Here is a 56,980-nt window from a genome sequence, read left to right as displayed (position 1 = left end):
CAGTGGCTCTCCTGGAACATGCCCGGCAGAACCGAACCGAGCGGGCCCTGCCGGTTGAAGAATCCGACGCCACCGATGCACACCGTGCGGTAGCCGGCCCCGGCGAGCGCGGACACCAGATCGGGGGTGTCGAAGACAAAGGTGCGGGAAGCCGTGGTCTCACTGCCCGCGAAGCGCGCCGCGAACAGCCGCGGATGCGGGCCCGGGGCGGCGGGCGTCGGCAGGAAGCCCGCGAAGATCGCCTGGTGGGAGGCGTAGGTGAAGCTGCCGGGAGCATGCCGCTTCTCCCAGACCCCGCCCGGGAGATGGCGGGCCAGATGAGGGATGCGGCCGGCGGCGGCGAGCTCCGCCGCCACGTCGTACCGCAGGGTGTCGAGCGTGATCAGCAACAGGTCGTGGCTGCCCACGATCCCGCTCATGTCCGGGTTCCGGGCGTCGGCGGCGGAGGGGCTGGAATCAGGCGGTGTTGGGTGCACGGTGGTTCCTTGCTCTGTTCAGTACGGCGGCGACCTGCGCCGCATAGGTGTCCAGGCCCTCGGCGCCACTGCCCGGCAGGCCGGTCAGGCGTGGCAGCAGATCGCCGAAGGCGTTGACCTCGCCGACGGCGAACCGCCGCCAGCCCGTCGCGGGCAGCAGATCGACGGCCACGCACAGCGTCTCCGGGAAGCAGGCGGCGGCCCGCTCGCACACGGCGAGGACCTCGGCCCAGCTGCCACCCGCCGCCCGGACGGCCACGCGGACCTCGTCGAGACTTCCGCGCTCCCCGCCGAGGTGAAGATTGGTCATGGGGGAGCGGCTGGTCCGTACGACGGCATGGGTCGCGCGACCAGCCACGACCACGACCCGCAGATCCGCCGACCGCCCGTGCTGCGATGCCTTGGGCAGCCAGCGCTCGATGTGCAGCCCGTCCGGTGCCAGCGCGTCGACGATCGCCGCCACCTCGCGTTCCGTCGTGCAGCGGCGTACCCGCAGCGAGTTGAAGAGCCGCCCGGCGGTGTCGCGCTCCACCGACGTCGTCGCCCGCACGCGGCCAGGTCCGGCCGTCTCCACGGCGAGTACCCCCGAGGCGGACGAGCCGTGCGCGAGCTTCACGAAGGCCCGCGGCATACCGTGCCCGGCCATCAGCGCACGCACGTCCTCCCAGCCGCGCACTGCGGGCGCCCCGGCCCCGGAGGTCGCGGACGCAGGCACGGGAACTGCGGCGCCGTCCAGTACGCCATGGCAGAGCCGCTTGTCGAACAACACCGCCACATCGCCCGGATCGTCCAGCAACTCGGCGCCGGCCGCAGCTGCCACCCGCGCCACCTCCCGTACGGCCGCGGTGAAGCGGGTGTACCAGAGGGCGGTTCCCTCGACCCTCGTCGGATCGTCCACCGCCCGCAGCAGCCGTTCCACCTCGGCGTCCTCACCCGGCGAGTCCATCCGTACGGTCTCACCGGGCCGGAACGCCGCCTCGCCACGGAGCACCGCCGGCCAGGGCATGACCCGCGCGGCCGGCAGCCCGGCGGCGCGCACCGCCTCCTGGAACAGCGTCACCCGGCGGTTCCCGGGAACGCCGACGACGGCAAAGCGTGGCACCGGACCGACCGTGCTACTCGGAGACCGCGACATAGCGCTCGTCGTCCTCATCCGGATCCCAGTACTCCACCTCGTGCGGTTCGCCGTTCACCCGGCCGGGTCCGATCAGCCCCCTGAGCCGGTCGACCAACGGGGCGCTGATGTAGTGATGGTGCAGATCCAGCGCGGTCAGGTGAGTGAGGGGCTGGCCCGCGAGCAGCGCCTCGGCGCCGATGTCGCTCAGGGTGCCCATCGCGAGGGAGAGCGACTCCAGGTGGGCGACGACCGGGGCCGAGGCCATCGCGGCCGCGATCTCGTCCTGGATCTCACTGTTCTGCAGGCCCAGATGGCGCAGCTTCGGGAACGCGGCACCGGACAGCAGCGGGGCGAGGTCGTCGACCGTCGAGTCGCCGCCGTACTCGGTGACGCCCAGCCAGAGTTCGAGATGCTCCAGCGCGGGCAGATCCGAAGCACCGATTGCCCGCACGATGCCGGCCGGGAGCCCGCCCGACTCGAACCGAAGCGACTTCAGCGCCTTGTGCCGCACCGGCTGCAGGCCGAGGACCTCCGTTCCCTCGACCGGCTCGCCGCATCCGCGTACGGTCAACTCCTCCAGTTGCCCGAACGCCTCGACCACCGGGGTGATGTCGGACATCTCCAGCCACGAGAGCTCGCACTCCTCGCTGACGACGTCGGCGAGGAAGAGCGCTCTCAGGGCCGGGAAGCGGTCCGCATCGGCGCACAGCAGCTCGACGACCGGCGCGAAGGGGGTGTACTCCTCCTCCCACCAGGGGCCGATCAGCAGAGCCCGTACCGCGGTCGTGTCCACCGTGTCGAGGAAGTACTGCCAGAGTGCCGCGAAGGTCAGGTCGCCCTGCCAGGCACTCTCCAGTCGCCAGGCGACCGCGTCCGCCGCCGGGAGGGGATCAGCGCGCGGCCGGTCGGGGCCGGGCAGCGTGAGAACCCGCAACCCGTGGAAGGACGCGGGGTGTTCGATGTCCGTCATCGCACATCACTCCGCGACCGTGGTGTAGCGGCCTTCGACCCCGCGGCCGCCCCACGGCTCCTCACGCTCGGAGAGATCGACCTGCACACCGTGCGGCCCCAGCGCCGCCTCGATCCGGCGCTCCATCGGCTCGGTGAGGAAGTGATGGTGCAGATCGAGCCGTTCGAGATGGGTCAGCGGCTGGCCCTCGAGCAGCGCGGCCGCGCCCTCGTCGCCCAGCGTGCCGTTCGACAGGTCGAGGGTGCGGAGCTGAGCGACGACCGGGGCGCTCGCGACGGCGCGCGCGATCTCGTTCTGCAACTCGCTGTTGCGCAGACCGAGGTGATGGAGCCGGGGGAACCGCGGGCCGGACAGCAGCGGGGCCAGGTCCGCGACATCCGCGTCGCCGCCGTACTCGGAGACGCCCAGCCAGAGATCGAGCCGCTCCAGTGCGGGCAGCTCGCTGTCCAGAATGCCGCGGATCACCCCGACCGGAAGGCCGCCGGTCTCGATGGTCAGCGAACGGAGCCGATCGTGCTTCGACGGGGAGAACGTCAGATACGTGCCGCCGCGCACACCCAGTTCGAGCAGCGCGGGGAACGCGGTCAGCAGCGCGGTGACCTCGCACTGCTCGATCCAGGAGATCTCGTTCTCCTCACTCGTCATGTCGCCGACGAATATCGCCTCCAGCGAAGTCAGCCGGTCGGCCGCGGCGATCACCAGACCGATCGGGTAGGACGACGTCTCGTCGGTCGCCTCCCCCCACTGCCCGATGATCAGGGCTCGCACGCCGCCCGGGTCGACCGCCCCGAGGAACGCCTGGAACGCCTCCTCCCAGGTCATCTCGGACTCGTCGTCGTACGGGTCGACCGAGATACGCCAGGCCGCGGCGTCCGCGGCCTGCGCCGGGGCCTCGCCCGTCGCGTGCTGGAAGTCGACGGCCGGCAGGCCGAGCAACTCGTGCAGGTGATCCACACCGGACATGGTCCTGAACTCCTGAGACTGGGATCGGCTGATGCCCGCAAGGTTTATCAAGCCGCACTGACAACGCGGCGGGCGGGACCGGTTGTGACCGATTGTCAGACCCTCCTCGTAGCGTTTTCTCCATGGCCGCGGCACAGCGGGTGCCGCCGTGGAGGGGAGACGTCTGTGTACCGGCAGGGCGATGTACTGATCGTGTCGTTGGAGGAGTCGGCGGTGCCCGCGCATCTGGTGGACGCGCCGGGTGAGCCGCGGGACGCCCGGGGGCGAATGGTGCTCGCGCTCGGCGAGGTCACCGGTCATGCGCATGCGGTACAGGGGCCCGGCCGGCTGATGCGCGAGGCGGGCGCCTTCGGCCCGATGCTGCTCCATCTCCCCGACGGTGGACGGGTGGTGCACGAGGAGCATGCGGCGATCCCGCTGTCGAAGGGCTGGTACCGCGTGGTGCGTCAGCGGGAGTACGCACCCGGCGCGGTCCGCATCGTCGCGGACTGACCGGCCCGTCCGCAGCGGCCGGTGGGAACCGGACAGGACGTGGCACAGCAGAGATACAGGACCGGACAGCGAAACAGGGGACGGGGACAACCGATGCAGTATGTGGACTCATGGCGGGCCGTGGCGGCGGCGACCGGTGCGGCGGACCGGTCCGCGGCCGAGGACGGCGTCCGCCTCGCCTACCGCAGCGCGGGACTGGCGGAGCCGGAGGAGTTCGTCTGGGCGGAATCGCCGAAGGCGGCCGTCGAGGCCGTCGAGAAGCTCGTCGACGCGGGGCGTTCGGTCCGCGACGAGGTGCGCACCCGCCCGTGGGCGCAGGAGCGGCGCCGGATGTACGACGAGCTGGGCCCGGCCGGCTGGTCCTCCCTCTGGTCGGCCACGGGCGCGCAGCTCTGGGAGACCACGGCGGCGCTCGCCGAGCGGATACGGGCGGGTGTCGTCTCGGCCCTCGTTCAGCGGCCCGAGGACGAGTCGGCTGTCCGGCTGGTGCTGCTGGACGCGGTGCTCGGCCAGCACGACGCGGCATGGCTGGCCGCCTTCGACGGCCGTGGTGACCGGCTCGACGGGCTGGCGGAGGTGGCCCGGCACGCGGGCTGGTGGTGGCCCTACGAGCGCACGGTGGTGCTCAGCGAACGCCCGGAGGCACTTCACCGCGACGAGGCGGGGCGGCTCGACCGCGGGGACGGCCCGGCCCTCTCGTACTCCGACGGGTTCGCGCTGTACGCCTGGCGCGGCATGCCGGTCCCGGCCGAGTTCCTGGCGGAGCTGGCGGCCCTGACCCCCGAGCGGATACGCAACGAGGAGAACGCGGAGCTGCGCCGCGTGATGCTGGAGTTCTACGGTTACGACCGCTACCTCGCCGAGTCGGGCGCCGTCCCGGTGCACCGGGACGAGACGGGAATCCTCTGGCGGATCGCGCTGCAGGGCGACGAGGACGTGGTAATGGTCGAGGTGGTCAACTCCACCCCGGAGCCGGACGGGACGCACCGCACGTACTGGCTGCGGGTGCCGCCGACGACCAGGACCGCGAAGAGCGGCGTGGCATGGACCTTCGGACTCGACGGCGAAACCTACGCGCCGCTGCGTCAGACCTGATCGACCGACAGGACGGGAGGGATCCGGGGGAGCCGAAAGCGGACGGGGGAGTGCGGAGAGGGAAGCCGGCCGGGTCAGGCCTTCAGCGCCTCCTGGTCGATGCCGAGTTCGCGGGCGAGCGCCTCGTCGGTCCACCCCAGCATCGTGGCCCGGGAGAGCGGACCGGCGTACGACGTCATCTGGACGGCCAGACCGTCCAGCAGGGCGGTCAGCCGCCAGGCCGCGGACATCGGATCGTCGCAGTGGAACTCCCCTGCGGCGGCCCCTTCTTCGAGGACCTCGGCGAGTTCGGCCTTCCACTGCTGGTCGAGATCACCGGCCACGTTGCGCAGTGCCGGATCGCGCAACGAGGCCGCCCAGCCCTCGATCCACAGCCGCCACCCCTTGGCCTGCCCGGTCGGCGCGTACCAGCGGACGGCGGCGCGCAGTCTCCGTACCGCACTGGTGCGGCGGCTGAGCAGCTTGCGCAGATGGGCCAGGTCGGCCTCGGCCGCATGCGCGAAGGCGGCCGCGACCAGCTTCTCCTTCGTCGAGAAGTGGTAGAGCACGAGTGCGTTGCTCACCCCGAGGACGGACGCCACATCGGCGATCCGTACCGCGGCGACACCCCGCACCTCGATCTGCTCGACGGCAGCGCGCAGCAGCTCCTCGCGTCGTTCCGCCACGCTCAACCGCACTCTCGCCACGGCGTCACCCTAACCAATCCACGGGCTCCCGACAGGTCGGGGGCGGGTCGGAGCTGGCGGGAAGCTGCCATGGCAGCTATTCGCCGTACGGTCCCTGGCGAAGCGGGAATCGGGTCGCCCGTACAGGTCCGGCGGCTCAGCGGGCCCGGCGGCCCGGCAGGTTCATCGGTACCAGCCGAATCGCTCGGCCATCACCGGAAGCCGCTCGGCGACGAGGGCATGGGCCGCCGCCCGGGGAGTGGAACCGTCGGCCTCCGCGCGGGCCAGCATCCGGTCGATCAGTACCCGCATCGAGCGACGGGTGTGCCCGAACGCCTCCTCGGCATCGGCGCCGATGTCGCCGAAGAGCGTCCACCACCACCACGCGTTCGTACCGGAGTTGACGACCACGTCGGGCAGTACGGTGACTCCGCGCTCGGCGAGCAGCGCCTCCGCTTCCGGCAGCACCGGCATGTTCGCCGCTTCGACGATCCAACGGGCGCTGATCCGGGCCTGGTTCGTGGCGTCGACGGCGTACGAGACCGCTGCCGGTACGAGCACCTCCGCCTCCTGTGTCAGCCAGGCGTCGGCGGGCAGCTCCCGGTCTCCGTCCCGCAGCGCACCGCGGTCCACCGTTCCGTACGCGTCCCGGGCCGCGAGCAGCCCCTCGACATCGAGGCCCGCCGGGTTGGCGATCGTCCCCTTGATGTCGGCGACGGCGACGACCTTCAGTCCGGCCCGGGCGAGGAACCGCGCCGTGGCGCCGCCCATGGTCCCGAGCCCTTGTACGGAGACTCTGGCCTCCGTGTACGCGACGCCCGCCCGGTCCAGCGCGGCGAGCGCCGACTCGGCGACCCCGCAGCCGCCGACCAGCTCGTCGAGCCCGATGCCGTCCACCTCGACGGCGAAAGCGTCGGCGAGCCGCTGCCGGGCCGCCGTCTCGTCGTCGAGGAGCGGATAGACCGCCTGGATCGAGGAGACGAGTCCGGCCTCGGCCGCCGCCCGGTCGACGGTGTCCTGGGTGAGCCCGAGATCCTCGCCGGTCGTCCAGACGTTCTCTATATACGGACGCACGGCCCGCAGATAGCGCACGAGCACCCCGTACGCCTCCGGGTCGCGCGGGTCGCAGTCGATGCCTCCCTTGGCGCCGCCGAGCGGTATGTAGCGCGCCTGTGTGTCATCGGCATCGAAGTGCAGCGCTTCCTTCATCGTCATGCCCCGGGCAAGTCCCGCCACCTCGTCGAGCGTGCAGCCCGCCCGCATCCGCAGCCCGCCACTCGACACGCCGCGCACCAGTCGGTCGACGACCAGATGGCCCTGGCGTCCGGTGACGTGGTCCGTCCAGGTCAGCGAGATCAGTGGGGCCGGCAGAGCGTCCGGGGACACCGTCGGCGCCGTCGGAGTCGTCGGTGTCGTCATCGGAAGGTCTCCTCGGTGTCAGTGATCAGGATGGGCCCCGGAGTGGTCCGGGCCTGGGGGCGGGCGAGCGCCGCCGGCGATCCGGGGTGGCCGCCGCGGTCAACGATTTACTGAATCGCCGGTCAGTATCGGAAAGTGGGGGCGCCCCTGTCAATGCGGCCCTTGCTGAATAGCTGTTCAGTGGCTGGAGTCGGCCGTGCCCTGGGCGGCGGTCCTCGGCGATCGGCACCGGTCCTTCGAGCCCTGGCTGGTCAGGCCGCGTGCGGAAGCTGTGCGGGGGTGCGTGTCCTCCGCGGCGACCATGGCCGTCGGCTCGACCGGGGGCCTCTCGCCGAGCGCGCTTTTGGGCCGGTCCGCCAGGGGTGCGGGCCGGGTCGAGCGACATACGGGCGGTCATGACCGGTTTCCTTGTCCGGTGTCCACCGGTGTGGGCGGGCTGCTGCCGCGGATGCTGCGGGCGGCGGCCGCCGGATGTGACATGAGTGAGTGGCGGAACGCGGAATCCTGCAGTGGGTGTGCACGTTGGATTCGTCATGACGGGAATCGATGCGCAGCAGGACGCGCTCCTTCGGCTGGTCGCCGAAGAAAGCGGTGGGGTACTCGTGACGCTGAAGCGGGACGGCCGGCCCCAGCTGTCCAATGTCAATCACTTCTACTATCCCGCGGAGCGCATCATCCGTGTCTCGATCACCGATGACCGGGCGAAGACGCGGAACCTGCGGCGCGATCCGCGGGCGAGCTACCACGTCACCAGCGAGGACCGCTGGGCCTGGACGGTCGCGGACGGCACGGCCGAGCTGTCGCCGGTCGCCGCCGATCCGTCCGATTCGACCGTCGAGGAGCTGATCGCGCTCTACCGGGACGTGCAGGGCGAGCATCCCGACTGGGAGGATTACCGCAGCGCGATGGTCCGCGACCGGCGGATCGTACTGCGGTTGCATGTCGAACATGCGTACGGGCAACCGCGTGGCTGAGACGGCGGGGTCCGCCGTCATTCCATTGGCCGCCCCGTACTCGCACTGTCTTACCCCCTGCTCATAATGAAACGACACCGACTCCCTCAGGAGATGTTGTGACCGGCGCTGACTCCTTGCATTCGCTCCGTACCCGGCTGCGTTCGCTGCGACCCGCCGCATTCGGCGCCGACCCGGGGGGCACCCGCATGGAGCGCATCCGGAACTCGCCCAATTTCGCCGACGGGGTCTTCCAGAACCCGGTCGGGGCGCGGACCAGGCCGTCCGGCTCGACGCTGGAGTTCGCGAAGGTCTACTTCCACAAGGAGGAGCGGGTACGCAGGTCGCCGAACGGCATGGTGCCCGTCCACGCGACCACCCTCGCCGACCTCGCCCGGCCGCCGGCCTCAGGGCTGCGGCTCACCTGGATGGGTCACTCGAGCGTGCTCGCCGAGATCGACGGCCGGCGGGTGCTCTTCGACCCGGTGTGGGGCGAGCGCTGTTCGCCCTTCGCGTTCGCCGGACCCAAGCGGCTGCACCCGGTGCCGTTGCCGCTCGCCACGCTCGGCCCGCTCGACGCGGTCGTGATCTCGCACGACCATTACGACCACCTCGACCTGCCGACGATCCGCGCCCTGGCGGGCACGGACACGGTCTTCGCGGTGCCCCTCGGAGTCGGCGCCCACCTGGAGCGCTGGGGTGTGTCAACCGACCGGATGCGTGAGCTCGACTGGAACGAGACCACGAACATCGCCGGGATCAGCTTCACCGCGACTCCGGCCCGGCACTTCTGCGGACGTGGCCTGCGTAACCAGCAGCACACGCTCTGGGCGTCCTGGGCCGTCGCGGGCCCCGAGCACCGGATCTACCACTCCGGGGACACCGGCTACTTCCCCGGTTTCAAGGACATCGGCGCCGAGCACGGCCCGTTCGACGCGACGATGATCCAGATCGGTGCGTATTCGGAGTACTGGCCCGACATTCACATGACACCCGACGAGGGCGTGCAGGCGCAGCTCGACCTGCAAGGGGGCAAGCCGCACGGTGTCATGCTGCCCATCCACTGGGGCACCTTCAACCTCGCCGTTCACCCCTGGCACGAGCCTGCCGAGCGGACGATGCTCGCGGGCCACACGGTCGGCCAGGTCACTGCCGCGCCTCGACCCGGTGAGCCCTTCGAGCCCGCGGACAGACAGGCCGTCGAGCCGTGGTGGCGACAGTGCGCCGAAACACCCCTGGAGGGCTGGGCTGAGTGGCCGCCCCTGGAGGGGACCGGGGCCGTCGTCACTTCGACACCCGATGACGACCTTGTTGCGGAGATCTGATGTCGAACGGCGAGCAGGCTCAGAGAAATGCCGAAGTTGCCCGCCGCGCTCTGGGCTGCTGAGCAGAGCCAGGTGATCCGGGCCGCTGACGACCGCTCTCGGCGGACGGACGGGCGAAATCACGGCAGTACACCCAGCTGCCGATTTCGCCAAAGCCATCCTGTGTCCGTGTCGAGGCCAGGAGTGTGAAGTCCTGACACCGAGCGCCCCACCCTTCCGGCCGAAACGGCGAGGGTGGGGCTTCTCCATTTCAGGCCGACCGGCAGGAGGCGTCACGCAGGGCAACGTCGCCGGCGGAGTGCAGCTCCACCGTGCCGCGATCGCCGCGAACTGGGCCACAGCACTGATGTCTACAGCCGTGCACTCCGTCTACAGCATGTAGACGGAGGGCGTTCGCGAGAGCGAGCCCTGTGCCGCAGCATGTAGACGTAGGGGGCGTTCGCGAGAGCGAGCCCTGTGCCGAGCCACGCCGCGGCCTGCCGCCCCGGCGGGCGAGCCGCCGCTGCCGCCCGCCCCTCCCATCCATTCACGAGGTCGTCAGGGGAAACGGTCATGGAAGAAGGCGTACCGGACGTCTCCGTCATCGTCATCGTCTACAACGACGCCGCACGTCTGCCGACGGCTGTCGCCTCGGTGCTGAGACAGTCGCACCGCAACGTCGAAGTCGTGATCGTCGACGACCACAGCGACGACGGATCCTTCCAGGCCGCTCGCTCGTTGGCCGCGAAGAACCCCCGACGGGTGACGGCTCACCGTCTCCCGTGCAACAGCGGCGGCTGCGGCGCTCCCCGGAACAAGGGCATCGAAATGGCCCGCGGACGCTACGTGATGTTCCTCGACAGCGATGACGCACTGCAGCGCGATGCCTGCCGGAACATGGTCGAAGCCGCAGACGCGACCAAGGCCGACCTGGTCTCCGGACTGTGCGTGCGTGTCCACGTCGGCTCACGCAACCGCAAGGAGGACGAGTGGTACCCGTGGCTCTACCGCTCCACGCGGACCTTCGAGTCGATACGTGAGGTCCCGGACCTGCTGGCCTTCGACACCCTGTCGACCAACAAGTGCTATCGCCGCGCGTTCCTGGCCGAGGCGGACCTGACGTTCCCCGTCGCGATCCACTACGAGGACCTGCTGTTCTCCGCCCAGGCGTACACGGCGGCACGCCGCATCACGCTCATCCCCAACCGCGTCTACTTCTGGAACGTCCACGACAACGCCCCGGTGAGGTCGATCAGCAACAGGCGCCACGAGATCGCCAACTTCGCCCACCGTATGGAGATCCACCAGCGGGTCGACCGGCTCCTGTACGAGCAGGGCCTGGACGAGGTCCGGTTGCACAAGGACATCAAGTTTCTCAAACACGACCTCGCCCTCCACCTGCGGGACCTTCCGCTGCTGGACGACACGTACCGCCGGGAGTTCGAGCGGCTGAGCGGGGGATACCTCGCCGGGCTGGACCCCCGTGCCTACGAGGAGGCAGAGCCGATCCAGGCCATCTGTGCGTACCTGCTGGCCCGGGGTGACTGGACCAACCTCCTGCCGGCGGCGGACACCCTCACGAACCGCAAGAAGCTCTCCTCTTCCCTCGCCGAGCACCAGGGACGCATCTACTGGTGCCGCGACCACCTGGACGACCCCCTGGGCCGGAAGATCCTCGACGTCACGGACGCGGGCTGGCACACCCGCCCACTCGGCAACCTCATCCTGCGCAACCGGCTCACCCGCTACACGGACGACGGCCACGGCACCGTCAGCCTGGCGGGCACCGTGATCAATCCCCTCGGACGCTTCGCACCCGGCAGCCGGATCAGTGGTCACCTCGAACTGCGAGCCCGGCGGCGGAGTCTGCAGACCTTCCGCGTCCCCCTGGACGCAGTGCGGCACCGCGGGGACGGGGTCGAATGGGAGACGGAGGCAGGACTGTCCGGCACACTGCGTCCGCTCGGCGTCATCGACGCCGTATGGGACGCCCTGGTCGTCCTGGACATCGACGGGACCACCGTGCGCACCCGACTCTCGGTCACCGCCCAGGACATCGAGAGCGCCCGCGCGCTGCGGGTCAGGCCGCGGCTGACAAGGCTGGTGGCCGATCGCCTCACTCCGGAGGTGTCCAGCCGCGGGCACCTGAGCTTCGTCCTGCGCGCCCAGGGGCCGTCTGCACGGCGTGTGACGGGACTTCTGGAAACGGGGCTGGCCAGTCGAGGGGGAACCCTCGCCAAGAGAGCGGTCCGCCGCGCACGAAGGATCAAGAAGCGGGCGAACTCGGAGCCCACCAAGATCCGGGTATACCAGCAGGTCCTCAGCAGGCTCCCGATCCGCAAGGGCCTGGTGGTCTTCGAGAGCCATCTCGGGAAGCAGTACAGCGACAGCCCCAGGGCCCTCTACGAGGAGATGCGCCGACGAGGCCTTGTGTTCCACGCCGTTTGGTCACACGCCGCTCCGCTGCCGACGGGGTTCCCGGAGGACGCCACGCTGGTGCGTCGATGGAGTTGGCGGCACTTGCGGGCGCTGGCCCAGGCGGAGTTCTGGATCGACAACCAGGGTATGCCGCTCAAGCTCACCAAGCGTCCCGGCACCACCTACATCCAGACCTGGCACGGCTCCGCCCTCAAGCGCATGGGCTTCGACGAGCCCGCGCACAAGGCCCGCGGCCGGGCGGAGCGGGCGGCGTACCAGAAGGCGCTGGACCGCTTCGACCACTTCCTCGTCCGCTCCGAGCACGATGTGCGGACTCTCGCCAGGGCCTTCCGGCTCCGCGAGGAGGTGTTGCTGCGCAGCGGGTACCCGCGCAACGACGCCCTCGTCACCGCTCGCCGGCGCGAACAGGAGACCGGCTCCGGTGAGCGGGGTGCGCTCGCGACGGAACTCGGCCTCCCGGGTGACCGGACCGTCATCCTCTACGCACCGACGTTCCGCGCGGACGAAGCGGGCCGGGTCCAGCCCCTGGAACCCCTCTTCGACGTGGAGGAGTTCGCCGCGCGCTTCGGTGACCGCGTCACCCTGCTGATCCGCTCCCACTACCTGAACCAGGTCGTCCTGCCACCGTCCGTCCAGGGCGCGGTCGTCGACGTCACCGATCACGACGACATCACCCCGCTGCTGCTGGCGGCCGACGCCCTGATCACGGACTTCTCCTCCGTCATGTTCGACTACGCGCTGCTGGACCGGCCCATGCTCTTCTACACGCCCGACTACGACCACTACGTGGGCCCCGGTCGCGGCACCTACTTCGACCTGCGCGCTGAGGCACCGGGCCCGGTGGTCACCACGCGGGAAGCCCTCTTCGACGCCGTCGACGACCTGAAGGCGAACGCCCGCGACTTCGCCGCCGCCCGGATCGCCTTCGTCGACGCCTACGGCGAGGGGGACCAGGGCAACGCCGCGCGCACCGTCGTCGACACCTTCTTCACCCCGGGAGGCAACCAGTGACCACGACCACCGGCGACGCCGCACAGGACCTCCGCGGCCCCGGCCCCGCCACCACCCGGGACGTCTTCTTCGTGTCCAACAGCGTCGACGAGCTTGGTGGGGTGACCACCTGGTCCCACCAGATGGCGCGGCTCCTCCTGGCCCGCGGCCACCGTGTCCACATGGTCGGCATCACCGCCTCCGACGTACCGCAGGACCTGGGCGGGACACTCCCCTACCCCGCCACGACCCTCTACGACACTCCGCCACCCGAGCCCGCCCCGAGCCGTGGCCTGCGCGGCCGGCTCGACCCCGTGGCACGGCGCCGCAACCGCCTCCGGGCGGCGGGCATGCGCGAGCGGGCGGCCGAACTCACCAGGCTCTTCGCCTCGGCCCGGCCCGGGGCCGTCGTCATCGTCACCCAGGTGTGGGCGATGGAGTGGGTCGCGCTCGCCCGCACCCGCGGGCTGACCGTCATCGGGATGAGCCACGAGTCCTACCTCTACTCCCGCTCCACCTCGCGTTTCGCCCGCGTCAAACGGCACTACGCGGACGTCGACCGGATGCTCGTCCTGACCCGCGAGGACGCCGACCTGTGGATCCGGGAGGGGATGAACAACGTCGGTTTCATGCCCAACCCGCTGCCGTTCCTGCCGTCGGCGCCCTCTCCCCGCGCCCGGCCGGTCGTGCTGTCCATGGGGCGACTCACGGATCAGAAGGGAATCGACATGCTTCTGGACGCCTGGGCCGAGGTCGCCCCGCACCACCCGGAATGGACCCTCGAAATCTACGGGGACGGCGAGGACGAGGAGGCCCTCAAGACCCAGTCCTGTGAGGCCGGCCTCGACGGCAGCGTGCAGTGGTGCGGCCGCACGGCCGACGTGCAGGGCGCCCTCAACGGCGGTTCGATCTTCGTCCAGTCCTCCCGTGGCGAGGGGTTCCCGCTCGCGTTGATGGAGGCCATGGCAGCCGGCCTCCCCAGCGTCGCCTTCGACTGCGCGCCCGGGGTACGGGAGATAGTCAGTGACGGCCAGGACGGACTTCTGGCCCCCCTCGGCAGCACGACCGAACTGGCCGCGCACCTGCGCACCCTGATCTCCGACTCGGCCCTGCGCGACCGGATGGGCGACGCGGCACGCGAGAACGTCCGTCGCTTCAGCACCGACCGGGTGGTCCACAGGTGGGAGGAGCTCTTCGCCTTCCTCGACCAGCGCTGACCGCCGACCCCTGTGCTCCGGTTTCCCGGAACCCCGGAGCCCGACACCTGATGACGACCTTGGCGCGGAGATCTGATGGCGAACGGAGAGCGGCCTCAGAGACATGCCGAGATGCTCGCCGCGCTCTCGGCTGCTGCCGGGCAGAGCCAGGCGATCCAGGCCGTTGACAGCCACTCTCGGCGGAGGGGCAGGCGAAACCACGGCCCTACGCCCAGCTACCGATTTCGCGAAAGCCATCCTGTGTCCGTGTCGAGGCCAGGAGTGTGAAGTCCTGACACCGAGTCCCCACTCTGCCGGTTCGACGGCGGAGTGGGGCCTCTGGCTGACCCGTAACTCGGACGACGCCGGGACCCGGCCCGTCACCCGCGCCGTCGTCCTGCGCCTACGCGAACCCCTGACCGCCTGAGGGAACCTCAGTCGTGACTAGTAGTAGACGGTGTAGCTGGGGTAGACGGGATAGTCGGGGTACACGGGGTACACGGGGTACACAGGGTAGACGGGGTACACGGGATAGGTGGTGGGCCCTGGCTGCCATCCGCAGTCGTATGCGCGCCAGTCGCACCAGTTGGTGGGTGCGGCCTGTGACGCGGTGGTCCGGGCCGGAACCTGTGGGGCCGCCTGGGCTGTCGGCGCAGCTACTGAAAAGGCGAGCGCCGAGGCCAAGGCGGATGCACACACGAACGCTGGGATTCGCCTACGCACAGTTCTGGGCATGATGAACCTCGTCCTGTGGAGACCCCCGAGTTCTTCGGTTCCCCCGTATTTCCACGCTCCGCCTCTTGTCGACCCCTGGCAACCCCTCCGCGCCTGCCGGCCGAGGCATGTGTGCTTCGCCCGGCTCCGCACAGGTCGGGCGGTCGACACCGTCCGGCTCTGCCGGGCCGGCAGAGCCGTCATGTGTGTTCCGGCTGCCCGGGTGTTCGCGGACGGGTGTCGATGAGGGTATTCGGTTGTCCGTGCGAGAGCTCATACCAGAGCGGGACGGATGGCGGGCAAGTTCTACAACTGCCCGCCACGGATGCCAGGTCGACGACTACTGTGTGTGGCCGGTGATCAACGGTGGGCTCATATTTGCCGAGCCTGCCCGACCGATGACCTGAGCCCGACCGACCACCGTAGGTGCCACCACATGAACGCCGAATCCTGGTGCCCCACGTACCGAGGACGCTGATGTCTCAACTTCGCGCACCCGAAGCGCGACCGGAACGTCGAGAAGGCGGGCGGCACGGCCGGCCGGGGGCACGTGCCCACTCGGCCGCCGCCAGGCCGCGCGCCGCACAGCTGTCCCCCGACGCCCGCATACGGCCCCAGATCTTCCGCACGGCCGTGCTGCCGGCCATCGCCGTCGCACTGAGCGGCGCGGCAGCAGTCGTCATCACCGTCCGCTCCACGAGTACCTCGATGACCACCCAACTCTGGGCCGCGCTGGGCGGATCGGCGGCGCTGGCCGTCGCCGCTGTGGTCGCCGCGTTCCTCGGCGCGAACCGGGTCGCCACCACCGTTCTCGGCCGGTGCCTGGCACTTCGCCGTGCCAGCGCACAGGGGCAGGCCGAACTGCATCGGGTGATGGAGCAGTTGCGCAACGGCGAACCGCTGCCCGCGCGACGGCCCCCGCAGCCCGTCCCACCCGGCAGCGACGCCTTCGACCTGCTCGCCCAGGAAATGGGCCGCTCGCACGAAGGGGCTGTGGCCGCAGTCGTGCAGGCCTCCCGGCTCACCCATGAGTCGGGCGAGGAACAGCGGGTGGAGGTCTTCGTCAATCTCGCACGCCGGCTCCAGTCGCTCGTACACCGTGAGATTCAGCTGCTGGACGAGCTGGAGAACGAGGTCGAGGACCCCGACCTGCTAAAGGGCCTGTTCCACGTCGACCATCTCGCCACCCGCATCCGTCGGCATGCGGAGAACCTCGCCGTCCTCGGCGGCGCCGTCTCCCGGCGGCAGTGGAGCAACCCGGTCACCATGACCGAGGTGCTGCGCTCGGCGATCGCCGAGGTCGAGCACTATCCGCGGGTCAAGCTCGTGCCGCCGATCGACGGCACGCTGCGCGGGCACGCCGTGGCCGATGTGATCCATCTGCTGGCCGAACTCGTCGAGAACGCAACCGTGTTCTCCGCCCCGCACACCCAGGTGCTGTTGCGCGCCCAGCACGTCACCGCAGGGCTCGCCCTGGAGGTCGAGGACCGTGGGCTCGGTATGCCGGGCAACGAGCAGAAGCGGATGAACCTCCTGCTCGCCGACCCCGACCGGGTCAACGTCGCCCATCTGCTGCAGGACGGCCGGATCGGACTGTTCGTCGTCGCGTCGCTGGCCCGCAGACACGGCATCGCGGTACGGCTGCAGAGCAATATCTACGGCGGCACACAGGCCGTACTGGTGCTGCCGCAGTCCCTGCTCGGGGCCGAAGGGGACGCGCCGCCGACGGCCGACGCCGCCCCGGTCCCGCCGCCCGGCCCCGTACACCGGCCACCGGCCCGGGACGACGCCACGCACCAACGGAACCTGAGCCCGGCCCCGGCCCCGGCCCCGACCCGGCAGCCGCAGATGCCCAGCCGGCTCCTGCGGCTGCATCAGCCACCGCAGCAGTTGCGAAGGCAGGGCGAAGCCCCACCGCTGCCGCTGCGTGCCGAGAGCGTCAACCGGTCCGCCCCCGCTGATGCCCGCCCCGGAGCCCAGCGCCCGGACGACGCGATTCCGGCGTTCCAGCCCGACCCCGGAGTCGTACGCGGCACCATGGGCCGGCCCCAACTCCCCCGGCGCACCAACCAGGACCACCTGGTCCCGCAGCTCAGGGAGGCGCCCGCGCCACGTACCGAGGACGAACAACCCGTCCTGCACGACCCAGGCCTGATGGCGTCCTTCCGCCGCGGCATCGAGCTCGCCGAGGCCCGCAGCGTGTCGGATGCCGACACCGCGCAGGCCCCGGACGGCACTCCGGACGTGCCCGCACCGCCGGCCTGGCAACCGCCGGCGCCACTCGAACCACTGCCGGTGCGCGGACTCTCCGCGCCCGCCGAACCGTCGCACCCCACCCCGGACCCCCTCGACACGAACACCCTCAAGGAGTAGATGCACCATGGCGACCGATATGCCGTCCGGTCAGGTCTCGGACCTCGACTGGCTGCTGAGCGGGCTGGTACAGCGGGTGCCGTACACGCGCAGCGCGGTCCTGCTCTCCGCCGACGGGCTGGTGAAATCCCTTCACGGCATGGACGCCGACAGTGCCGACCACATGGCGGCGCTGGCCGCCGGCCTGTACTCCCTCGGCCGCAGCGCCGGGGCGCGCTTCGGCGACAACGGAGAGGTCCGCCAGGTGGTGGTGGAGCTCGACTCGACGCTGCTGTTCGTCTCCACCGCCGGTTCCGGCACCTGTCTCGCTGTCCTCGCCGGACGCGAAGCGGATGCCGCGGTGCTGGGATACGAGATGACCATGCTGGTCAAGAGTGTCCGGCCGTATCTGATGACCCCGGCCAGACAAGCGGCCGGGGCACCGAGCGCCACGGGACTGTGAGGGTGGCGGCCCAGCAGGACGGGCCGTTGCTCGACGATGCGGCCGGCCGGCTCATCCGTCCGTACACCGTGAGCGACGGCCGTACCCGTCCGACGACCGTGCTCGACCTGCTCTCCCTGGTGATGGCCACGGGCACCGATCCGCAGACCCATCTCGGCCCCGAGCACTCCGTGGCACTGGGGCTGTGCGGCGGTCCCACCTCGGTCGCCGAGATCGCCGCGCATCTGCGGTTGCCCGCGGTCGTCACCAAGGTGCTCGTCTCCGACCTGGTGGACTGCGGCGCGGTCACCGCGCATCCGCCGGCCTTTCACGACATGCCCACCGACCGATCCCTGCTGGAGGCAGTGCTCGATGGCTTACGACGACAGCTCTGACGGCTTCGGCGTCTCGGCGGGGGGTGACGGCACCGGGGACACCGAGTGCTTCCCCGTCGCACTCAAGGTCCTGGTGGCGGGCGGCTTCGGCGTCGGCAAGACGACGTTCGTGGGCGCGGTCAGCGAGATCGCACCGCTGAGCACGGAAGAGCTGCTCACCCAGGTCAGCGTGGCGACCGACAGCCTCGAGGGGATCGAGTCCAAGACCGCGACCACGGTCGCCATGGACTTCGGCCGCATCACCCTCGACGAGCAGCATGTGCTCTATCTGTTCGGTACCCCGGGCCAGGAGCGCTTCTGGTTCATGTGGGACGAGCTCTCCCAGGGCGCGCTGGGCGCGGTCGTGCTGGCGGACACCCGGAGACTCGAGGAGTGCTTCCCGGCGGTCGACTTCTTCGAACGGCGTGGCATCGGATTCATCGTCGCCGTCAACGAGTTCGACGGCTCCTACCGTTACGGTGCCGAGGAGGTACGTGCCGCGCTCGACCTCGGGCCCGACGTGCCTGTCGTCCTCTGCGACGCCCGGATCGCCAGCTCGGGCACCGGAGCGCTGGTCACGCTGGTGCAGCACCTGATCAACGCCACCTCCGCACCGGCCCCGCTCACCGGCTTCGGAGCCCATCAGTGAGGCGAGACGCGACCGGCCGGCCGCTGCTGACCCCCGTCGACCGCGACTCCTCCGTCCGCACCCGACGGCTGCGGATGCTCGGGCTCGGGGAGCGGGTCGACACCTCGTTCCGCAGCGTCGACGCGTTCGCCGACCAGGTGGCCGAAGTGACGGCTGTGCCGTACTCGATGGTCAACTTCACCGACGGGAACCGGCAGTTCTTCGCCGGTCTGCACACCCCGGCCGGCACCCGCACCGGTTCCGATCTGGCCGCCACGGCCGCGGGCAGCGACCGTGGCGGTCGGTACATGGCGCTCGACCACGGCTACTGCCCGCACGTCGTCGCACGGCGCAAGGCACTGGTCCTGGAGGACGTCTGTGACTACCCGAGATTCGCCGGCAACCCGGTCGTCGACGAGATAGGCATCCGTTCCTATCCGGGGGCGCCGCTCATCGACCGTACGGGCATCGCACTGGGCGCCGTCTGTGCCGTCGACACCGTGCCCCGCCCCTGGGGGCGGGTCGGCCTCGACACGATCAATTCCCTGGCGCAGGAACTCATCGGGCACATCCACCGACGGGAGGACAACCGGAGCATCACGCCCTGATCCGCCCCGCCTCCCGCGCTCATACCTCGACCGTGGTGCCGTCCAGGAAGGTCCCCAGCCGGACCCGCACGGTGAGGATCGCGGTGCCGGGAACGGGGCGGGTCGCCCTGTCCCAGGTCCTGATCCACCCGTAGGTCCACGTCCTGACGCGATCGTGGTGGACGGCTGCGTCCTCAATCGCCGGCACAGTCAAGGCCGTCGAGGCGGTCCTTCCCATGCCCTCAAGGCTATGGGGGCGATTGAGGACGCAGCGCGCTCCGGGTGCCCACGGTCACCGCACTCCGCCCCCGGGCACCCCCGTACTGCCCCGCAACACCACTTCCCCCTCCACCCGCACCACCCGCGCCCTCCGTACCGCCCCCGTCTCCCGCAGCGCCAGTGCGATCACGCTCTCGCCCATAAACGTCAGCGGCAACGCCACCGTGGTGAGCGGCGGCGACAGCTCCCGTACCAGCGGAATGTCGTCGAACCCGGCCAGCGACACGTCCTCCGGCACCCGCACCCCCGCCTCGCGCAGCGCCGCCAACGCACCGACCGCCATCACATCGGTCACCGCGAACACGCACGTCGGCCGTGACCGGGACGGCGCCCTCCCCGCATCGAGCAGCAGCCGCCGGGCCGCCTGGTACCCGCCGTCGCGGGTGAACGCCCCCTCCACCACCTGCCCGAGCGCGATGCCGGCCTCGGCGAGCCCCTCCCGGAACCCCGCCAGCCGGTCGGAGACCGTGGTCAGCGCGGCCGGCCCGGTGAGCACCGCGAACGTCCGATGCCCCAGCTCCACCAGTGCCCGGGCGAGCGCCGCGGCCCCCGCCCGGTTCTCCGGCTGCACGGCGTCCACCCGCAGGCTGCGGTGCCGGCTGACGACCGCCACCCGCCCGCCGACCCGGACGTACGGCTCCAGTTCGGCATCCATCGCACGCTCCCAGGCGCGGTCCTGGAAGCCCGATCCGATCAGCAGGATCGCCCGGGCGTGCTGGGCCCGCAGCATGGAGACGTAGCTGATCTCCCGGGCCGGTTCGCGGAACGTGGAGGCCAGCATCACGAGCAGCCCCTGTTCCGCCGCGGCCCGCATCACACCGCTGGAGATCGCGGCGAAGTACGGATCACTGACGTCATGACAGATCACGCCCACCGTACGGTTGTTGGCAGCACCAGCCAGTGCCTGGGCGTGGGCGTTGGGGATGTAGCCGAGCCGGTCGGCCGCCGCGTGCACCCGCTGCCGCAGGTCGTCGCGGACCCGGGCCGTGCCGTTCAGCGCCCGCGAGGCGGTGGCCGGTGAGACCCCGGCTTCCCGGGCGACGGCGTCGAGCGTCACATGGGCTGCGGTTCCGACGCCGCGCCGAGACCCCGGAGGGTTCGGCGTCGCCCGTGTCACCGGTTGACTCAACTCGACTCCTAAGGGCGTGGTGGCGGCAGGGTCCCGAAACTTCGGGACGACCTATTGACCATGCGTGCAGGCAGTCATTAGCGTGGCGGCACCTTACCAGAAAGCGCTTTCTGAAAGCGCCTTCTCCGTCATCGCGAGATCGCGCAGCTCTCCATAACTGCCGCCGAAGCAAAGGGAGTTCAAGTGAGCCAGAGCGCGTTGGCCAAAAGTCCCGCCGAAGTGGCGGGAGTTGCCCGGCGGTCCGCACCGTCGGCAGCTGAGCGGTTCGCGCGGGCGGCCGAGCAGAGCTGGCGTCCCGTCGCACTGCTGCTGGCCTGCTTCGTCGTCTGGTGGGTGATCTCGGCGGCCGAGCTGGTGGAGCCGTACCTTGTACCGTCACCGGAGGCGACTCTCGATGTCCTCACTGGCAAGGCGAGTTATCTCTGGCAGCACAGCTGGGTGACCACGTACGAGACACTGCTCGGCTTTGTGATCGCGGTGGCCGTCGGTGTGCTGGCGGCCGTGATCATGGTGTACTCCTCGACCGTCGAGCGAACGCTCTACCCGATTCTGCTGTTCGCCCAGGTCGTACCCAAGATCGCCATCGCACCGCTGTTCGTGGTCTGGCTCGGCTTCGGTATCGCACCGAAGATCCTCATCGCCGTCCTGATCGCGTTCTTCCCCGTGGTGATCTCCATGGTCACCGGTCTCAAGGCGGTCGACCCGGAGATGTTGCAGCTGTCGGCGACGATGGGCGCCAAGCCCTGGCAGACCTTCCTCAAGATCCGCTTCCCGGCTTCCCTCCCACATCTCTTCTCCGGCCTCAAGGTCGCGGTCACGCTGGCCGTGACAGGGGCGGTCGTCGGTGAGTTCGTCGGCGCCAACGAAGGGCTCGGCTACGTGATCCTCCAGGCCAACGGCAACCTCGACACCCCGATGCTCTTCGCCGGGCTGCTCGTGATGTCCCTGATCGGCGTCGTCCTGTTCGTCGCTGTCGAGATCGCCGAGAAGCTCCTGCTCCCGTGGCACGCCAGCCGCCGGGACGCACCCGCCACCACCTCGTACTGAACGCCACCCACTGACTGCTGTCACGGACCCCGTCGCGAGAAGGGCCAGCCCATGCACCCGCGCAGACTCCTGATCGGTGTCGTACCTCTTGTTCTGCTGGCCACGGCCTGCGGCGGGAACGACGCGTCGACCACCACCAGTGAATCGGGCAAGAAGCTGGACAAGGTCACGCTGACGCTCAACTGGTATCCATACGGCGAACACGCGCCGTTCTACTACGGCAAGCAGCAGAAGATCTTCGAGAAGCACGGCATCGATCTGACGATTCAGGCGGGCCAGGGCTCGCAGAAGACGGTGCAGGCGACTGCTGCGGGGCAGACCGACTTCGGCTGGGCCGACACGCCGGCACTGCTGGCCGCGGTCGACCAGGGGGTGCAGGTCAAGAGCCTCGGTGTCTTCCTCCAGACCACTCCCGCGTCCGTCCAGTCCTTCGACGCCAAGGGCATCGGGTCACCGGCCGATCTCAAGGGGAAGACGATCGCCGGGACGGCCGGGGACGCGCTCTCCAAGACGTTCCCGATCTTCCTCAAGAAGAACAACATCGACGAGTCGGACGTGAAGGTCCAGAACACCGACCCCGCGGGCAAGATCGCCGCGGTGATCTCGGGGAAGACGGACGGACTGCTCGGATACGCCAGCGACCAGGGCCCCACCATGCAGGACAAGGCCAAGAAGCCCGTCTCGTACCTCCGCTTCTCCGAGAACGGGCTGAACTTCTACTCCAACGGCCTGCTCGCCGGGCAGAAGCTTCTCGCTTCGAAGTCGGAGCTCGCGGGGCGCATGGTGCAGGCGGTCAGCGAGGCGTGGGCCGCCGCGGAGAAGGCGCCCGGCCCCGCGGTTGCCGCGATGGACGGGGCGTCGGAGCAGCTGCCGCCGAAGAACGTGCTGGCGGAGCAGTTCAAGACCACGCTCACCCTGCTGCACACCGCGTCGACCGAGGGCAAGGCACCCGGGGTCAACAGCGAGGCGGACTGGCAGCAGACCATCGATGTCTTCGCCGAGGCGGGCATGGTCGCCGAGCCGAAGGCCGTCGGGGAGTACTGGGACGCGAAGACAGCGCTGAAGGGATGACGATGCCCAAGCAGGAGGCGAAGCCCCTGGGGCGGGACCCGCTGTCCTCGGGCGACCGTGGCGCCGTCACTCCGGCGGTCGGGGTGTCGGACGTCTCGGTGCGGTTCCGCGGCAGGAACCGTGATGTCACCGCCCTGCGCGACGTCTCGCTCGATGTGGCGCCGGGCGAGTTCGTGGCCCTGGTCGGTCCGTCCGGATGCGGCAAGTCGACCCTGCTCAAGCTGGTCGCAGGACTGCTGAAGCCGTCCACGGGTGAGGTCCGGCTCGGTGGCGAACAGGTCAAGGGCCCACGGCACGACATCGGTTACGTCTTCCAGCGGGCCGCCCTCCTCGAGTGGCGTTCCGCACGCCGCAACATCCTGCTCCAGGCGGAGATCCGGAAGATGCCCGCGGCCCGGGCGCGCGAACGGGTCGACGCACTGATCCGGATGACCGGGCTCGACGGCTTCGAGGACGCCTATCCGCACGAGTTGTCCGGTGGCATGCAGCAGCGGGTCGCGCTGTGCCGGGCCTTGCTGCACGAACCGCCCGTCCTGCTGATGGACGAGCCGTTCGGCGCACTGGACGCCCTCACCCGCGAGCAGATGAACATGGAGCTCAACCGCATCTGGCGGGAGACCGGCACCACCGTGCTGCTGGTCACCCACTCGATATCGGAGGCGGTCTATCTGGCGGACCGGGTGGTGGTGATGAGCCCACGGCCGGGCACCATCACCGAGATCATCGAGGTGGGACTGGACGCGGAACGGGAGTACGCCGAGACGCTCGGCCGCCCGGAGTTCCGGGACGCTGCCGCCCACATCCGCGATCTGCTCGGGGCGGCCTCCGCGCACGACTGACGAGGGAAGGGCCGGGGCGTCGACGCCCCGGCCTTCGTGCGAGGGTGCCGGCGCCTCGGCCCGTGTGCACAGGCGCAGTCGCCCGGTTCTGCGTGCGGCTGTGCTGTTGCCCGGGTCCGCGTGCGCAGGCGCCTGCGCCCTGGTTCTTGTACGAAACGTCCTGCGCTTTGGTCACCGGGCGCCTGTCCCCGTCCCCCGGGCCCGGGCCTCACGCCAGCGCGAACGCGTTCGCCAGCATCTCGGTCTGCGCGGCCAGCAGTGTGCCGCCGCCGTGTCCCATGCCCGCGAACTGGCCGGCCGCCTCGAGCCCGACCGATCCGTGCATTTGCGCCCAGGCGAGCACGGCGCCGGCCAGGGACTGACCCGTCATCGCGGTGTCGCCGGCGGCGGCCGGCACGTACTCGGCCACCCATCCGGTCACCGCCGCGTCCGACCCGGACCACGCCGTCATCTGGTCCACCACACCGGCGACTTCCGCCCCCGGCGACCCGTTTGCGAAGACCGGCAGGAACGGTCCGAGCACGGCCCTGGCCCGGTCGAGCGTGTCGGCCGGTGCGACATAGCCCGGCACCGGGGCGCCCTGGATCAGCAGGTAGCGATGCGGCTCGGCGACGGCCCAGGCCCGGTAGGCCTCCGCGAGTGAGTGCAGGTGCGCGCGCGGGCCCTGTGAGGCGGCCGTGGAGCGGGTGGCCGCTGCGGCCATTGCGGCGGCGGCGTCGTCGTAGGCGTCACTGATCAGCGCGTTCAGCAGATCGTCGCGGTTGGCGAAGTAGCGGTAGAGCGCCGGGCCGGACAGTCCCATGTCCTTGGCGATACGGGTCAGTGCGAGCGCCGCGACACCCCCCTCGGCGAGTTGCCGGAGGGCGGCTTCCTTGATCTCCGACCGGGTCTGCTCCCGGTATCGGGCGCGCGGGCCCTGTTGGGCTTGGACCATCACCGGCCCCTTTCGCTAGTCAAGTTCACTTCTGTTACGCAGTCTAACAGCGGCTCTTACTATGACTCATCGCAAGAGTTACAGTCTATAACTGTTGCAAGAAGTCGTCAGCAATGTAGAGGGGTACGCCATGACCGCAGTACGCGATCTCCAGGTAGTTCTCGGCGCAGGCCCGGCCGGCACCACGCTCGCCCGTGAACTCGTCGGCCGCGGCCACCCGGTCCGGCTCGTCGACCGGGCAGGCAACGGGGCGGCTATCGAAGGTGTCGAGCGCTTCGCCGCCGATGTGGCCACCGCGGACGGCGCCCGCGCCGCGGTCGAGGGCGCCGCGGTCGTCTACCACTGCGTCAACGTCGGCTACCACCTCCAGGTCGACGTCATGCCGCGGATCCAGGAGGCCGTCCTCGCCGTGGCCGAGGCGGTCGGCGCGCGGCTCGTCGTACTCGACACGCTCTACCCGTACGGCGAGACGCACGGCGCCGTGATGACCGAGGACTCACCGTGGAACGCGACGACCCGCAAGGGCCGGATGCGCGCCGAACTCGACGCCCGCTATCTCGCGGCGCACGACGAGGGGCGGCTCCGCGTCGTGCTCGGCCGGTCGGCCGACTTCGTCGGACCCGGCGTGCTCAACTCCACCCTGGGCGGCGCGGTCTTCCCGGCCGCGCTGACCGGGGGAGCGGTGCCGGCCCTCGGCGACATCGACCTGCCGCACAGCTACACGTACATCGCAGACGTGGCTGCCGGACTCGCCACCCTCGGCGCGCACCCCGACAGCGACGGCCGGGTCTGGCACCTGCCGACCGCACCCGCGCTGACCACCCGGGAGATCTTCACGATGATCGAGCAGCGCACCGGCCGTCCGCTCGACATCACCGTCGTCGACGAGCCGCGCCCGGTCGGGCCGTTCGACGAGGTCTTCATGGCGGAGTACGCCGAGATGTTCTACCAGCACACCGAGCCGCAGATCGTCGACTCGTCGGCCATCGAGAAGGCCTACGGCCTCACTCCGAACCCGCTCCCGGCCACGGTGGACGCGACCCTCGCCTGGTACGAGCAGCTGCTCGCCGCCCACTGAGCACCGCAGCGGCCCCGGAGAATCGAGCAACACTCTCCGGGGCCGTACCGCGCGCCGGACCGCTCAGTACCGCAGCCGCGACAGATACGTGTAGCTGGCGAGCGCCGAAGCGAACGGATCAGCCGGCGAGTCGTGCTCCACCAGCCACTGCTTCACCCCGCCCCGCCGCGCCGTGTCGAACATGGCCGGGAAGTCCAGCACCCCCGACCCGACATCGGCGAAGTCCCCGTCCGGTGCCATGTCCTTCACATGCAGCGCCGGGAAGCGCCGGGGATGGCGTACGAACAGCTCACCGGGCGCCGAGGCACCCCCGTTCGCCGCCCAGTACAGATCCAGCTCGAAGCCGACGAGTTCCGGATCGGTCTCGGCGAGCAGGATGTCGTACAGGCTGACGCCGTCCACCACCTGATGGTCCGTGCCGTGATTGTGGTACAGCAGCTTCAGACCGGACTCGCGGGCCGCCAGCCCCGCCTTGTTGAACTCGCGCGCCGCCTCCCGGTATCCGGCCGGGCTGTGCAGCGATCCCGGCAGACTGGGTACGACGATCCACTTGCCGCCCAGCGTATGGATGTCCTCCAGCGCCTGCGGCAGTCCGGCGCCCTTCACGATGTCGTACCCCACATGCTCGAGGACCGCCTTGAGCCGTGTCTCGTCGAGCATCCGCCGGATGTCGGCGGCACTGTTGCCGTGGCGGCCGCTCACCCCGACCGTGGCGTAGCCGATCTCCGCGAGCCGTTCCAGCGTGCCCCGGAAGTCCGTCGCGAGCGGTGTGCGCATGGTGTACAGGTGCATGCCGATCCCGGACGGCGGGATGCGGCGGCAGCGGCCGGACCCGGCGGCGGACGCCGGGGCCGTACCGAGACCGGCGGCCGCGGCGGCTCCCAGAGCCGTACCGAGGAACGCACGTCGTGTGCTGTTCATGTCGTCTCTCCTCTCAGTCGACGCGCGCTCAGCTGACGTCGATGCGGACGGAACCGGTGCTCGTGTCACCCTTGTCGTCGGTGACGGTCAGATGTGCGGTGTACGCACCCTTGCGGTCGTAGGTGTGTGTCGCGGTCGCGCCTTCCGTGCCTGTGGGTTTCACGTTGTCGCCGAAGTCCCAGTGGTACGAGGTGATGGTGCGCCCGGCGACCGGCTCGACCACACCGCTCAGCGCGACGGGGAGCGGCGACGTGCCCGTGGCGGGGGCCGCTTTCACCTTGACCTTCGTACCGGGCATCTTCTCGACTCCGGGCCCGTTGAAGTGCAGCCAGTCCAACGCGAACAGATCGGCCTTGTCGCTCGACCACTCCGGATTGCTGAACACCGCGTACAGCTTCACGCTGCTCCCGGGGTTCTGCAGGGGCGTCGTCGGTGAGACGACCTTGCCCCAGTCACCGGTGTTCGGAACGGACACCTTGCCGAGCAGCGGGCCCGTCGGGGAACCGGACCGGAACTCCACGGTGCCACCGATCCCGCCGGAGGCCGCGCCGACCGTCACCGAGTCGATGTTCTTCAGATGCACCGGATCGAAGCTGATCCAGTCACCGTCCTCGATCTCCGTCAGCCGCTTCCCGCCGGAGGCATCGGTCCTGCTCGCGACCACCACCCCGTCGTGCGCCCCGCCGGTCGCCGTGTAGTGCTCCGCCTCACGGAACGTGGTGCGCAGCGTCAGCGAGGTCGAGCCGGTGAGCGCGGGGGCGTCCGGGGCGCCCTTGTCCTCGTACTGGGCGGTGATCCCGTAGTACAGGTTCTGTCCCGGGCCGTGGCTGTCCCCGGCGTCCGTGACGATCTCGCCCGTGCAGCCGGTGTAGTTGTCGAGCGGATGCAGATGGGTGTCATGGCCGAGCTGCGACTGTACGACCACCCGGGAGCAGTCGATCGGCGCCCCGTTCCGCCCGTCCTCCTTGTCCTTCACCTTGACCGTGAACGCAATGGTGTCGCCGAAGCTGAACATCCCCCCGTTCGGCGGCTGCTTGATCGTCACCTCGGGCCTGCTGTTGCCGACGGTGATGTCCTGCACGGCCTGCGCGGTCAGACCACCAGGCCCGGTGACGGTCAGGCGTGCGGTGCTGAGCCCCTTGGTGCGGTACGTGTACGAGGGGTTCGGCTCCGTCGAGTCGGTGGTGCCGTTGCCGTCGAAGTCCCAGGCATAGGTGACCTGTTGGCCCTCCGGCACTCCGGACCCCGCGCTGGAGAACGCGACGGTGAGTGGCGCGGGACCGCTGTCCCGGCTCGCGGTGATCTTCGCGTTGGGCAGCCGGCCGTCACCGACGTAGTCGATCCGGTAGATGCCCGCCCCCTCGTTGCTGCCGCCGCGTCCGGTGCCGCTGCCGAGCCCGAAGTCGATGACGTACAGCGCTCCGTCGGGACCGAAGTCGGCATCGAACGGCTGGTTCCATTTCATGTCGGCGAAGACGCCGTTGATCGACTGGAGATCACCGGCCTTGACCGGAGCGAACCGCGGATCGGTGAACGTCTGGTCCTTCTGCTGGAACGAGAACGTCTTGAACCACTGGCGGGTCAGCTCATAGGTCAGCCACTTCCCCTCGAAGTACTCGGGGAACTTGGTGCGGTACGTGTTGCCGGGGTCGTAGTCGTAGACCGGACCGCTCATCGGACCACCGCCGCCGGTGCCGAGCTCCGGGAATTCGGCGGACGCGGAGTAGGCGTACCAGACCGTGGCCGGCTGGGCCGGCGGCAGCTCCCGCAGCCCCGTGTTGTTGGGCGAATCGTTGACGAGCGCCGCACAGTCGAACTTCGGGCCCGACTTCTTCGCCGCGAAGTCGTAGTCGTTGAACGGGGTGTTGTTGCCGACGCAGTACGGCCAGCCGAAGTTCCCCGCCTTGGTGATGCGGGTGTACTCGACCGTGCCCTCGGGCCCGCGGTCGGCGACAGCGGCCTTGGCGTCCGGACCGTAGTCGGCGACCATCAGCGCGCCGCTCAGCGGATCCGTGGTGATCCGGAACGGGTTGCGCATCCCCATCGCATAGATCTCCGGACGCGTCTTCTCCGTGCCGGGCGCGAAGAGGTTGCCGTCCGGGACGGTGTACGTGCCGTCGTCCTTGGGCGTGATGCGCAGGATCTTGCCGCGGAGATCGTTCGTGTTGCCCGCCGTGCCCTGGGCGTCCCAGGCGCGCCGGCCCTCGCTCTCGTCGATCGGGTTGAAGCCGTCCGAGGCGAACGGGTCGGTGTTGTCGCCCGTCGCCGCGTACAGATTGCCGGCCTTGTCGAAGGCGAGCGAACCTGCCATATGGGAGTTGGCCCTGCCCTCGCCCCGCCAAGTCGGAATGGTCAGCAGACGCTTCTCCGACGCCGGGTCGACCGTGTTGCCGGTGACGGTGAAGCGGGAGAGGTCGAGCTGTTTCTCGGTCTTGTCGGAGTGCAGGAGATAGATCCAGTTGTTCGTGGCGAAGCCGGGATCGAGCGCGAGGCCGAGCAACCCGTCGGACTGACTGGTCATTTCAGGCGTGTACGCGAAGTCCAGTGCCGTCGTGACCTTCATGGTCTGCTGGTCGATGACCTTCAGCTTCCCGGTGCGCTGGGCGAAGAACACCCGGCGGTCGGGGGCGACGGCCAGCTCGAACGGGTCGGCGAGATCGCTGGTGGCCAGGGCGGTGCGCTGGAACGAACCGGTACGGGTCGCCGTGCAGTCACCCGGCTCGGCACCTGCCGCCCATTCGATGCCGCCCAGCAGATGCTTGACGAAGCCCTCCTCCTGGAAGGCCGACGCCGCATGGCCGCCCGCGGTGAACCAGGAGCGTCCGCCGTCGTAGTTCTGGCACCAGGACCACGGATGGTCCACGCCCTCGTCCAGGCCGGTGATGCCGTCGCGTACCTTGATCTGCGCGAGCGTGTGCACCTTGGAGGTCGGGTTGGTGCGCCAGTTGTACCACTCCTCCGTGCGCTCCCAGAGGTCCGGAAGGCCCTTGGTGGACGGGTGCGCATGGTCGAGGACCTTGATCCGGCCGGTCTGCACGGCGGGATGCTGGTCGAAGATCGCCCCGACCAGTCCCTCGTACCAGTCCCAGTCACGCTCGCTGGCGGACGCGGCATGCAACCCGACCCAGCCGCCGCCCCCACGTATGAACTTCTGCAGGGCGGCCCGCTCGTCGGCACTCAGCAAGTCACCCGTCTCCGGGGTGGAGTTGGTGTTGTTGAAGACGATGGCCTGGAAGCGGGCGAGATCCGTGTCGTTGAAGACCGCCGAATCGTCGGTGGCCTCCACGTCGAAGCCGTTCTCCGCGCCGAGCTTCTTGATCGCGTCGACCCCCGCGGGGATCGAGTCGTGTCTGAAGTTGGTGACCTCGGAATAGACCAGGACCCGGAAGGGGGCCGCGTGGGCGCGGGGTGGCGAGGCCACCAGCAGGCCGAGGACCAGGGCCAGGAGTGCGGTGAGAGCGAGGAGAGGCGAAGGTAATCCTCGCGAGGTGTGCCTGCTCAGCAGGTGTCTGCTCAGCGGACTTCTGCGGGGCGGATGGTGACTCATGGGCGCTCCCTGTGCGGTAGATGCCGACTGCGGGATGTAGAAAGCGCTTTCTGGAGTTCGCCGTTCAGATTAGGTTCACGTCATCCGCGGGGTCAATGGGTCGGAGGGGCTCTCTGTGACTTCGCTGTGACGGGGAGTGGGGGCTGGTGCGGGAGGCCGGGCCGCGCTGCCCGGCCCCTCAGCGGCTGAGGAGCCGACGGCAGCATCCCGCTGAGGGCCGCGCGGTGTCCCTCCACTCGGGCTCAGCGGGTCAGGAAACCGCCGATCCGTTTCCGTAGCCCGCGCGGATCCAGGCCGTGCGCGGCGAGCTGTTCATCCATCCGCCCGTAACGGCGCAGTTCGGCCTTGCCGACCCCCAGCCCCAGCACCCGGTGCGGCAGATCGGCGAGTGCGTCGTTGGCCGCGCCCGTCGAAGTGCCGGCGAGGTACGGCTCCACCATCACCACGTCCGCCGTCTCCCTCGCCCCGACCGCCCGTCGCAGCCCCGCCGCGTCGAACGGGCGCACCGTCGTCGCGTACAGCACCGTGACATCCAGGCCGTCCGTCGCTGCAAGCACGTTGTCGAGCATGGGCCCGACGGCGACCACCACCCCTTGGCTCCCCTCCCGGACCGGAGTGAATCCGGACCCGGCGCCGACCGGCCGGGCCCGCTCGTTCTGCTGGAGCGAGAGCCGCAGATAGACCCGGTCCTCCCCGGCGGCGGCCTGGCGCAGCAGGGTCTCCGCCTCGTCGGGGTGGCCCGGGACCTGCACGGTCCAGCCGTCGAGGGTGCCCATGAGGGCGACATCGCCCGGCGCCATATGGGTGATGCCCGCGGCCGGCCAGTCGTACGAACCTCCGGCGCTGACCAGCACCCCGGATACGCCCTGATGCCCGAAGTCGAGCTTCACCTGCTCGAACGGCCGCTCCACCAGGAAGGGGGCGAACGTATGGATGATCGGCCGCATCCCGGTCAGTGCCAGTCCGGCCCCGGCGCCGATCAGCAGCTGCTCCCGGATGCCGACATTGATCACCCGGTCCGGATGGGTGCGCTCGGCCCGGTCGAAGCCGTCGCGGCTGATCTCGGCCAGCACGACGGCCAGCCTGGGGTCGTCGTCCAGGAGCCGGGCCGCGGTGGTGATGAAGCGTTCACGCATGGTGTCCATGAGAGGTGGTACTCCTCGTTCCGGTGAGCGGATGTGCTGGTGTGCCGTGGCGCGGGCGTCAGATCTTGGGGGCGACGTGGGCGATGACCGCGTGAGGCCGGCCGGGGTGGGGTTCGGTGAAGGCCGCGTACAGCGCCTCGTGGTCGCGCCCGTCCACGGTCCGCACCGACCAGCCGGCCGCTTCGAACCGGGACACGATGCCGCCGGGCCGGCCGTAGGTCGCGGAGGCGTTGTCGATCACCAGGGTGTGCAACTGGTCGAGACCGGCCGGACCGGCATAGGCGATCGCCTCGTGGTTGCTGCCCTCGTCCAGCTCGGCGTCCCCGACCAGGACCCAGACCCGTGGATCGGTGAGCCCCTGCGCCCGCAGGCCGAGTACGCTGCCGACGGCCAGCGGCAGCCCGTGTCCCAGTGATCCGCTGCCGATCTCGGCGCCCGGGACGAGCAGCCGGTCCGGGTGGTGCCCCAACGGTGAGTCGTACCCGCCGAAACCCGGCAGCAGATCTTCGTCGAAGAAGCCGTGCGCGACGAGGACCGCGTAGTACGCCATCGGCCCGTGCCCCTTCGAGAGCAGGAACCTGTCGCGCTCCGGATCGTCCACCGTGGCCGGTGTGACGCGCAGCACGCGGTGGTACAGCACCCAGAGCGCGTCGAGGGTCGAGGTGGCCGCCGGCCCGTGTTTCTCGTCGCCCGTCATGAGGCTCATCAGGCGGTTCAGGTCGCGGTAGGGGAGCGTCGGTGCGGCGGTTTCGATCGTCATGCGTCACAGCGTTCAACCTCAAGTTTGGTCGAGGTCAAGTGCCGAAAGGTGTTCGTGAGCACCGGCCCAAGTGCGGTATTGTTCTCATGCGCGTTCGGCCAGGGGAAAAGCCCAGGTCAGGCGAGCAACGGGACGTGGCGCAGCTTGGTAGCGCACTTGACTGGGGGTCAAGGGGTCGCAGGTTCAAATCCTGTCGTCCCGACGGTTCGAACGTATCGAACGTCGCAGGTGAAGGGCCGTTTTCATAACGGCCCTTTTTCTGTTTCCGGGATCGCTCCCTGGGAGCGATGGGAGGGAGCACGCTCCCTCCCAGTCCCCTTAACGGATTGCTCCCACTCGAGCCGCTGGCCACATATTCGATTCCTTGCCCGCGCGTTCACTCGTCTCTGCCCCTCCCGCCGGACTCCCGGGGTTGGGGGACGCCGATGTCAGAGGGCGTCGAGCGCGCTCACCTTCCAGCCGTCGTCGTCCGTACGCGTCAGCGTCATCCGCACCCGGTTCAGGTCCACGCGGGAGCCCGCGACCTGGGTGCTCGTGGTCACCTGGTTGACGAAGAGGAGGACCACGGCCCGGTCCGCCGAGGCAGAGATCACGGACGCCGCCGGGGCCGCGGCGGAGTCCCCGGCGGGCTGCGCCACCGTCGCCTTCACCACTCCGTGGTACTTCCTGGCAGTCGGCCCGACCACCCTCGTGGTGGTCTTTCCGTACTCGTCACGGAAGTGCCCGGTGAGCCGGGCGCGCGCCGCGGCGAAGTCGCGGTCCAGATGCCGGTAGTCGTACGAGAGCACGACAGGCGCCGCCTGCCGCGCGGCCGCGAGTGCCTGCCCCCGTGCCTGTTCGGCCTGCGCGCCCTCCCGGTATCGCCACCCGAGGACGGCGGCCGCGACCAGGCCCGCTACGAGCAGGACGCACAGGACTACGGTGAACGGCCGTCGCCGGCCGCGCCGCGGCGGCGTGCCGGGGCCGGGCTCGTCCTCTTCTTGCTCCTCCCGCTCCTCCCGCTCCTCCTGCTCTTCCTGTTCTTCCCGTGACTTTTGTGACAGGCCCTCCCTGAGGGATTCCGGCGAGGGCTCCGGCGGGTCGTCCCAGCCGCCCTCGTCAGGGGCCTCGATGAGGAGGGTGCGCCCGGCGCCCGCTGCCCTGAATCGTTGCTCGGGAGCCTCCTCGTCGGTGGCCGCAGGACCCGGCCTGTGGTGGCCGCGCTCCGCGCGCTTGGTCGCCGCGCGTGCGGCCGCGGTCATGGTGCGCCGGGCGCTGGAACCGGAGCCACGGCTCCGATTGGTCGTCTTCGCCACGGTGTTGCTCCTCATGGGCTGGTACGGAAGGGGTGGTACGGAGAGAGGGGGCGGTCAGCCGACGAACTCGACGTCGGAGGTCAGCCAGCGGCCGTCCTGGTACACGAGGTCGAGCTGCAGCCGATAGGTGCGCGCCTCGCCCTTGGGTGTGGCGGTGTTGGTCACCTTGCTGTCGGCGACCACCAGGACGCGGGCCGAGCGTTCGTCGGAGCGGACGATGCCGGCTTCGAGGATCTGGCCCTCGGACATGGACCGGTTCTCGGCGACGAGTTTGGTCAGTTCCTCGGTCTGTGCGGCGAACTGCTTCTTGAAGTCGCCGGTGGCGCCTTCGAGGACGTTCGCGCTGTCCCGGCCGTAGTGCCGGTAGTCGAGCGAGGTGAAGTTCAGCGCCGACTGGCGGGCCGCGGCCAGGAGGTCCTGGCGCCGCTGCTCCGTCTCGCGCTGGTCGTAGAGGCGGAGGCTGAGCCAGATGGTCAGCGCGGTGGTGAGGACGGTCGCCACGACGAGTCCCGCCGCCCAGGTCCTGCCCGACAGGGCCAGGACCGGAAGGGCCTTGCTCATGCCATCGGTCCGACGAGCAGCCATTGCCACGACTCCTTTCCGAATACGTTCTGCTGGCCGCCCGTCGAGCCGATCTCGACGGGCCTTCCGTCCGGGCCGGTCGCGGTGCCGGTCTCCAGGTCGTACGGCGTGACGTACGCCGTCTGGTTCGCCCGGCCGGAAGCGGCGGACGCGCCGGGGGCGTTCTGCGCGCCCCGCACCGACGTCTTGCTTCCGCGCGGGGCCGCGCAGCGCGCGTCGGTGTTCGCCTCGCGCATGCTGGTGTCCGAGGGGTCGCGCCGTGTCGTCCCGTACCCCTGGGTGCACGGCGGCGGGTCGTCGGCGTTCACCACCAGTCCGAAGTGGCTGGTGCCGTCGCCCGGGAGGACCGTGTAGCTGCCCGAGACCAGAGCGGGAAACGTGACCAGGGACTGCTCCACGCCGGGCAGGCGGGCCAGCGTGACCTGGCCGCCGCTGATCAGATTGGCCAGCAGGACCGACAGCCGTGGACCGGTGGACTTCAACAGCGAGTTCACCTGCTGCGCGGCCGGTGTCACGTTGCCGATCAGCTTGCGCAGGTCCCCGTCGCTCGACTTCAGCTGTGCGCTGAGCGCCGCCAGATCGTGCGCGAACGACTTGATGGACGAGCCCTGGTCGGCCTGCGTCTTGAGGACCGTCCGAGAGTCCTCGATGAGCGAGATCGTCTGGGGCAGTGAGTCGGACGCCGACTTGACGAGCGCGTTGCCCGAGTCGACCAGGCGGCTCAGATTCGGTCCTGTGCCGGAGAAGGCCTTGCCCAACTCGTCGACGCTGACCCGCAGATCGTCCTTGCCGACCGAGTTCACCAGCCGGTCCAGGCTGAGGACGAGCTCTGTGGTGGGCAGCGGCACGCGGGTACTGGCGCGCGGGATGGTGCCGCCGTCGAGGAGGTACGGGCCGTGGGAAGTGCGCGGCTGCAGATCTACGTACTGCTCGCCGACCGCCGAACGGTTCGCCACCACGGCGAGGGTGTCCGCCGGGATGCGCGGCGCGCCGTCCTTGATGTCGAGGGCGACCGAGACGCCGTCCGAGCCGGCCAGCCGCAGTGTGCGGACGCGGCCCACCGGCACCCCGCGGTAGGTGACCTCGGCGCCGGGGAAGATGCCCCCGGAGTCGGCGAAGTCGGCCCGCACGGTGTAGCCGCGGCCCAGAACGGCGTCCACCAGGCCGGTGTACTGGGCGCCGACGTACGACACCCCGACGGCGGTGACCGTGGCGAAGGCGAGCAGTTGGACCTTGACCATACGTGTGATCACGGCTGAACCCCCATCAGCATCAGCTCCGCGAGCGCGAGGTCGATCCCCTGGGGCAGCTCGCCCGGGGTGGTGTAGCTGCTGGTGCACACCGGCGGGCACAACGGACCGCCGCCGCCCGACGGGGCCGAAGGGACCGAGGGGGACGGCACACCCGGTGCGCTCGGCAGCGCGGTGGGCGTCGGGACGTGCGGCAGGTCCGGCACATCCGGGAGGTCCGGCAGACCGGGGGCCTGGGGCCCTGGGGAGTCACCGTTGCCCTTGCCGGACCCACCGGACCCGCCCGTCGCGTTCCCGTAGAGGTCCGACAGATCGAGATCGGCGGTGAGATGGAGGTTGACGTAGTCGCCCTTGACGGCGTCCGACGCGTTGCGCGGGAATGGGTAAGTCGTGAGCAGTTCCAGGGAGTTGGGCAGATCGTCGCCCGCCTTGTCCAACTGCTGGAGGATCGGCCGCAGTGCTTTGAGGTCAGCGACCGTGTCGTCGTGCGAGGCGTTGACCACCTTGGTGCCCTTCTTGCCCAGCTTCGACAGGGCGGTGAGCATCTTCGTCAGATCGTGCCGCTGGTCGGCGAGGACCTTCAGGGCGGGCGGCATCGTGTCGACGGCCCGGGCGATCGTCTTCTTCTCCTTCCCGAGCCGTCCCGCAAGCCGGTCGACGGCCTTGAGGGCGCGGACGATGTCCGCACGCTGGTCGTCAAGGCCGCCGATGAACGCGTTCAGCTCCTTGAGCAGCGACCTGACCCGGTTCTCCCGGCCCTCCAGGGCCTTGTTCAGCTCCACGGTGATCGTCTTGAGCTGAGCCACCCCGCCGCCGTTGAGCAGTGCGGACAGCGCGGACAGCACCTCTTCGATCTCCGGGTTGCGGCCGCTGCGGGACAACGGGATGCGATCGCCGTCGCCGAGCCGGCCCACGGGGGCCGTGCCGGGCGGGGCGGACAGCGCGACGTACTTCTCGCCGAGCATGCTGGTCTGCCGCAGTTCGGCGACCGCGTTGGCGGGCAGCTTCACCGAGCCGGCGACCCGCAGTCGTACGCGCGCGTGCCAGCCGTCAAGACCCACCTGCTCGACCGCGCCCACGGTGACGTCGTTGACCTTCACCGCCGACTGCGGCACCAGGTCGAGGACATCGCGGAACTCGACGGTGACGTGGTACGCGTGGCCGTCGGCGGCAGCTCTGCCGGGCAGCTGGACGTCGTACCAGCCGTTGAACTCGCAGCCGGACAGCAGCAGCGAGCCGGCCGCGGCCCACGCGACAGCTCCGGCTCTGCGCAGTGCGCTCATGCGCTCGCCCCCAGAATTCCGCCGAGGGTCCGGTCGACCGTTCCCGTCACCGCGGAGCCCCGCGGCGTCTTCGGTAGGGAGTCGAACAGTTTCTTCAGCGTCTTGCAGTCGGGGTTCTTGCCGCCTTCGTCGCCGGTCGTCCTCAGCACGGAGCACAGCAGTGAGGCCGGATCCTGGGCCTGCTGCGCGTTGTTGCGGGTGTCGAGGGTGCCCGCGGAGGGGTTGTAGGCGTTGTTCAGGTTCGACAGACCCGTCGGAGCAACCTCCAACAGCTCCTTCAGCGCCGCCTGTTGGGTCACGAGCACCTTGGTCACCTTGCCCAGGCCCTTCACGTCCGAGGTCAGCGACTTCTTGTTCTTCTTCACGAAGTCCGACACGTCGCCGAGCGCCGTCGCCAGGTTCCGCAGCGCGTCCGCGAGGTCCTTGCGCTCGCCCGCGAGCTGTTCCGCGACCTTGCTGAGGCTGGTGTTGAACGACCGCACGCTCTTGTCGTCGGCGGCCAGCGCCGCCGTGAACACCTGCAGGTTCCGTACCGTGCCGAAGAGGTCCCCGCGGCCGTCGGACAGCGTGGTGACGGCCTGCGAGAGGTCCTTGACCGTCCGGTTGAGGTTCTCGCCCTGGCCGTCGAGGGTGTCCGCGCTCACCCCGAGCAGCCGCGACAGCGAGCCATCCCTGTTGGCGCCCTTGGGGCCGAGGGCGTCGGCCGTCGTGTGCAGACTGTCGAAGATGCGGTCCAGCTCGACGGGGACGGCCGTCCGTTTCTCGGGGATGACAGCGCCGTCCCGCATCACCGGACCGTCGCGGTAGACCGGCAGCAGCTGCACGTAACGGTCGCTGACCACCGATGAGTTGATGATCGCGGCCCTCGCGTCCGCAGGGACCTTGCGGCCCTCGTCGTACGCCATCTCCACCCGCACCCGGTCGCCCTGCGGCGTGATCTTCTCGACCTCGCCGATCCGGACGCCGAGGACACGGATGTCCGAACCGGGGTAGATACCGACGGTGCGAGGGAAGTACGCGGTGACGCGCACGGGTTCGGAGCGCGGCCACAGCACCTGGCTGAGAGCGGCGACGAGGGCGAGCGCGGTGACCACGGCCATGCGCCTCTTCAAGTGCTTCACTGCACGCCTCCCGTGCGCGGCACCACCGGAGCGGCGACCAGGTTCTGGATGTAGCTGTCGAACCAGCGGCCGTTGCCGAGGGTGTTGCTGAAGACCCGCACATAGGGCGCGAGCAGCTTGACGCTCCGGTCGAGGCTTGACTGGTTCTTTTCGAGCATCCGCACCACAAGGTTCAGGCCTTTGAGCGCTGGCCCCATCTCCTTGCTGTTGTCGTCGACCAGGCCGGACAGCTCGATGCCCAGCGCGACGGAGCTCTTCAGCAGCTTGTGGATCGCCGTGCGCCGCTTGCTGATCTCCTTGAACAGTTTGTCGCCGTCCTTGACCAGCGCGGAGAAGTCCTCGGAGTGCTCGGCCAGCACGCCCGTGACACCGTTCGCGTGGTCGAGGAGTTCGCCCAGCGCCTTGTCGCGCGAGGCGACCGTCCGGGAGATCTTCGACAGGCCCTTGATGGACGCCCGTATCTCGGCCGGCGAGTCCTCGAAGGTGGTGGAGAGGGTGTCCAGGGCCTTCGCGAGCCGGCCGGTGTCGACCTTCTCCGTCGTGGTGGTGAGATCGCTGAACGCCTGCACGACGTCGTACGCCGGAACGGTCCGCTTCAGGGGTATCTCGCTGCCGGGCTTCAACTGCCCCAGCCCCTTGGGGTGCAGCGCGAGGTACTTGGCGCCGAGGATCGTCTTGACCCGGATCGAGGCGCCGGTCCCGGTGCCGAACTCCGGATCGCCCTTGATCTTGAAGGTGACCTTGACGTGGCCACCGTCCAGATCGACGTCCTCGACCCTGCCGACCTTGACGCCGGCGATCCGCACCTCGTCGCCGGGCTTGAGACCGCCCGCCTCCGAGAAGGCGGCGCTGTACGTCTTGCCGTCGCCGATCAGCGGCAGGCTGTCGGCGTTGAACGCGGCCACGGCAAGGAGCGCGAGGACGGTCAGACCCACGGCTCCGATCACCACCGGATTGCGCTCGCGGAACGGGGTCAGGCGCGGGCGGTGTATCCGTATCTTCGGGAGCTTGGGCGGGTCGATGCGGACTTTCACCAGGGGTTCCGGGCGGGGTGGGCGGGGTGCCCGGCGCGGCAGGGGCCGTATTTTGGGGAGTTTGGGCGGGTCGATGCGGACTTTCACCAGGGGTTCCGGGCGGGGTGGGCGGGGTGCCCGGCGCGGCAGGGGCCGTATCTTCGGGAGCTTGGGCGGGTCGATGCGGACCTTGACCAGCGGCTCCGGGCGGCGCTGACGCGGCCCGCGCGCAATGAAGTGCTTCATCACGCGCCGCACCTCGCTCTTGCCACGTGCAGGCCGGGTGTGAGCACCGGCTTTGTCTTCGGCAGCACGATCCGGCCGTCGAAGTCGCAGAGGTAGAAGTTGAACCACGAGCCGTAGGACGCCGTCCCTGTCAGCTCGGTGAGCTTGTTCGGCAGCCGATTCAGCACGCCCTCCACGGTCTTCTCGTTCTTGTTCAGCGTTCCGGTGAGATCGGTCAGCCCGGCGATGTCGTCCTTCAGGGGCGGACGCGCGTCCTTGAGCAGCCCCGAGGTGGCGTCCGTCAGGTCGCCGATGCTCACTATCGACTGCCCGATGGACTTGCGGTCGGCGGACAGTCCCGAGACGAGCCGCCGCAGCTGCTTGAGCAGCCCGGAGAAGCGGGCGCCGCGCTTGTCCAGCGTCTCCAGCACGGTGTTGAGGTTGTCGATCACAGAGCCGATCAGCTGGTCGCGGCCGGCCAGGGTCGTGGCGAGTGAAGCCGTGTGCGCGAGCAGGCTTTTGACGGTGCCGCCCTCACCCTGGAGTGTCCGGATGATCTCGGTGGCGAGCTGGTTGACGTCCTGCGGACTGAGCGCGGCGAAAAGAGGCTTGAAGCCGTTCAGCAGCGCGTTGAGGTCCAGCGCGGGCCGCGTGCGCGACAGCGGGATCGCCGCGCCGGGCTTCAGCCGGGTGCTGTCTCCCGCGCCCTGCGTCAGGGCCACGTAACGCTGTCCGACCAGGTTCCGGTAGCGGACGACCGCGCCGGTGCTTTTCAGGAGCGGACGGTCCGCGCCGACGGTGAAGGTGACCTCCGCCAGCGTCCGGTCCTTGATCCGGATGCCCTCGACCTCGCCGACCCGCACCCCGGCCACCCGGATGTCGTCGCCCTGCTCAAGGCCCGTCACATCGCTGAACACCGCGCGGTACGTGTGCTCCGGGGCAAAGGAGATGTTGACGATGGTGGCGGCGAGCAGAGCCGTCGCCAGGATCGTCACCAGGGCGAAGAGGCTGAACTTGATGAGCGGGGCGGCCGTCTGCTGGGCCCCCGGCATCCTCGTGGGCGCCGGCGTGTTCGGTGTGTTCATGCGACGCTCACCGCCGTCCCGCGCGCCATCGGTCCGAACAGCAGGGTCGCGACCGGCGGCACCTCATCGGCGGGTACGCCCAGGACGGGCGCCACGAGGGAGCCGACGGCGCGCTGCTCGGCCGAGGTGGCGGTGACGCCGGCCGGACCCGACGGATGTCCCGTCGCCGAACCGTCGTTGAGGTGGACCCCGGGTGCGGGCACCGGGGGATGGGGCAGGCCGCGGCAGTTCGGCCCCGACCGGTCGGCGTAGCGGGGATACTCACCTGGTTCGTACGCGCCTTGCTGGCGGACGACTTCGAGCGTGATGTGCATCTTGCCGCGCCGGAACGCCTCCTCGGACGCCCGCTCCTGGCGGACCAGGCCGGCGAGGAGGCAGGGGTACTCGGGCGAGTAGCGGGCGAAGAGGCTGAGCGTGGGGCGGGAGACCCGGCCCAGGGTGATCAGCCGGTCGCCGTTCGCGTCGAGGAAGTCGTCCGCGGTGCCCGCCGCCGTGGCCGTCGTGGTGAGCGCGGCCGCGAGCCGGTCCCGCTGCTCGACCACCGTGCGGCTGGTGGTGACCGTGTTGCGCAGGATGTCCATCAGGTCCGGCGCCGCGTCGCCATACACCTCGGCGACGTCGGCCAGGCGTGCGAAGTCCTCGGTGAGGGAGGGCAGATGAGGGTTGAGGCGGTGCAGATAGTCCTCCACGCGCGTGAGGTTGTCGCCGATCCGGTCGCCGCGCCCTTCGAGGGCGGTGGCGAAAGCGGAGAGCGTGGCATTGAGCTTGCCGGGCCGCACGGTCCGCAGCAGCGGCAACAGGTCGTTCATCAGCTGCTGGAGCTCGATGCCGACGCGTGTGCGGTCCTGGGTGATGACATCTCCGGCGCGAATGGACCGGGCCGACCGGTGCGCGGGCGCGACCAGGTCGACGTACTTCTCGCCGAACAGCGTCTTGGGCAGCAGGAGCGCGCGCACGTCGGACGGGATGGACGCGGCGTACTCCGGCTTGAGCGCGATGTCGAGCGTCGCCTTCGTCCCGTCGGCGCGCACCGCGCGCACCTCGCCGACCAGCAGCCCGCGCAGCTTGACGTCGGCCCGCGGATCGAGCTGGTTGCCGAGGCTGCCGGCCTCCAGAGTGATCCGTACGGCCGGGGTGAACGCCTGCTGGTACACGGCGACGGACAGGGACAGCAGCAAAACGAGCACAGCGAGGAACACGACGCCGTACAACCGCAGTCTCAGCACCCTCGTAGCCCTCATACGGCTCACCCCGCAATCCGTACGGTCGTGTTGGCGCCCCAGATTGCGAGCGACAGGAAGAAGTCCAGGACGTTGATCGCGACGATCGACGTGCGCACGGCACGTCCCACGGCGACGCCGACGCCCGCAGGGCCGCCGCTCGCGTAGTAGCCGTAGAAGCAGTGCACCAGGATGATGAGGACGGCGAAGACGAGCACCTTGCCGAAGGACCACAGCACGTCGACCGGCGGCAGGTACTGCTGGAAGTAGTGGTCGTAGGTGCCCGCCGACTGCCCGTAATAGCCGGTGGTGATGATGCGGGCGGCAAAGTACGACGACAGCAGCCCGACCACGTACAGCGGGATCACCGCGACGAAACCGGCGATCATCCGGGTGGTCACCAGGAACGGCAGCGAGGGGACCCCCATGACTTCGAGGGCGTCGGTCTCCTCGCTGATCCGCATTGCGCCGAGCTGCGCCGTGAACCCGGCGCCGACCGTCGCGGACAGGGCGAGCCCGGCCACCAGCGGGGCGATCTCGCGGGTGTTGAAGTACGCCGAGAGGAACGCCACGAAGTTGGAGGTGCCGAGCTGGTTGAGCGCGGCGTACCCCTGCAGGCCCACCTCCGTGCCGGTGAAGAACGACAGGAAGGCGATGACACCGACCGTACCGCCGACGACGGCCAGCGCCCCGCGCCCGAAGCTCACCTCGGCGAGCAGCCGCAGGATCTCCTTCTTGTAGCGGCGCAGGGTACGGCCCGTCCACGCCAACGAGCGGCCATAGAAGGCCAGTTGGGCGCCGAGATCTTCGAGAGAGCGCAAGGGCCGCTGGAGAAGTCGCATCGGCTAACCTCTCTGCGGGACGACTTGGAAATACACCGCGGTCATCACGAAGTTCGTCACGAACAGCAACATGAAGGTGATCACCACCGACTGGTTCACGGCGTCGCCCACACCCTTGGGACCGCCCTTCGCCGTAAGTCCCTTATATGAGGCGACGATCGCGGCGATCGCGCCGAACACCAGCGCCTTGATCTCGGCCGCCCACAGGTCGGAGAGCTGGGCGAGCGTGGTGAAAGAGGCCAGATAGGCGCCCGGTGTGCCGTTCTGCAGGACGACATTGAAGAAGTAGCCGCCCGCCACGCCGACCACCGACACCAGGCCGTTGAGCAGCACCGCCACCACCATCGATGCCAGGACCCGCGGGACGACGAGGCGGTGGATGGGGTCGATGCCGAGCACCTGCATCGCGTCGATCTCCTCGCGGATCTTCCGCGCCCCGAGGTCCGCGCAGATCGCCGTGCCGCCGGCGCCCGCGATCAGCAGCGCGGTGACGATCGGCGAGGCTTCCCGCAGCACCGCGAGGACCGAGGCGGCCCCGGAGAAGGACTGGGCGCCGAGCTGCCGCGTCAGGCTGCCGATCTGCAGCGCGATGACCGCGCCGAAGGGGATCGACACGAGAGCCGTCGGCAGGATCGTGACGCTCGCGACGAACCACGCCTGCTGAATGAACTCCCGTGCCTGGAAAGGCCGTCGGGGCATGGTCCGGACCACGTCCAGCGCCATCGCGAAGAGGTTCCCCGACTGTCTGAGCGCCCCGGTCGGTGACAGGCTCATGCGTCCGCCACCTCCTTGCGGTGCAGCTCGGCCTCGCGCCGCGCGATCGCCTCCCAGCGGGGCGGGCGGGTGATGTCGGGGCCCGGCAGCAGACGCGGCGTCATGTCGTTGCCGACATGGCGGGCCTTGCGGTCCAGGTCGCCGAGCCGCGCCAGCTCCTGCTCGACCTGGGCGGCGTCCTTCTCCTCGGCCATCCCGATGGGACCCTGCATCCGGCCGTTCAGGAACTGCTGTACGACGGGCTCGTCGCTCCTCAGCAGCTCCTCGCGGGGCCCGAACATGATCAGTTCACGCCGGAACAGCAGGCCGATGTTGTCCGGCACCTGGCGGGCCGAGGCGATGTCGTGTGTGACGATCAGGAAGGTCGCGTCGATCTGTGCGTTGAGGTCGACGATCAGCTGGTTGAGATAGGCGACGCGCACCGGGTCGAGGCCGGAGTCGGGTTCGTCGAAGAGGATGATCTCCGGGTCGAGGACCAGGGCCCGGGCGAGACCGGCCCGTTTCCGCATGCCGCCGGAGATCTCGCCGGGCAGCTTGTCCTCGGAGCCGATCAGCCCGACCATGTCCATCTTCTCCAGCACGATGCGCCGGATCTGGCTCTCGGACTTGCGGGTGTGCTCGCGCAGCGGGAAGGCGATGTTGTCGTACAGGCTCATCGAGCCGAACAGCGCGCCGTCCTGGAACAGCACGCCGAAGAGCTTGCGCACCTCGTACAGCTCGTGCTCGCGCAGTTTCGTGATGTCCCGTCCCGCGATCTTCACGGAACCCCGGTCCGGCTTCAGGAGTCCGACGAGCGTCTTGAGGAACACCGACTTGCCCGTGCCCGAAGGGCCGAGCATGACCGAGACCTCCCCGGCGGGCAGCGTCAGCGAGACGTCCTGCCAGATGACCTGGTGACCGAAGGACTTGGTCAGCCCTTCGACACAGATCTCGACACCCATCCGATCCACCCTTCGGCCGTGGAACAGCTCCGACAACTGCTCTACGGGGAGGGGAGGGGCGTCCGTCGCTGCGGAGGTGGATTTCTTCGGACGATCTTTTCGGGCGGTTCTTCGGAGGTTCTACGGCAGCGTGGCGGGAGCCTCCGGGAGGACCGGAACCGTCGAGGGGAGCGTGGACGCGGCCGGCAGGCCGGGGAGAGCGGGCACGCTCGGCAGGTCGGACACGCGGGGGACGTCGGGGAGGTCGCGGACATCGGGCACGGACGGCACCGGCGGCAGTGGGGCGTCCGGCAGTGATGGCACCGACACGGACACCGACCGCGGCAGCAACGAAGGCAGACGGCCGTGATCGCCGGGCGTCGGCGTCGCCGGGGCGGCCGGCAGATCGAGGGCGTTCGGGGTGGCGGCACGGCCGCCGCCATCGGGCCGGACGGTCGGCGTGGGCGTCTCGGCCCCACGGGACACGGAGGGACCGGAAGCCGCGCCCTGCTCGTTTCCGTAGTGGACGTACGGCAGCACACACCCAGCCACCACCAGGGTGCAGGCAGTCGAGGTCACCGCCACGGCCGCCTGCACGTGACCGCCCGAGCGCAACTTGCCGCGCCCCCACAGGAACAGGGCGAAGCCGAACGTACCGGCCAGCGAGTTGCGCAGCGTGCGCCGTGCCCGGGCGAGCAGCGACTCGACCGTCCGGTAACTCAGCCCCATGCGAACGGCGACCTGGCCGACATCGAGGTCCTCGGACTTCAGCCGGAGTGCTTCGGCCTGGCGAGCGGGCAGCTCCCCGCTCCGCACGGCCAGCCACCTGGCCTCGGCCCGGTCGCACACCGCGTCCTCGACGGGCGCCGGACCCGGCATGACGAGTGTGGGGCTGCGGTGTACCTCGGCCTCACGGTTGGCCTGACGGTACCGGTCGACGCACAGCCGCACGGTCACGGTCGTCAGCCAGGCGCCGAGACGCTCGTCGTCCAGGTCAGGGCGCTCCGCGGCACGCAGCATCGCCTCCTGCACCGCGTCCTCGGCATCCTCCGGGCTCATCGACCTGCGCCGGGCCACCTTGAGCAGTTGCTCGCGGTGGCCCCACATGCGCTGCCAACGATCGTCGGCCGTTTGCGTCCAAACAGGCATGTCCGTCGCCATGAGAGCCCCTTCGCGGTCACCCGCCGGTCTTGTGCCGTCCGGCGAGTGGCGACATTACCGCCCAGTATCCGCGGTTGTGGAGGGGGAGGAGGCCATCGAGTCCCCACTGTTGCTGGTCAGTGAACGGTTGGCGGGCGCTCTGCTGCAACCCCCGTCGGCTCCGTGACCGTGCTGGCTCGCCCGGTGATGGATCCGCTGGAGCCCGTACGGGTCACGTATGGCGACGAGCCAGTGTCTCAAGTCGCTTGCCAACTCCTGTAGTTGGCTGAGCTCCCCAGTGACGCGTGCGCTGCACTCCCAGGCGGACCGCAGGCGCCGTTCTGCTTCTTCGCCCTGCGGGCGCGACGTTCGAACCGTGAGAACACGGCGGTCGGCCAAGAAGTTCATGCCCCTCTGGGGCCTCCCTTGGTCGCTCATCTCCCGTGCTCCTTCGTCGCCCCCCCGCAGGGCGAGACCAGCCGGCACTGCATCTCGGCTCCCAAGCCGATGAAGTTGCCGGATGCGCAGCCCAGCCGACCCCGGTGGTACTGACATTTGTCGACATCTCCGCAGCTAGCCACGCTCAGAGGTTCCCCGGACTCACCGTCGGGCTCCTACGGGATCTTGCGCGAGCCGCGGCGGCTGGGACGGGCAAGATCTGCTGACTGCTGCGAACAAGGCCGTCACCCGGACACGGGCATCGGTCAAGCCCGTGAACGATCTATGGATGCCCCGAAATGGATCTGATGGATGCGCAGCGCACAGAGGTGCCACCTCGCCTCACGCTGTTGCCTGCCGACACCTCGAGGGGGTTCCCAACTGCGTAGAGCTCACAGGCGAGGAACGCAGAGCCGAGGTGGTCGATCGACGCCGGCTGGGCAGATGAGCACGCGGAAGCTCCTGGTGGACAGGCGATCCTGGTCGTGAGCTCGACCATCAGGAGCATCTTCACGTCCGGACGCCAATCTCTCCAACTATCCCGCCAGAGCAGCAAGGTTGTAGCTCACCGGCACTGTTCGGACCGAGAACGCCTATTCCTGGACCTGCCTCGGATCGACCGGAATCTCCCGTGCCTTGTTCTCGGCGCGCTCCTCGGCGCTCAACTGCCGCGCCACGGTCCCGCAGCAGCGGTCGTACTGGTTCTGCCAGTCCGCCATGAACGCGTCGTAGCTGGACCCGCCGATCAGCTTCAGGTCCGACTCGTCGTTGTGCCAGACGCCGTTGCTCGTCCAGTTCGAGGACCCGACGAACACGATCCTGGAGTCGGACGCACCCGCGTAACCGCCGCTGACCATCATGTACTTGTCGTGCGTGTAGTGCAGAGCATTGCCGTTCGCGTCGGTGCCGTGGGTGGTGTCGTGCACGTCGATATTCGGCCGGTTCTTCAGGTAGCTCTGCACGCTGTCATCCACCTGGCCGGCGGTGATGAGAATGTGGATCTTGACGCCGGTCCGTGCCAGACTCACCAGCTTCTTCGGCAGCTCCAGATAGTTCCGGTCGCCCGGCTGCCCGTGAGAGGTCCACTGGAACATGGCGATGTTGATCGTGGCCGGCGCCTTGATATTGCTCAGGAAGTCGACCCAGGTGTCACTTCTGGTGCGCGCCTTGGGCCACTGGTAGGAGGGCGGGGACAGTTTCCTGGCGGCCGTGGCGCTCGTGGAGTTGTAGTAGTCGGGTACCAGCGGGCCCGGGCCGTGGATCGCCCCCCTGGCCATGGCGGTGAAGTAGCGGACGTAGGAGTTGTACAGGTCGACGTTGCCCTTGACGGTGGCGCTGCTGTTCCACGCGGTGCCGGCCTGGGCGGAGGTGGGGTTGGCGCTGCTGACGGTCACAGTCCTGTTCGCATCGCTCCCGCCGCTGAGCATGTAGTACTTCGCGTGCAGGGCGGAGCCGCCGAAGTGGGACAGGCAGCCGCCCGGGCACAGCGCGGCGAAGCTGGAGGCTCGCGGGTCGTTGCCCAACTCGGTGACCATCGACTGCCAGAGCTTGTTGTCGCTGTGAGCGTCCATCAGCGCCTTTACGATGACGCCGCGCTGGTGCGCGGCGATCAGGGCGTTGGCGAAATCCGGCCCCGGTTGCGCGATACTGATCGAGTACATGGCGACGCGTACGGTCTGCCCGCAGCCGGCGCTGTTGATCGATTCGATGATCGGGCCCATGATCTTCATCTGGGCGGCGGGGTCCTCCGGGTCGTTGAAACGCGGGCCAGGGCTGGAGGTGAACGTCCGAGACTCGCAACTGAGCGGGGGCTTGGCCTTCTTGACCGCGGCGTGCGCTGTTGTCAGCGACATTACGGTGACGACCAGCGCGGTGATCAACGTGAACGTTCGCTTCATGGGCGGCCTTTCGCCGGACTGTTTAGGATGAAGACTCGGATTGCCGCATGTGGCCCGCAGGAGCGACGCCGCCGTCAGCGGAATCTACTACTGTTCCACCGATTGTTCCGATTCGAAATCCCCGCATTGCGCATCGCGAGATTCCTTGAGCGGGGGAGCAACCGCGGGGTGTTGCTCGGCTGGTCGACCCATGAGTGGTCACCGTGGGGAGCGAACCTTGCCCCCCGCCAGGCCTCGCGCATCGCCGTCCACGGCGAGCGGATCACCGTGCGCGCCGCCGCGACCGGCATGATCCCTCGCACTCGTTCGTGCGCGCGGAGCCGATCCCGACCGTCGCGGTCTCCTGGGCATTCTTCGAGGAGTTCGCGCTGGAAGCCGGCGAGTCCTTCGAGTACCGGTACCGCGTCGTGGTCGCCGACGGCGCCTGGGACCGCGAGCAGGTGGCCACCCGGCTGAAGGGGCTGGCGTGGTGAGCCCCGACACCGGCGCGGCGCCGGGTCCGGACCGCCCGGCGCGATCGGGCCGTCGGCATTGCGCCGGCGGGCGGGGTCAGCGGTCCGAGGTGGAACGGATCGCGGCGATGTCGAACTGGAGGCGGAGCCGTTCGCTTACCATCGCTCCGCCCTCCGCCAACCGGGCGTTGTAGGTCAGGCCCCAGTCCGAGCGGTTGATGGTGGTGGTGCCGTCGAAACCGACCCGCTCGTAGCCGAACGGGTCGGTGACATGGCCGATGTAGGTGAGGTCCAGCTCCACAGGGCGGGTGGTGCCCTTGATGGTGAGTTCGCCGCTCATGCGGTAGACGTCCTTGCCCATGAGCTGAACGGCGGTACTGGTGAAGCTCATCCGCGGATACGTCGCGGCGTCCAGGAAGTCACGCCCGACCAGGTGGGCGTCACGCTGCTCCACCCCGGTGTCGACGCTCGCGGTGTGCAGCACGATGTCCGCGCGGGAGCGTGCCGGGTTCCGGCCGTCGAAGTAGAGGCGACTGTCGTACGAACCGAAGGATCCGCGCACCGTCGTCACCATGGCGTGTCGCACGGAGAAACCGATCCTGCTGTGGGCGGGGTCGATCATCCACTCTCCGCTGAGGGCTGCCAGGGCGGGATCCGGCATCACGGCGGCAGCGGGGGTGGTTGGAGCGGCGGGCGCCGCCGGGCGTCGGAGTGTGGTGCCGCGGCTGAAAAAGTTCATGGGACATGTTGTTACGCGGCGGTACTTCGCACGCGCAAGTCACGGGTGGGAAACCCGCTCATGTATGAACAGACTTTCACAACTCGGAGCACTGCACGGGTACGGTCAGTTACCGGCGGTCCTCCAGGGGAACGCGCGGAAGGCCGTCACCGGGAACGGTGCAAGGGGCTCGCCAGGTGCGGGAAGTGCTGTGCCGTGACCGTCGTGAGCACGCTCATTCCGTGTGCGCCCGGCGTCGGCATCGACATGAGGGCGGGCTGAATTCCGGCTCCTGACCGGAGCCGGATCCGGCGATCGTCAGCACTCGGCCCGGCGTGGTCATGCGAGGCTCCCCTCCTGGGCGCGGTTCCACGCCCGGGCGTATGCGCGGGCCGATGCACGGGGTTCCTCGACGGCGCAGATGCCCGAGACGACGGCGGCCCCCACCGCCCCGGCGTCTCGCAGGCGTGGCAGATCGGCCGGGGTGATGCCGCCGATGGCCACGGCGGGCAGCTCGCTGAGCCGGGCGAGGCGGGCGAAGCCGGCATGGCCGAGCGGTGCCGGGGCGTCCGCCTTGGTCCGGGTCGCATGAAGCGCGCCGATACCGACGTGGTGGACGCGCGCCGGATCCTCGGCGGCGGCCCGCAGTTGATCGGGGGTGGCTGCACTCAGCCCCAGAAGCGCGTCCTCTCCGATCAGTTCGCGTACGGCGGACGGCGGCAGATCCGACTGGCCGACGTGAACGCCCGTCACGCGTGCGCCGGCGGCCCTGGCCGTCAGGAACACGTCCACCCGGTCGTTGACGATCAGTGTCACTCGTTCAGGGAGGACGGCGGCGACTCCCAGAACCGTATGCAGGAACTCCCTCCCGGTGGCGTGCTTCTCCCGGATCTGCACGGCGGTCACGCCCCCGGCCACCGCCAGGGCGACGGTCTCGGCCACGCTCCGGCCGCGGGCCGCGCACTGGGCCGTGTCCGTGACGAGGTAGACCGACAGATCCACCGGTGCCGCGGTCACGAGAGAGCCGCCCGCTCGGAGAGGGCCGCTTCCTCCAGCGCGGCGAGCGCGTCCAGGAAGGCGACGGCGAAGCTGCCGGGCCCGGAGGCCTCCTTCGCGGCCAGCTCGGCGGCGACCGTGTACGCGGTGACGGCGGCCACGACCGCGGCGAACCGGTCCTCGTCGACCGCCGTGAAGGCGGCCATCACCGCACCCAGCGCGCAACCACCCCCGGTCACCCGGGTCAACAGGGCATCACCGTTGGCGATCCGGGCGCTGCGCCCCCCCGTCGGTGACGAAGTCGACGGGCCCGGAGACGGCGACCACACAGCCGGCTGCGCGTGCCAGCTCGCGTGCCGACTCCTCGGCGGCCCCGACGCCGTCGGAGGAGTCCACGCCACGGCCGCCGTCGCCCGCGCCCGCGAGCGCGATGATCTCGGACGCGTTGCCCCGGATCACGGTCGGCCGCAACTGCAGCAGCTCTCGCGCCAGCGCGGTGCGCACCGGCAGCGCGCCGACCGCCACCGGGTCGAGGACCCACGGCGTGCCGGCCGAACCCGCCGCCCGCGCGGCCTCGACCATGGCGGAGCGCTGCTCGGCGTGCGGGGTACCGAGATTGATCAGGACACCGGAGGCGACCCGGGCGAACGGGCCGGCCTCCTCCGGGATGTCGACCATGGCCGGCGAGGCGCCCAGCGCCAGCAGGACGTTGGCGGTGAAGCCCGTGACCACCGAGTTGGTCAGGCACTGAACCAGAGGGGAGTCCGCCCGCACGCGTGCAAGGGCCTGCGGGACGTAGGCGGTGTGATCGGCGGATGCAGCGGGCATGGGATTTCGCTCCGTGGGGGAGGGGATGTCGTTCGGGTGCCGGCGGACGTCAGGGTCCGCCGGCCGGCGGCGGGTCAGTCCTGCGGGCGGTGGCGTAGCCGCAGCGGCGCGTAGACGGCGAGCGCCACGAGGAACGCCACGTAGTACGAGAGGTCGGCGCCGTGCAGGGCGGCCGCCACCGGGCCCACGTACAGACTGGTGTCCATGAAGGGCACGGCCGCGGCGAAGGCGACGGCGAATGCCAGCAACGGGGGCCATCCGGAGTGCGGCCGGGCGGTCTCGGCGGCGACGTCGATCGCCGCACCGCCCCGTGCCCGTGCCCGGGCGATCCAGTCGACGATGACGATCGCCACGAATCCGGGGATCCAGTAGCCGACGAACAGCAGCACGTTCTGGAAGCGGGCAGTGGTGTCGGCAGCGTGCATCCACAGGACCAGAGGGAAGCCGAGCACGGCGGCGAGGGCGGCGGCCGCCGGGCGGGGAAGGCGCACACCGACGGTCTGCAGAGCCAAGGAACCGCTGTAGTCGTTCATGGCGTTGCTGCAGAGCGCCGCCAGCGCGACGGCGAGCAGCCCGAACGCGCCCAACACCCCACCGCCCAGCAGCTTGTCCACCCCTGCTGCGGTCTGGTCGGTCAGCACGGACGCGCCCAGCAGCCCGAGGGCCTGGACGGCCACGAAGGACACCACGAGGCCGAGCAGCGTGAACCAGAACATGCGCGGGCGCGAGGTGGTGCGTGGCAGATAGCGGCTGAAGTCGCTGGCGTACGGGGCCCAGGACAGGGCCAGACTCAGCGCGATGGTGCTGGTCAGGACGAACGCGCGGGCCTGGTCGGCACCATGCGCGGTGCCGGCGCCGACCGGATGGACACCGTCGAGCAGCCGCCAGGCGATCAGCGCGAACGCGGCGGCGAGCACGAAGGTCATGACGATCTGGAGCCGGTGGATGGCCTCGTAGCCCAGGACGCCGAGGGCGCCCTGGGCCAGCATCATGGCCAGGACGCCGAGCCAGAACGGCCAGCCGCACAGCCGCGCGAGCGCGTCCCCGCCGAACAGTCCGATCAGCGCGTCCCAGGCGACCGAGGACAGCCACTGCAGGATGCCGGGCACCGTGACGGCCCGGCCGAAGGCGAGCCGGGCCAGCGGCAGCTGCCCGGCACCGGTCTGGCTCCCCCAGGTGCCCAGGTAGGCGGTGGGCACCGCGCCGATCACCGTGCCCAGCACGACGGCGGCGAGCGCGGTGGCGAAGTCCAGGCCGAGGGCGATGCCGACGGTGCCGGTGAATACGCCGGTCATGGTCAGATTGGGGGCGAACCACACGGTGAACAGGCGCCCGGGACCGCCGTAGCGGTTGCTCTCGGGGACCGGCTCGATGCCGTGCGTCTCGACGCGGAGGTCGCCGGGCGCCGCGGGCATCCGTCCGTCGAAAACGGTCTGTCGGCCGTCGGCAGGCAGCCCGCCGGAAACATGCGTCAAAGGCATGAAAGACATCCCTCCGCCAGTGCGAACTGGTTCAGGTTCGACGGGTGTGATCTCAGCCCTCGGGTAGGGCACCCCGTGTCCGGTACGACGGTCAGACTAACCCGGTCCCGTCGCCCACCTGCACCGAGGTCTGTGTGGCGGACGACTCGGTGGGAACCCCCGGGGCGTGGACGCGTGGTCCGCGTCACGGCTGCGGCGCGCCGTGCTCACGGTCGCGTCCCCACCTCCGCGTGACCCGTGCGATCCAGATGCCAGCGGTGTTCCACCTCGAAGCGGTGCAGCCCGGTGCGGCGTTCGACGATCACGTCGACGATGGCTCGTTCCGTGTTGGTGCACGTGGCGGTCGCTCCGTCGGGGTCGGTGTAGGAGAGCGACACACAGTCGGCCGGATCCTGGGTGACATCGATCCGCACCCTGCGCCGCGCGGTGCCGCCTGCGACCGACCAGTCGGGCAGCCCGATCCGCGCACGCAGCAGTGGAGCGGTCAGCAACGGGTCGCGCGGCCAGTCGGTGCCACCGATCCGCAGCTGAAGCATGGGCAGCGGTGGCAGCCACCGCATGGTGGGACGGCGGGCGACGGCGGCCACCACTTCCAGTACGTCCCCTCCGCCGAGGCCCGCATGGAGCCACGCCCACCGCTGGGCATTGCCGTGACCGGCGATCCTGGCGACGCCCCCCACGGCGCCCGAGAGGGTGAACCGCCGTTCTCCGACGACGAGTTCACCGTCGAAAATGGCGTCAGGGGCAGGCACGATCTGGGCGGCGGGCAGGAGTTCACGCTGCCAGGACCAGCGCGGAAAGGTGTAGAGAGGCTCTCCGCCCCCGGTGACCGCCAGCCGCCAGGTGATCGCGCCCGCGGTGCCCTCCAGCAGCCGGGGCGTCGCCCGGACCCCCGGCACCTCGAAGTACGCCTCGCCCTGGAGCAGCGGCGAGTCCGGGGCCCCGAACCGCTCGGTGACCGGCGGTCCGTCCGGGGGGAAGACGGATATCCAGCCGTGCGCCCGGGCCGGGCCGTGGTGCTTGGGCGCCACCACTTCGTGATGGATCCACACGCCGGTCCCGGTACGGGGATCGGTCAACGTCGCGTACCAGACTTCGAGCCGCCCTGGACGGCCAGTCATCCGCGGCGGGTAGAGCGAGTTCACGAGGGGGTTTCCTTTCACCGGGGCGCGGGGGCCCCGTACCGGGCGCGCACGCCTGCCTCGGCGGTGCTCTCCACGATGCCGGGACAGGCCCGTTCGGCCAGCGCCGCGATAGTCAGTGAGGGGTTGACGCAGAGCGAGGTCGGTACTGCCGAACCGTCGGTGACGAACAGGCCTGGATGGCCTCGCAGTTCGCCGCGTTCGTCGAGCGCCGAGGTTGCCGGGTCGTCGCCCATCCGGCAGGAGGCGAGGGGGTGTGCGCTCACGGACCCGGCGGCGTTCTCGCTCCAGGGCCGCACGCGCGCAAGACCGTCGCGCTCCAGCACCGCGCGCGCCTCGCCGTCCGCGGCGGCCCAGCCGCGCAGGGTGTTCGCCGTCGGCCGGTACGAGAGCGTGGACAGGCAGAGGGATGCGGCCACGCGAGTCGAGCTTCCCGTGGGCGGCGGAGGGCCGAAGACGCCCTCGTTGTCGTCCTCGGTCATGGCGAGCACGGAGAGCCACGACGGCCAGCGTGCCCGCATCTCCTTCTTACGGACACCGAACCAGCTCGTCGCCGGGGTGTCGGTGGCCTGGGCCAACAGATCGGTGATGCCGGGGAAGTAGATCTGCTGAAGAGAGAATCGGGTGAACTCCGCCCCTTCCGGGTCGAGCCGGTCGTACGACATCGAGCCGATGGGCTTCCCGATGGGGAAGCCCTGGTACGGGATGCCCGGTGCGCGCTCGAGACCGAGCAGGTCGCGCACCTTGCCTTCGTCGACGTCGGCGATGGACACGCGGTCGCCGTTGCCCGAGAAGTAGCGCCCCACGGCTTGCGGGACGCCGCCGAGCAGGGGAGCCGAGCGCTGCAGCAGCACGGGGGTGGCCAGAGCGCCTGCGGCCAGCACCACGGTCTTGGCCTCGATCGTGCCCACGCCGACCGGCAGCCGGTAGTCGCCGGCGTCGAGCTGCGTGTACGAGACGCGGTAGCGGTAACCGGGTGTGGTGGCAGGCGCGATCGTCTGTGCCTCGTGGAGCGGGCGGATCTCGGCGCCGTGCGCGGTCGCGGCGGGGAGGTAGTTCAGCAGCATGGAGCGCTTGGCGTCGAAGTGGCATCCGTTCAGCATCCAGTTGCAGTTGGTGCAGCGGGCCAGGTCGACGGCGACGGGTACGGGGTTGCAGGTGCGGCCCGCACGGGCGCACGCTGCGGCGAACAGCCCTCCGGGGTAGGGGACTTGGTCCCAGCTCTGCTCGGCGACGGGCAGAGCCTCCTCGACCCGGTCGTACCACGGGTCGAGGGCGGCGCGCGTCAGGGTCGAAGGCCACAAGCGGTGGCCCAGACTGCCGCGGCGGTCGAAGACGAAGCCCGGAGCCCGCAGCGAAGCGGCGAAGTAGACCACGCTGGACCCGCCGACGCAGTTCCCGGCGACGACGGTGATGCCGTCGCCCTGCACGAGGTCGACGATCCGGGTATAGCTGCCCAGGCGCAGGTCATGGGTGAAGTCGGGGGCGGTGAGGTGCGGTCCGCGTTCCAGGATCACCACTTCGGCGCCGCCCGCGGCCAGATGGTAGGCGGGGATGGCGCCGCCGAAGCCGCTGCCGATGACCAGCACGTCGGTGCGTTCGGTGACGCTCATGCGGGGTGCCCTCCGGGGGTGGTGAGCGGGTGCTCGGAGGCGAGCCTTCTGCCGTACGAGTAGTCGGGGAAACGCCACAGTCCGTCGGCGCCGGGCGCCGGGAAGCCGATCCAGACCAGGCCCGGGTGGCGTTGCCGGATGGCTGCGGTGGTGTGAAGGTGGGCTGCGGTGTCGAAGGCCGCGGCGGCGAAGAGCGCGAGCAGCACGTACAGCTGCCGGTCCGGGGCTCCGGGTGTGAGCAGCTCTCCGGCGAGCGCGGTGCGGTCGGTGAACCGCATTGCGACGAAAGGAGGTCGAGTGGGCAGCAGGACCCGGCCGTGGGTGGCCGCAAAGGCGAGGGCGCGGGCGTTCACCAGGAGCGCCAGCTCGGGCAGCAGTACGCCGATGCCGAGATCGGGAAGGCTGAGCAGCTCGACGGCCCCCGCCTGTACGGCGCCGGGACCGGGGGCCGCCCCGGCGATCGCCACGTCACCGCCGTACCGCTTCTCACCCGGGACCATGGTGTCCGCAAAAGCCTCCAGCGTGGCGGTCGTCGGGTCGGGCAGCGCGAGGGAAGCGGGCTGCCCGACCCGATCCACCGGGACCGGCTCGGGCACAGGACGCGCCGGAGGCGCCGCCTCGGCGGTCAGCTCCCCTGCCCGCAGGGCAGCGACGGCCGCGGTGAGCCCGACGAGCAACCGGCGCCGAGCAGGTCGTCCGGGTGGTTCGCTCAGCACAGCCCGCTCACCGGCAGCCGCACCATCACACCCGCGGCGTCGCGCACGAGCGCGTCGGCGAGCCGTGCGTCGTACGGTCGGATCACCTTCGCGGCGTCCTCGGCCCGCGCGGGCTGCCCGGCGACGGTGATGTTGCGAACCCTCGCCGCGGCGCTGCCCTCCGCCTTGTCGAACCAGTAACTGCCGTCCCAGCCGACCAGTTCGGTTCCGCCGGCCGTGGCCTGCACGCTCCAGTGGTCCAACTGCCAGTAACGGCAGGCCGGTACGGCGAGCGCGAAGCGTGCCGGCTCGGCCAGCAGGAAGCGTGCCGCGCCGCCGTTGGTCACGGTGATGTCCCGCTTGGCGTACTCCACGCACAGCGGGTCGGCGCCGAACAGGGAGAGCGGCGGCGTCTCGCCCTCACCGTAGCGGTGGAAGGTGCACGCGGAGGCGTACGAGGGGTCGGTGTATCCCCCGACGCCCGGTTCTGCAGCCGAGGCCGAAGCGGCGGTGAGCAGCGCGGCAGTTGCCGCCAGCACTGCGCCGAAGACGGTGAGGCGGGAGCTCGTGGACAGGGCGCCGAGGGGGTTCGTCGTGTGACGGAGTACAGGCACAGCAGGACCTTCTTCACGTCCCAGCCCTGATGGGCGGCGGTTACCGGCGGTCACATGCAGTCAGCATCTTGATCGCTGCACGCTGTCTGCGCAAGGGATGGGGCGGAGGTGATTTCCGGTCGGTGGAGAGGCAGGGCGCCGGCACGCCTTCCGGACAGGCGAGGTGTGCCTGCCCCGCCGGACAACGGTGCCGGAACAGACGCGTACGCCGCGTGGCGCGAGGCCTCGGTGAAGCGATCACCGCACTACGGAGACAGGCCAGGGCCACGCCCGCCGTCAGTGCGCCGAGTCCCTCGGCGGGCGCCGGAAGCGGCCCCGGCTCCTCCATGGCCGCCGGTCCGTCACCGCGCGGCGGAGCGGATCCGCTTCGGTCCCCGTCCGGGTGGAGACCCGGCGTCAAGGGCGGCAAGATCACCGATGTCCGATGCGCGGCGGGCCGATGAGCAGGGCACGGCGGCCGGGGACCGCGCGTGCGGCTGCATTCCTGCACCTGGACGTCCAGGATGTTCCGTCAGGTGCGACGTATGAGGATGCTGATCACGTTGGCCCAGACGACGGTTGCCATGCCGGCCCACTCGATCCAGCCCAGGTTCTGCCCCAGAACGATCCATCCGACCACGGCCGCCAGGACGGGGTTGACGCTCATGAACAGACCGAAGGTCTGCGCGGGCACGTGCCGCAGGGTGAACAGGTCTGCGAGATACGGCACGGCGGAGGACAGGATGCCGGCGGCGACGGCGCAGGCGGCAGCCCCCGCGGTCGGCGGATGCCGGACGACGATGACGAGTCCGACCGGCAGGAACACCAGGGCGGAGAGGCCGGCGGCGGCCGCCGATCCCTCCGCTCCGGAGATGCGGCGGCCGACGGTGCGGTTGAGCAGGATGTAGGACGCCCAGCAGACGGCGGCCAGCAGCCCCAGACCCATCCCGACGTAGTCGGCGGAAGGCTGCGGGCGCATCAGGGTGACGACGCCCGCCGCGGCGATCAGCGCGCAGCACGCGTCCACGCGGCGGCGTGAGGCGGCCAGAGCGATGCTGAGCGGTCCGAGGAACTCCAGGGTGACCGCCAGCCCGAGGCCGATGCGGTCGATGGCGCTGTACAGCGACAGGTTCATCGTTCCGAACACCAGCGCCAGCAGCAGTACCGGCCACCACTGACGCCAGGTGAAGGCACGCAGACGGGGCCGGCCGACGGCCAGCAGGACGATCGCGGCGACGTACTGGCGTGCCGCGACGACACCGACAGGCCCCAGGACTGGGAAGGCCAGGGAACCGATCGCGGCGCCGGTCTGGTTGGAGAGACCGCTGCCGAACATGGTGACCACACCGGCCAGGCGCCTTCCGTCGGGCCCCGGGGCGGGGGGCGCCGAGACGGTGCGGTGCGCGGGTGCTGCTGGGCCTGCGGGAGCTGCTTGCATGCCCCGATCGTG

At 70.0% G+C, this 56,980-nt stretch carries 51 protein-coding genes, 1 tRNA gene, 1 pseudogene and 1 riboswitch (1 of these 54 running past the window's edge); of the genes and pseudogenes, 17 read left to right on the top strand and 36 right to left on the bottom strand.

The genetic code is table 11. The annotated features are described in order from the left end of the window. The 4 genes in view from ACFYP5_RS13065 to ACFYP5_RS13050 are tightly spaced (at most 37 nt apart) and all read right to left on the bottom strand, a layout consistent with a single transcriptional unit that may run on beyond the window. Positions 1-419, bottom strand: the 5' portion of a protein-coding gene (locus ACFYP5_RS13065; protein WP_389034496.1) for an STM4013/SEN3800 family hydrolase. The gene continues 397 nt to the left of window position 1, outside the view; only the first 419 of its 816 coding nucleotides appear in the window; the start codon lies at positions 417-419; its stop codon lies off the left edge, out of view. 37 nt (positions 420-456) lie between these two features. Then, positions 457-1,611 (bottom strand): STM4014 family protein, encoded by a 1,155-nt coding sequence (locus tag ACFYP5_RS13060; RefSeq protein ID WP_389034368.1) that lies wholly within the window; start codon positions 1,609-1,611, stop codon positions 457-459. Then, positions 1,592-2,563, bottom strand: coding sequence for an STM4015 family protein (locus ACFYP5_RS13055; protein WP_389034366.1), 972 nt, complete (start codon positions 2,561-2,563; stop codon positions 1,592-1,594). The genes ACFYP5_RS13060 and ACFYP5_RS13055 overlap by 20 nt, the downstream gene beginning before the upstream one ends. A 6-nt stretch (positions 2,564-2,569) precedes the next feature. After that, positions 2,570-3,526, bottom strand: coding sequence for an STM4015 family protein (locus ACFYP5_RS13050; RefSeq protein WP_389034363.1), 957 nt, complete (start codon positions 3,524-3,526; stop codon positions 2,570-2,572). Between the two features lie 165 nt (positions 3,527-3,691). Between ACFYP5_RS13050 and ACFYP5_RS13045 the strand changes: the two genes are divergently transcribed. Together ACFYP5_RS13045 and ACFYP5_RS13040 are read left to right on the top strand one after the other, a co-directional pair. Next, positions 3,692-4,018, top strand: a complete 327-nt coding sequence (locus ACFYP5_RS13045) for a hypothetical protein (protein WP_389034361.1) — start codon at positions 3,692-3,694, stop codon at positions 4,016-4,018. A 93-nt stretch (positions 4,019-4,111) separates the two neighbouring features. Beyond that, positions 4,112-5,113 carry a DUF6745 domain-containing protein gene (locus ACFYP5_RS13040; protein ID WP_389034359.1) on the top strand — a complete coding sequence of 334 codons (1,002 nt, stop codon included), beginning with the start codon at positions 4,112-4,114 and terminating at the stop codon, positions 5,111-5,113. A gap of 74 nt (positions 5,114-5,187) precedes the next feature. Here the strand turns inward: ACFYP5_RS13040 and ACFYP5_RS13035 are convergent, their stop codons facing one another. Together ACFYP5_RS13035 and ACFYP5_RS13030 are read right to left on the bottom strand one after the other, a co-directional pair. Continuing rightward, a complete protein-coding gene (locus ACFYP5_RS13035) occupies positions 5,188-5,778 on the bottom strand; it encodes a TetR/AcrR family transcriptional regulator (RefSeq protein ID WP_389034493.1) in 591 nt (196 codons plus the stop codon). A gap of 183 nt (positions 5,779-5,961) precedes the next feature. Beyond that, positions 5,962-7,197 (bottom strand): Glu/Leu/Phe/Val dehydrogenase dimerization domain-containing protein, encoded by a 1,236-nt coding sequence (locus tag ACFYP5_RS13030; protein WP_389034356.1) that lies wholly within the window; start codon positions 7,195-7,197, stop codon positions 5,962-5,964. A gap of 533 nt (positions 7,198-7,730) precedes the next feature. Between ACFYP5_RS13030 and ACFYP5_RS13025 the strand changes: the two genes are divergently transcribed. The 9 genes from ACFYP5_RS13025 to ACFYP5_RS12985 all read left to right on the top strand — a co-directional run bounded on the left by ACFYP5_RS13025 (position 7,731) and on the right by ACFYP5_RS12985 (position 19,197). Continuing rightward, a complete protein-coding gene (locus ACFYP5_RS13025; RefSeq protein ID WP_389034353.1) occupies positions 7,731-8,171 on the top strand; it encodes a PPOX class F420-dependent oxidoreductase in 441 nt (146 codons plus the stop codon). Between the two features lie 98 nt (positions 8,172-8,269). Next, positions 8,270-9,475 (top strand): MBL fold metallo-hydrolase, encoded by a 1,206-nt coding sequence (locus ACFYP5_RS13020; RefSeq protein WP_389034351.1) that lies wholly within the window; start codon positions 8,270-8,272, stop codon positions 9,473-9,475. A gap of 552 nt (positions 9,476-10,027) precedes the next feature. Next, the gene (locus tag ACFYP5_RS13015; protein ID WP_389034348.1) at positions 10,028-12,904 is read left to right on the top strand and encodes a CDP-glycerol glycerophosphotransferase family protein; all 2,877 of its coding nucleotides are present in this window, start codon (positions 10,028-10,030) and stop codon (positions 12,902-12,904) included. Further along, a complete protein-coding gene (locus ACFYP5_RS13010) occupies positions 12,901-14,100 on the top strand; it encodes a glycosyltransferase (protein WP_389034345.1) in 1,200 nt (399 codons plus the stop codon). Before ACFYP5_RS13015 ends, ACFYP5_RS13010 begins: the two co-directional genes overlap by 4 nt. A gap of 1,170 nt (positions 14,101-15,270) precedes the next feature. Continuing rightward, on the top strand, positions 15,271-17,166 hold the full coding sequence (locus ACFYP5_RS13005; protein ID WP_389034342.1) for an ATP-binding protein: 1,896 nt from the start codon (positions 15,271-15,273) through the stop codon (positions 17,164-17,166). A 7-nt stretch (positions 17,167-17,173) separates the two neighbouring features. Beyond that, positions 17,174-17,608 carry a roadblock/LC7 domain-containing protein gene (locus tag ACFYP5_RS13000; protein ID WP_030924005.1) on the top strand — a complete coding sequence of 145 codons (435 nt, stop codon included), beginning with the start codon at positions 17,174-17,176 and terminating at the stop codon, positions 17,606-17,608. Between the two features lie 2 nt (positions 17,609-17,610). Beyond that, positions 17,611-17,982 (top strand): DUF742 domain-containing protein, encoded by a 372-nt coding sequence (locus ACFYP5_RS12995; RefSeq protein WP_389034340.1) that lies wholly within the window; start codon positions 17,611-17,613, stop codon positions 17,980-17,982. Beyond that, positions 17,960-18,610 (top strand): ATP/GTP-binding protein, encoded by a 651-nt coding sequence (locus ACFYP5_RS12990; RefSeq protein WP_389034338.1) that lies wholly within the window; start codon positions 17,960-17,962, stop codon positions 18,608-18,610. The genes ACFYP5_RS12995 and ACFYP5_RS12990 overlap by 23 nt, the downstream gene beginning before the upstream one ends. Continuing rightward, entirely contained in the window at positions 18,607-19,197 is a 591-nt protein-coding gene (locus ACFYP5_RS12985) for a GAF domain-containing protein (protein WP_389034335.1), read from the top strand. The genes ACFYP5_RS12990 and ACFYP5_RS12985 overlap by 4 nt, the downstream gene beginning before the upstream one ends. Before the next feature lie 19 nt (positions 19,198-19,216). Here ACFYP5_RS12985 and ACFYP5_RS12980 read toward each other — a convergent pair whose 3' ends face one another. After that, the gene (locus ACFYP5_RS12980) at positions 19,217-19,414 is read right to left on the bottom strand and encodes a hypothetical protein (RefSeq protein ID WP_389034332.1); all 198 of its coding nucleotides are present in this window, start codon (positions 19,412-19,414) and stop codon (positions 19,217-19,219) included. 54 nt (positions 19,415-19,468) lie between these two features. Next, complete coding sequence (locus ACFYP5_RS12975; RefSeq protein ID WP_389034329.1) at positions 19,469-20,512, bottom strand: LacI family DNA-binding transcriptional regulator; 1,044 nt, start codon at positions 20,510-20,512, stop codon at positions 19,469-19,471. Between the two features lie 255 nt (positions 20,513-20,767). On the opposite strand from ACFYP5_RS12975, the gene ACFYP5_RS12970 reads away from it, so the two are divergent. The 3 genes from ACFYP5_RS12970 to ACFYP5_RS12960 are packed head-to-tail and all read left to right on the top strand — an operon-like array spanning position 20,768 to position 23,541. After that, on the top strand, positions 20,768-21,631 hold the full coding sequence (locus tag ACFYP5_RS12970) for an ABC transporter permease (RefSeq protein ID WP_389034326.1): 864 nt from the start codon (positions 20,768-20,770) through the stop codon (positions 21,629-21,631). 51 nt (positions 21,632-21,682) lie between these two features. Further along, a complete protein-coding gene (locus tag ACFYP5_RS12965) occupies positions 21,683-22,702 on the top strand; it encodes an ABC transporter substrate-binding protein (RefSeq protein ID WP_389034323.1) in 1,020 nt (339 codons plus the stop codon). Next, complete coding sequence (locus tag ACFYP5_RS12960; RefSeq protein ID WP_389034320.1) at positions 22,699-23,541, top strand: ABC transporter ATP-binding protein; 843 nt, start codon at positions 22,699-22,701, stop codon at positions 23,539-23,541. Before ACFYP5_RS12965 ends, ACFYP5_RS12960 begins: the two co-directional genes overlap by 4 nt. Before the next feature lie 208 nt (positions 23,542-23,749). On the opposite strand, the gene ACFYP5_RS12955 is transcribed toward ACFYP5_RS12960, so the two are convergent. Next, entirely contained in the window at positions 23,750-24,475 is a 726-nt protein-coding gene (locus ACFYP5_RS12955; RefSeq protein WP_389034318.1) for a TetR/AcrR family transcriptional regulator, read from the bottom strand. Positions 24,476-24,605: 130 nt separating this feature from the next. Between ACFYP5_RS12955 and ACFYP5_RS12950 the strand changes: the two genes are divergently transcribed. Beyond that, positions 24,606-25,553 (top strand): NAD-dependent epimerase/dehydratase family protein, encoded by a 948-nt coding sequence (locus ACFYP5_RS12950; RefSeq protein ID WP_389034315.1) that lies wholly within the window; start codon positions 24,606-24,608, stop codon positions 25,551-25,553. 63 nt (positions 25,554-25,616) lie between these two features. Here the strand turns inward: ACFYP5_RS12950 and ACFYP5_RS12945 are convergent, their stop codons facing one another. The 4 genes from ACFYP5_RS12945 to ACFYP5_RS12930 all read right to left on the bottom strand — a co-directional run bounded on the left by ACFYP5_RS12945 (position 25,617) and on the right by ACFYP5_RS12930 (position 31,926). Beyond that, positions 25,617-26,474 (bottom strand): sugar phosphate isomerase/epimerase family protein, encoded by an 858-nt coding sequence (locus ACFYP5_RS12945; protein ID WP_389034312.1) that lies wholly within the window; start codon positions 26,472-26,474, stop codon positions 25,617-25,619. Positions 26,475-26,502: 28 nt separating this feature from the next. Beyond that, a complete protein-coding gene (locus ACFYP5_RS12940; protein WP_389034310.1) occupies positions 26,503-30,021 on the bottom strand; it encodes a ThuA domain-containing protein in 3,519 nt (1,172 codons plus the stop codon). A 242-nt stretch (positions 30,022-30,263) separates the two neighbouring features. Then, entirely contained in the window at positions 30,264-31,166 is a 903-nt protein-coding gene (locus ACFYP5_RS12935) for a transketolase family protein (RefSeq protein WP_389034307.1), read from the bottom strand. Positions 31,167-31,224: 58 nt separating this feature from the next. After that, positions 31,225-31,926, bottom strand: a complete 702-nt coding sequence (locus ACFYP5_RS12930) for a transketolase (protein ID WP_389034304.1) — start codon at positions 31,924-31,926, stop codon at positions 31,225-31,227. A gap of 128 nt (positions 31,927-32,054) precedes the next feature. On the opposite strand from ACFYP5_RS12930, the gene ACFYP5_RS12925 reads away from it, so the two are divergent. Further along, positions 32,055-32,128, top strand: a tRNA-Pro gene (locus tag ACFYP5_RS12925). Positions 32,129-32,354: 226 nt separating this feature from the next. On the opposite strand, the gene ACFYP5_RS12920 is transcribed toward ACFYP5_RS12925, so the two are convergent. The 13 genes from ACFYP5_RS12920 to ACFYP5_RS12860 all read right to left on the bottom strand — a co-directional run bounded on the left by ACFYP5_RS12920 (position 32,355) and on the right by ACFYP5_RS12860 (position 47,012). Next, on the bottom strand, positions 32,355-33,221 hold the full coding sequence (locus ACFYP5_RS12920) for a hypothetical protein (RefSeq protein ID WP_389034302.1): 867 nt from the start codon (positions 33,219-33,221) through the stop codon (positions 32,355-32,357). Positions 33,222-33,275: 54 nt separating this feature from the next. Next, positions 33,276-33,812 carry a hypothetical protein gene (locus ACFYP5_RS12915; RefSeq protein WP_389034299.1) on the bottom strand — a complete coding sequence of 179 codons (537 nt, stop codon included), beginning with the start codon at positions 33,810-33,812 and terminating at the stop codon, positions 33,276-33,278. Beyond that, the gene (locus tag ACFYP5_RS12910) at positions 33,779-35,056 is read right to left on the bottom strand and encodes an MCE family protein (RefSeq protein ID WP_389034296.1); all 1,278 of its coding nucleotides are present in this window, start codon (positions 35,054-35,056) and stop codon (positions 33,779-33,781) included. The genes ACFYP5_RS12915 and ACFYP5_RS12910 overlap by 34 nt, the downstream gene beginning before the upstream one ends. Beyond that, a complete protein-coding gene (locus ACFYP5_RS12905) occupies positions 35,053-36,336 on the bottom strand; it encodes an MCE family protein (protein WP_389034293.1) in 1,284 nt (427 codons plus the stop codon). Before ACFYP5_RS12905 ends, ACFYP5_RS12910 begins: the two co-directional genes overlap by 4 nt. Beyond that, on the bottom strand, positions 36,333-37,436 hold the full coding sequence (locus tag ACFYP5_RS12900) for an MCE family protein (RefSeq protein ID WP_389034490.1): 1,104 nt from the start codon (positions 37,434-37,436) through the stop codon (positions 36,333-36,335). Before ACFYP5_RS12900 ends, ACFYP5_RS12905 begins: the two co-directional genes overlap by 4 nt. Before the next feature lie 17 nt (positions 37,437-37,453). Beyond that, on the bottom strand, positions 37,454-38,434 hold the full coding sequence (locus ACFYP5_RS12895; protein WP_389034489.1) for an MCE family protein: 981 nt from the start codon (positions 38,432-38,434) through the stop codon (positions 37,454-37,456). 281 nt (positions 38,435-38,715) lie between these two features. Continuing rightward, entirely contained in the window at positions 38,716-39,780 is a 1,065-nt protein-coding gene (locus ACFYP5_RS12890) for an MCE family protein (RefSeq protein ID WP_389034290.1), read from the bottom strand. After that, complete coding sequence (locus ACFYP5_RS12885; RefSeq protein WP_389034288.1) at positions 39,777-41,021, bottom strand: MCE family protein; 1,245 nt, start codon at positions 41,019-41,021, stop codon at positions 39,777-39,779. The genes ACFYP5_RS12890 and ACFYP5_RS12885 overlap by 4 nt, the downstream gene beginning before the upstream one ends. Before the next feature lie 5 nt (positions 41,022-41,026). Next, positions 41,027-41,842 carry an MlaE family ABC transporter permease gene (locus tag ACFYP5_RS12880; RefSeq protein WP_389034285.1) on the bottom strand — a complete coding sequence of 272 codons (816 nt, stop codon included), beginning with the start codon at positions 41,840-41,842 and terminating at the stop codon, positions 41,027-41,029. A 3-nt stretch (positions 41,843-41,845) separates the two neighbouring features. After that, complete coding sequence (locus ACFYP5_RS12875; protein ID WP_389034282.1) at positions 41,846-42,616, bottom strand: MlaE family ABC transporter permease; 771 nt, start codon at positions 42,614-42,616, stop codon at positions 41,846-41,848. Beyond that, complete coding sequence (locus ACFYP5_RS12870) at positions 42,613-43,557, bottom strand: ABC transporter ATP-binding protein (RefSeq protein WP_389034279.1); 945 nt, start codon at positions 43,555-43,557, stop codon at positions 42,613-42,615. Before ACFYP5_RS12870 ends, ACFYP5_RS12875 begins: the two co-directional genes overlap by 4 nt. A gap of 120 nt (positions 43,558-43,677) precedes the next feature. Beyond that, positions 43,678-44,697: a sigma-70 family RNA polymerase sigma factor gene (locus ACFYP5_RS12865; protein ID WP_389034276.1), complete on the bottom strand. Its 1,020-nt coding sequence runs from the start codon at positions 44,695-44,697 to the stop codon at positions 43,678-43,680. 1,010 nt (positions 44,698-45,707) lie between these two features. Then, positions 45,708-47,012, bottom strand: coding sequence for a phosphatidylserine/phosphatidylglycerophosphate/cardiolipin synthase family protein (locus ACFYP5_RS12860; protein WP_389034273.1), 1,305 nt, complete (start codon positions 47,010-47,012; stop codon positions 45,708-45,710). A gap of 296 nt (positions 47,013-47,308) precedes the next feature. On the opposite strand from ACFYP5_RS12860, the pseudogene ACFYP5_RS12855 reads away from it, so the two are divergent. Then, positions 47,309-47,485, top strand: a pseudogene (locus tag ACFYP5_RS12855) (DUF6807 family protein); the annotation flags it as partial. A gap of 76 nt (positions 47,486-47,561) precedes the next feature. On the opposite strand, the gene ACFYP5_RS12850 reads toward ACFYP5_RS12855, so the two are convergent. The 10 genes from ACFYP5_RS12850 to ACFYP5_RS12805 all read right to left on the bottom strand — a co-directional run bounded on the left by ACFYP5_RS12850 (position 47,562) and on the right by ACFYP5_RS12805 (position 56,968). Beyond that, positions 47,562-48,203, bottom strand: coding sequence for a YceI family protein (locus ACFYP5_RS12850; protein ID WP_389034271.1), 642 nt, complete (start codon positions 48,201-48,203; stop codon positions 47,562-47,564). A 318-nt stretch (positions 48,204-48,521) separates the two neighbouring features. Continuing rightward, a complete protein-coding gene (thiE, locus tag ACFYP5_RS12845) occupies positions 48,522-49,199 on the bottom strand; it encodes a thiamine phosphate synthase (protein ID WP_389034268.1) in 678 nt (225 codons plus the stop codon). Then, the gene (locus ACFYP5_RS12840; protein WP_389034487.1) at positions 49,196-49,417 is read right to left on the bottom strand and encodes a hydroxyethylthiazole kinase; all 222 of its coding nucleotides are present in this window, start codon (positions 49,415-49,417) and stop codon (positions 49,196-49,198) included. The genes thiE and ACFYP5_RS12840 overlap by 4 nt, the downstream gene beginning before the upstream one ends. Positions 49,418-49,433: 16 nt before the next feature. Next, positions 49,434-50,006 (bottom strand): hydroxyethylthiazole kinase, encoded by a 573-nt coding sequence (locus ACFYP5_RS12835; RefSeq protein WP_389034265.1) that lies wholly within the window; start codon positions 50,004-50,006, stop codon positions 49,434-49,436. Between the two features lie 74 nt (positions 50,007-50,080). Then, the gene (locus tag ACFYP5_RS12830; protein ID WP_389034262.1) at positions 50,081-51,487 is read right to left on the bottom strand and encodes a purine-cytosine permease family protein; all 1,407 of its coding nucleotides are present in this window, start codon (positions 51,485-51,487) and stop codon (positions 50,081-50,083) included. After that, positions 51,479-51,573: riboswitch (TPP riboswitch) on the bottom strand. It overlaps the preceding gene by 9 nt. 120 nt (positions 51,574-51,693) lie before the next feature. Then, entirely contained in the window at positions 51,694-52,608 is a 915-nt protein-coding gene (locus tag ACFYP5_RS12825; RefSeq protein ID WP_389034260.1) for a hypothetical protein, read from the bottom strand. A gap of 38 nt (positions 52,609-52,646) precedes the next feature. Beyond that, on the bottom strand, positions 52,647-54,242 hold the full coding sequence (locus ACFYP5_RS12820; RefSeq protein ID WP_389034257.1) for a GMC family oxidoreductase N-terminal domain-containing protein: 1,596 nt from the start codon (positions 54,240-54,242) through the stop codon (positions 52,647-52,649). After that, positions 54,239-54,742 (bottom strand): DUF5987 family protein, encoded by a 504-nt coding sequence (locus tag ACFYP5_RS12815; protein ID WP_389034485.1) that lies wholly within the window; start codon positions 54,740-54,742, stop codon positions 54,239-54,241. Before ACFYP5_RS12815 ends, ACFYP5_RS12820 begins: the two co-directional genes overlap by 4 nt. 209 nt (positions 54,743-54,951) lie before the next feature. Continuing rightward, positions 54,952-55,551: a hypothetical protein gene (locus ACFYP5_RS12810; protein ID WP_389034254.1), complete on the bottom strand. Its 600-nt coding sequence runs from the start codon at positions 55,549-55,551 to the stop codon at positions 54,952-54,954. Positions 55,552-56,062: 511 nt separating this feature from the next. Beyond that, positions 56,063-56,968, bottom strand: a complete 906-nt coding sequence (locus ACFYP5_RS12805) for a DMT family transporter (RefSeq protein ID WP_389034251.1) — start codon at positions 56,966-56,968, stop codon at positions 56,063-56,065. Between the last annotated feature and the right edge of the window lie 12 nt (positions 56,969-56,980).

The sequence above is a fragment of the Streptomyces sp. NPDC005262 genome, assembly GCF_042872425.1.
GTDB lineage: Bacteria > Actinomycetota > Actinomycetes > Streptomycetales > Streptomycetaceae > Streptomyces.
Note: the sequence above shows the minus strand (reverse complement) of the source record. Positions and strands in the feature narration are given on the sequence as shown.

Coding starts and splice junctions, on each gene's coding strand:
- ACFYP5_RS12900 (WP_389034490.1), bottom strand. CDS start 37,436: ATGGCCGTGGTCACCGCGCTCGCCCTCGTCGCCGCTCTCAGCCAGGTG.
- ACFYP5_RS13025 (WP_389034353.1), top strand. CDS start 7,731: ATGACGGGAATCGATGCGCAGCAGGACGCGCTCCTTCGGCTGGTCGCC.
- ACFYP5_RS12830 (WP_389034262.1), bottom strand. CDS start 51,487: ATGCCTTTGACGCATGTTTCCGGCGGGCTGCCTGCCGACGGCCGACAG.
- ACFYP5_RS12875 (WP_389034282.1), bottom strand. CDS start 42,616: ATGAGCCTGTCACCGACCGGGGCGCTCAGACAGTCGGGGAACCTCTTC.
- ACFYP5_RS12880 (WP_389034285.1), bottom strand. CDS start 41,842: ATGCGACTTCTCCAGCGGCCCTTGCGCTCTCTCGAAGATCTCGGCGCC.
- ACFYP5_RS12965 (WP_389034323.1), top strand. CDS start 21,683: ATGCACCCGCGCAGACTCCTGATCGGTGTCGTACCTCTTGTTCTGCTG.
- ACFYP5_RS12825 (WP_389034260.1), bottom strand. CDS start 52,608: ATGACTGGCCGTCCAGGGCGGCTCGAAGTCTGGTACGCGACGTTGACC.
- ACFYP5_RS12945 (WP_389034312.1), bottom strand. CDS start 26,474: ATGAACAGCACACGACGTGCGTTCCTCGGTACGGCTCTGGGAGCCGCC.
- ACFYP5_RS12980 (WP_389034332.1), bottom strand. CDS start 19,414: ATGGGAAGGACCGCCTCGACGGCCTTGACTGTGCCGGCGATTGAGGAC.
- ACFYP5_RS12940 (WP_389034310.1), bottom strand. CDS start 30,021: ATGAGTCACCATCCGCCCCGCAGAAGTCCGCTGAGCAGACACCTGCTG.
- ACFYP5_RS12835 (WP_389034265.1), bottom strand. CDS start 50,006: ATGCCCGCTGCATCCGCCGATCACACCGCCTACGTCCCGCAGGCCCTT.
- ACFYP5_RS13030 (WP_389034356.1), bottom strand. CDS start 7,197: ATGACGACACCGACGACTCCGACGGCGCCGACGGTGTCCCCGGACGCT.
- ACFYP5_RS12820 (WP_389034257.1), bottom strand. CDS start 54,242: ATGAGCGTCACCGAACGCACCGACGTGCTGGTCATCGGCAGCGGCTTC.
- ACFYP5_RS12870 (WP_389034279.1), bottom strand. CDS start 43,557: ATGGGTGTCGAGATCTGTGTCGAAGGGCTGACCAAGTCCTTCGGTCAC.
- ACFYP5_RS12890 (WP_389034290.1), bottom strand. CDS start 39,780: ATGAACACACCGAACACGCCGGCGCCCACGAGGATGCCGGGGGCCCAG.
- ACFYP5_RS13055 (WP_389034366.1), bottom strand. CDS start 2,563: ATGACGGACATCGAACACCCCGCGTCCTTCCACGGGTTGCGGGTTCTC.
- ACFYP5_RS12990 (WP_389034338.1), top strand. CDS start 17,960: ATGGCTTACGACGACAGCTCTGACGGCTTCGGCGTCTCGGCGGGGGGT.
- ACFYP5_RS13000 (WP_030924005.1), top strand. CDS start 17,174: ATGGCGACCGATATGCCGTCCGGTCAGGTCTCGGACCTCGACTGGCTG.
- ACFYP5_RS13050 (WP_389034363.1), bottom strand. CDS start 3,526: ATGTCCGGTGTGGATCACCTGCACGAGTTGCTCGGCCTGCCGGCCGTC.
- ACFYP5_RS12950 (WP_389034315.1), top strand. CDS start 24,606: ATGACCGCAGTACGCGATCTCCAGGTAGTTCTCGGCGCAGGCCCGGCC.
- ACFYP5_RS12885 (WP_389034288.1), bottom strand. CDS start 41,021: ATGAGGGCTACGAGGGTGCTGAGACTGCGGTTGTACGGCGTCGTGTTC.
- ACFYP5_RS12865 (WP_389034276.1), bottom strand. CDS start 44,697: ATGGCGACGGACATGCCTGTTTGGACGCAAACGGCCGACGATCGTTGG.
- ACFYP5_RS12815 (WP_389034485.1), bottom strand. CDS start 54,742: ATGGTCCCGGGTGAGAAGCGGTACGGCGGTGACGTGGCGATCGCCGGG.
- ACFYP5_RS12905 (WP_389034293.1), bottom strand. CDS start 36,336: ATGAGCGCACTGCGCAGAGCCGGAGCTGTCGCGTGGGCCGCGGCCGGC.
- ACFYP5_RS13060 (WP_389034368.1), bottom strand. CDS start 1,611: ATGTCGCGGTCTCCGAGTAGCACGGTCGGTCCGGTGCCACGCTTTGCC.
- ACFYP5_RS12850 (WP_389034271.1), bottom strand. CDS start 48,203: ATGAACTTTTTCAGCCGCGGCACCACACTCCGACGCCCGGCGGCGCCC.
- ACFYP5_RS12935 (WP_389034307.1), bottom strand. CDS start 31,166: ATGGACACCATGCGTGAACGCTTCATCACCACCGCGGCCCGGCTCCTG.
- ACFYP5_RS12955 (WP_389034318.1), bottom strand. CDS start 24,475: ATGGTCCAAGCCCAACAGGGCCCGCGCGCCCGATACCGGGAGCAGACC.
- ACFYP5_RS12860 (WP_389034273.1), bottom strand. CDS start 47,012: ATGAAGCGAACGTTCACGTTGATCACCGCGCTGGTCGTCACCGTAATG.
- ACFYP5_RS13005 (WP_389034342.1), top strand. CDS start 15,271: ATGTCTCAACTTCGCGCACCCGAAGCGCGACCGGAACGTCGAGAAGGC.
- ACFYP5_RS12805 (WP_389034251.1), bottom strand. CDS start 56,968: ATGCAAGCAGCTCCCGCAGGCCCAGCAGCACCCGCGCACCGCACCGTC.
- ACFYP5_RS13015 (WP_389034348.1), top strand. CDS start 10,028: ATGGAAGAAGGCGTACCGGACGTCTCCGTCATCGTCATCGTCTACAAC.
- ACFYP5_RS12960 (WP_389034320.1), top strand. CDS start 22,699: ATGACGATGCCCAAGCAGGAGGCGAAGCCCCTGGGGCGGGACCCGCTG.
- ACFYP5_RS13040 (WP_389034359.1), top strand. CDS start 4,112: ATGCAGTATGTGGACTCATGGCGGGCCGTGGCGGCGGCGACCGGTGCG.
- ACFYP5_RS12930 (WP_389034304.1), bottom strand. CDS start 31,926: ATGACGATCGAAACCGCCGCACCGACGCTCCCCTACCGCGACCTGAAC.